The sequence below is a fragment of the Streptomyces humicola genome (genome assembly GCF_024436035.1).
GTDB lineage: Bacteria > Actinomycetota > Actinomycetes > Streptomycetales > Streptomycetaceae > Streptantibioticus_B > Streptantibioticus_B humicola.
The window spans coordinates 1-56,631 of record NZ_JANFNG010000032.1 but is presented as its reverse complement, the minus strand read 5'-3'; the positions used below and the strand labels follow the sequence as shown (position 1 = coordinate 56,631).

The window sequence follows — 56,631 nt, the reverse complement described above, 5'->3', positions numbered from 1 at the left end:
GGTGAACAGGCCGCCGGCCTCGAACGGCTGGGCCGTGAGCCGGGGCGCACCCTCGTGCACGGTCGCGGCCCGGCTGAACACCGGGTCGCAGAGCACGTCGCGCACGTCCTCGTACCGGCTGACCAGATAGCCGTCGTCCCCGCTCGGCAGCCGGACCGGCGCCACGGGGCAGACGTCCCGCAGTTCGCCGTAGACGGGAGGCGGTTGGGTGGCGGACGGCCGATTCGGGGGATATCGGAGCATGCCCGGAGCCTTTCCGCCGCGCCTCGCGCACCGCTGGGACCGTGCTCGACGCCGCATATGGACATCCGCTTGGCCGTTCCTGGAGCCGTCCTTGAGCGCGAACGGACACGCTGGACGCGGTTGTCGAACGCGGTCCGCGCGCCAGGCGCGGAACCGTCAGCCATGGGAGGTCACGTTGCGTCCACTGGCCCGCTGGTTGCTCATCTACTGCTTGCGGCCCGTCCAGCGCGCGCTGGCGCTCTACGGGCTGTTCTATGTGCCGAACCCGTATGCGTATGCACAGCTGCTGCGTTCCACCGACCCGGCCCCGGAGCCCACGGACCGCGCGGATCCCAGCGACTCCGCCGACCACCCCTACTTCCACTTCGCGCAGACTGCCCACATTCAAGGTGACTTCGAGCCCGTGGGGTCAGGCTGGCCGGATCACCGGGCTCGTTGAGCCGCCGTGCGGGCCAGCGGTGCACAGGTGGAACACGCGCGGCACCTCTGGGGGAGCGTCATGTCCGAACAGTCAGGCGAATTCGCAGACTTCGGATCGGTCATCAGAGAGCGGGCGCGACGACAGCCCGACAGGCCGGCGCTCGTCTTCCCCGCCGAGGGCCCGCAGGAGCGGGGCGAGATCGGCAGACTCACCTACGGGCAGCTGGACCTCGAGGCGCGGCGCATCGCCGCCTGGCTGCTCCAAGGTGATCTGCCGCCCGGTCCGTCCAGGCAGCGCGTGCTCATCCTGCACGACCAGGGCCCGCTCTTCATCGCGTCCTTCCTCGGCTGCCTCTACGCCGGCGCGGTCGCCGTCCCGGCACCGCCTCCCGGCGGCACCGACCACCACATGGAGCGGCTGCTCGGCATCGTCAAGGACGCGGCGGTCTCCGTCGTCCTCACCGATGCCCGCCACGCGCCCGTCGTCTCCCAGGTCCTGGCCGGTGCCGGGTACGGCGGGCTGGTGTGCCTGGCCACGGACCGTCGGGGCACCACGGCCTTCGCCGACGCCTGCAGCCGGCGGATGCCCGCCATCGCACCGGACGACGTGGCGTTCCTGCAGTACACCTCGGGGTCGACGAGGGAGCCGAAGGGCGTCATGGTCTCGCACCGCAATCTGCTCGCCAACCAACGGGCGATCCAGTACGCGATGCACACGACGGATGAGTCGGTGATCGGCGGCTGGCTGCCGTTCCACCACGACATGGGGCTCGTCGGCCATCTGCTGCACCCGCTGTGGCTGGGCGGCCAGGGCGTGATCATGCCGTCGATGAGCTTCGTACGGCGGCCGGTGCACTGGTTGCGGATGGTCTCCGACTACGGGATCACCACCGGCGGCGGCCCCAACTTCGCGTATGAGCTGTGCGTGCGCCGGGTGACCGACGAGCAGCTCGACGGGATCGACCTCTCGCGATGGAGGGCGGTGGTCAACGGCGCGGAGACGGTGCGCGCCGAGACCCTGGAGGCGTTCGCGCAGCGGTTCGCTCCGGTGGGGCTCGACCCGGCGGCCTTCTACCCCTGTTACGGGCTGGCCGAGTCGACGCTGCTCGTCACCGGGGGCGCTCCCGGTCACGCGCCCGCACGGCTCATGGCGGACGCCGCCGCGCTGGAACAGCACCGGCTGGTCGATCCCGTCCCCGGCCGCCCCGCACGGACGTTGATCTCTTGCGGCTCACCGGGGCCGGAGTGCGAGGTGCGGATCGTCGACCCCGAGTCGGGCCGGGAGCTGGACCCCGGCATGATCGGCGAGATCTGGATCCGCAGCGAGAGCGTGGCGGGCGGCTACTGGAACCGGACCACCGAGACCGCCGAGGCGTTCCGGGCCGTGACGGCGGGGGGCGAGGGCGGCTTCCTGCGCACCGGCGACCTCGGCGTGGTGCAGGACGGCGAACTGTACGTCACCGGGCGGATCAAGGACCTGCTGATTGTCGCCGGGAGGAACCTGTACCCGCAGGACGTCGAGCGGACCGTGCAGAAGGTGAGCACGCTGTTCAACTCGACGGTGGCGTTCGCCGTCGATTCGGTGCGCGAGCACGTCGTGGTCGTCCAGGAGGTCCGCTCCGGGAAGGCCTTCGACGCCGACCTGCCCGGCCTCGTCTCCGCCGTGCAGCAGCGCGTGTCGCGGGAGTTCGAGATCCCGCTGGGCAACGTCGTCCTGGTACGGCCGGGCACCGTGCGTCGTACCACCAGCGGGAAGGTGCAGCGGTCCGCGATGCGCCGGCTCTTCCTCGCGGGGCGGCTGCGTCCGATTCACGAGGTCGTCGATCCCGAGGTCAAAGAGCTGATCTCCTCCTCGGGCGTGGGCGGCGCACGCGGAAGGTGACGCCCACGCCGACGGCACAATTCGCTTAGTTACCACCGGTATTGGTGCGAGCTGTGCACGAATGTGCGATGCTGCGTGTCGGCGTCGGGTGACATCTGGTGGGACCGGGGGAGCGCGCATGATTCAGGTTCTCCTCGCCGAAGACATGCACATGGTCCGTGGCGCATTGGTGGCGCTGCTCAATCTTGAGCCGGACATCAAAGTGGTCGCCGAGGTCGATACGGGCAACGCCATCGTTCCCTCGTCGCTGCGATGCAAGCCTGACGTGGCCATCATCGACATCGACCTGCCCGGGATCGACGGCCTGACCGCGGCCTGTCTGCTCCATGATGAGCTGCCGGAGTGCCGGGCGCTGATCCTCACCAGCCTCGGCCGCCCGGGCAATCTGCGCCGGGCACTGGAAGCGCACGTCGCCGGATTCATCCTCAAGGACGCACCGCCCGACCAGCTCGCCCAAGCCATACGCCAGGTCTACGCAGGCCAGCGGGTGATCGATCCGCAACTCGCACTCCAGGCGTGGGACACCGGCGAGAACCCGCTCACCAAGCGGGAGATCGAAGTCCTCAAACTCACCGCGAACGGCGCGGAAGCGATGGAGATCGCCGCCCGGCTCTTTCTCTCCGTCGGCACGGTCCGCAACTACCTCACGACGATCCTCTCCAAGCTCAACGCACGCAACAAGGTCGACGCGATCCGCATCGCGGAAGAGGCGGGCTGGCTGTAGCGCGGGTGTGGGCGCTGTACGTGACGTGCCCGCCCGTCCTCTCGTTACCGGGATCAGACGGATCCCGTCGCGGCTTCGGGCCGCGGGGCGGCATTCTGCTGTGCCGGGCGCAGTTTTCGTCTCGGGCCCTCCAGGCGCAAAGAATGGGGTTACGACGGAGGTTGGCGGGGTGGCCGGGCGCCGGGCGTCGGCGAGCGGCCGGTCGGGCCAGGCCTCTGCGGGCCTGCCCGACGCGCCCGGCCACCGTGCTCGCCGATCATCCGGTCACATGCGTGCCGTCAGGCCGCAGCTCCCTCTGCCGCGTCCGGGTCCGGGGTCGGTGCCGCGCCGTCGTCGGGGACCGCCGCGCTCGCCGCCGGCACCTGGGCGACCAAGCGGAACCAGCCGTCCTCGGACGCGCCCGCGTCCAGCGTGCCGCGCAGCGCTCCGATGCGTACGCGTAGGTTCGCCAGGCCGCTGCACTTCGCCGGGGCCTTCGCGGCCGCGGTGACCGCTGCCCCGTTCAGTCCGTCGTTCTCCAGCACCAGCCGCACCATCTCGCCGTCCCGTTCCGCCCTGATGGTGCAGTGCTGGGCCTTGCTGTGCCGCAGCAGGTTGGTGACGCCTTCCCGGACGACCGTGGCGAGCACGGTGTTGGCGTCGTCGTCCAGCGTCCCGCAGGTGATGGAGACGTCCGTGTCGATCTCGGCTGAGATGAGGATGGCCCGGGCGGCCGCGGCCTCCGAGGCGAGTGACATGTCGCGGTAGCCCTGGGCCACCGTCCGTACGTCGGACAGCGCCTGGCGGGAGACGGCGAGCATCGTGGAGACCTCGGCGCGGGCGCGGTCCGGTTGGGATGTCACCAGGCGGTACACCAGCTCCCCTTTGAGGGTGATCGCGGAGAGGCTGTAACCGAGGAGGTCGTGCAGGTCGCGCGCGACACGGCTGCGTTCCTCGGCGACCGCGAGCCGGGCGAGTTCGGCGCGGGCCCGGCGCACCTCGGAGATCAGGTCGACGAGCCGGGTCAGGCCGAAGACGGTCAGACCGCTGATCGCCGCGCCGACCGTGTAGAAGCTGTTGGTGTACCAGTCGAAGCCGAGCTGGCTCTGGATGGCGACGAGCGAGCCGAGCACCACCCCGAAGCCGATCAGGGACAGCTGCAGCGGGAGCCAGAGAAGAACCGATCCTGCAAGGAACCCGGGCATCCCCACCCAGCTGGACTTGTAGACCAGGAACGGCACATACGTCAGCACGGCCTGCGCGCTGAGCGTCCACACCCAGTAGCGCGGCCTACGGCCGCTGCGGTCGGGCAGCGAGTGCAGGTTCTGCAGCAGCAGCACGCCGAGCAGCGCGGCGATGCCCCAGAACAGCTCGGCCGCGGGCAGCCTGCGGACCATCATGTTCATCACTGCGACGATGAAGTAGCCCGAGGTGGTGACGGCCACGATGGTGCGTGCCAGTCTCGGAGCCGCGGCCGAGTCGGTGAGCGAGTCCCTCAGCTCCGCGCTGTCCGCGGGACGTCCTTGCGTGGCCGACCGGTGCCTGTCCCGTCCGTCCGTGGCCTGTCTGGTGCGGCCCCTCACCCGTTCCTGCGCCTGCGGATCCATCAGTGAAGCCTCCCCGTCAGCCCAAAAGGATCAGCGCCGGTTCTGTACGGAACTTGACTCTGGGGGGAGATTACCTGACACGTTCGTTCGTGGACTGCCTGTTGCCAAGCAGTGCTCTGCCCATTCCGGATCGTTCACCGGATGGGCTTCCGCCGCACAGCACCATGTCGTGCATTCGTCGTCCGGTGGCAGGGAACCGAGCGCCAGCTCGCCCACGCTGGACTCCTCCCGCCAGTCGAGGCCGAACGCCCGGGAGGAGGTGTCGATGTCGCCCGCGCCCAGTGGGGTGGCCGCCAGCCGCATCGCCGTAGCGACCAGGCACATCGTCTGCTGCACCACGCCGACGTGCTTGAGCGCGAGCGCGTACCACATCCCGCTGTACTTCCAGGACAGGCGGCGGAACCGGGCGGTGTAGGTGATCAGCACCTGCGGCGGCGCGGTCATACCGGCCAGCGCCTGCGAGTCGGCGATCAGCTCGCCGACGGTCTGCTCGTCCCCGCCGAGATGCACCAGACAGTGGCCGTAGGGGGAGTAGTAGTAGTTGCCCGGCTCAAGTCCTTCGCATTTGCCGACGGTCAGATAGAACTCCATTTCGTGGGCGGCTCCGCCACTGGGGTAGGGGCGGTTGCTCACCTCGTACGTCGCCGGCGGGACGCCGACCCGGCTGTGGACGGAGCGGACCCGGGCCACCCGGTAGAGGAACTCGCCGATCTGGCGCAGGCTGATCGGGCGCTTGCCGTAACGGCGGATGGAACGCCGTGTCTCCAACGCCGTGGTGAGCGCGGGGTCGGTGGGCAGGATGTCTTCGAGCGCGGGACGGTAGAGCGGGATGCGCTTGCCGTCCGGAGGCTCCTTGACGGCAGGCTCCGGCGGGAGCCGCCCGACGTGCGGAAAAGTGGCGCCGAAGTCGCCATCGTGGCGGCCGAGCCGGCTTTGAACGTGGAATTGCAGCTCGGTGGCGTTCCAGGTGAACAGGGCCGGATCGTCGTCCTCCGGGAACGTCATCGCCCCTGCGTCGTCCTGCTCGCCGAGCACCACGAGGCCGGCCGCGGCCAGATAGCACATGATGTCGGAGAGGAGGTCGGAGTCGAGCGCCCCGGGCGCACCGAGCTCGTCGAGGGTGGTAGGGGTGGCGAGCAACGCGACGACCCAGGCCGCTTCCGGACGGTGAAAGGCTACTCGGTGCAAGGCGATCGGCGACTCCATCAGCAGCCGCCCGTCCTGAGCGCGCAACGTGGCGAACCGCGACAGCCGCAGCGGTGTCGCGGGGTCGACGGCGCGCAGTTCGAAGCGGGCGTGCTGGGAGACGGCCACCACGGACAGCAGCGGCTGCTTGGCATCCTCCATCCCGAGCGAACGAACGACGAGCGGTTGGATCCGTTCCAGGACGTAGTGCAGCCGCGCCCGCCTGCCGATCGTCGCGGCCTCGCTCGTACCGTCGGCCGCGCCGAGGAGATTCTCCAGCGAGACGGGGCCGAAGCTCATTCGGCGCAGGCACTCGTAGACCAGCGCGTCCTTGCCTGTGACACCGATATCCCCCCAACGGCTGTGCAGCACGGTGACGTCGCCTGTGGGGTCCTTCTCCAGGTGGACGTCCTCCCGAAGTGACCACAAGGGAATGCCGGGCAAGGTAAGGAACTCCTCCGGGATAGGCGGTTCGGAAGCGGGTCAGAAGAAGACGGGGATTGGGTTGAGCTCTTCGTACGCAATGGGGGTGTCGCGCCTGCCGAGCTGCAGAGGTACGTCATACAGCCGCCCGGACGCGAATCGAGCCCAGAAGTGTCGCAGTCCGGGCACGATGACCCTGGCCACGGGCAGTCCGATGTCGGGACGGGTCTGGTCGATCACGAGCAGTTCCATGCCCTTGCCTGTCACCACACGCTCGATCTCCTGGATGTCACCGAGCAGATCGGGCGACGGGCGGTGCGTAGGGAAGTCGTCGGGAACGCGGGCCGGTTCCGCCGGATTCGCCAGCAGGTAGGGCTGGTTGCCGGTGGTGGCACGGCGGCACCAGTCGAGCACCTCCGGGCTGGAACAGTCATAGCCGGTGCCGTCCGGGGCGGCCATGGCCACGAAGGGGAGCATCTGGTCGAGTTCGGTAAGCGCCCGGCGCATCGCGGTTCGCACGTCGAAGTGGGCGCCGAGGCCGATCACGATGTCCTCGGCCGGCTTGTCGGTACGCCGCGACAGCGCCGCGACCGTGGGAATGCCCAGGTCGGCGGTGAGGTCGAGGGCCCAGATCTCGCGGTGCAGATCCGCGTACCGGACGCGGCGTTCCGCGATCCAGGGTTCGTCGAACGCCTCCAGGCTGACAGCGGGTTGGTGGGTGCGGTTGTACCACCACAGCGCCACCGAGTCGCGCTCGACGAGTTCGAGGAAGCCCTGGACGATGGCGTCTTCCAGGCTGCTGCCCGCTGCGCAGCCGTTGGAGTCGGCGCGCACGAAGCAGTGGCCGTCGGGGTGTGGCGCGTTGTAGTAGAGGTACCCGGTGGGCAACAGCCGCTGGCGCTGCTCGGTGAGCGACCAGACGGGAGTCCAGTCCAGCGGCGCTTTCTCATCGAACGGCTCGCAGACGTAGTGGAAGGCGGAGTGCGAGCCGTTCCAACGGTCCCGGTCGGCGTACTGGCGCTCGTGGTAGAGCTGGCACCGGTTGGGGTGGACGGCTATGTCACCGAGGCCGCGCAGCGAGTCGTGGACCAGCGCCTCGGTGCCGGTGAAGACCGCCGAGTAACGTTCCAGCGCCTCGCACAGCGCGCCGACCTCGGCATCGAGCGGCGTCAGTCCCTTACCCGAACTCTGGCCGCGCAGGCCGGACTTCAGCCCGCGCAAGGTGTCCGAGCCGAGGGCGAGGTTGTGTCCGGCGCGGAAGACGTTGAGCCCTGGCGGCGCCTGCGGATCGGCCTCCAGTGCCCGGACCACCCCGCTGACCGGGCTGACGAGATGCCGGTAGCGGGCGAGCACTTCGGCCGGCCGCATGGCGCGGTCTCCGCCGCCACCGGTGTGCGCCTTGGGTCGGGAGACCAGGCGTACGGGCCGTCGCAGCCGGTCTGCGACCAGCGACGGATCACCGCAGTGCGGACACTGCGGTCGGCGGAGCACTTCGTGGTGGCGGGAGCGCATGGCGTGACTGTCGGCCACCAGCACCGAACCCTGGCCACCATAGCGATGCCCGGCGAGCCACTTCGTCGCCTCCAGAGCGATCAGCTGCGCCCCCAGCCCCACGCTGGCAGGTATGCATGCCGTCGGTACGGGAAGCGGTCCGCGCCGGCCCAGCGCGCGCTGCACATGGCCCTCCACCTCGCGGTGGTCGCGCAACCGGTGGGCGAGACAGTGCCAGCAGGGCGAGCAGTCGTTCTCCGGCTCGAAGACCGGACCGACCCAGATGTCGGCGCCGTGCGGCTTGGCCAGCAGCCAAGGGCGGCGGGACGCCCGGTGCGTGGCGTCCACCTCGGCCAGCGCCTCGTCGAGGTAGTCCGAGCAGATGATCACTGAGAGGCCGGGTGTGGTTTCCAGGCACGCGTTCCGTTCCGTCCCCGGCTGTGCAAGGACGGACAGGCCCGCGGTCCTGAGCGCACTCAGGACCGCAGACCCGTCCGCCCCGCCGACCGTCAGCAGGCGCAATGAGCCGGAGCGGGAACGCGAGCAGGCATGAGCACCATCAAGACCGCCCAATTCCCAAAATGCCCTGGCTGAATGGTCGGGGGGAGTGGTGGAATCTGCCGAATCGGGCAGCGGTATGCCGCCGTCGTCGTCCAGATGATCAACCAGTTCGGCCTCGGCCAGCTTTCCGAGCAGGTATCCGATCTCCTGCGGCGCGATGCTGCGCGGCGCCGCTCTGAGCAATTCCCCGAGGTTGGGCCGGCTGTCCATCAACGGAGCCAGTAGCTCCAGTTGAGGATTCTCGATGACCTTCACCCCGCGTTCCGAGAAGAGGTATGTTCCTTCCCCCGGAACGACTTCGGCACGCAGATGCGCCTTGAATCCTGGCATGGCCGGATCTCCCCCCAAAGAGTCCGTAGTTGCGTCTCGTCGAGGAATGTGCGTCCGTGGTGCGGCCGTCAGCTCTCGGTCACGATGCACACCGCGCAACTGGTGCATTGGCTGCACGAGCTGGAGCGCGGTCCCACCGCACCGAAGTCCTCGACCACCAGCTCAAGGGCTGGAGCCGGCGGCAGCATCGGGGCTGTTCCCGTCTCCGACAGGTGCACGCCGAACTCGGCGAGCACGGTGCGGGGGTTGTTGTGGTAGCGGATGCTCAACGACGGATCGATCCAGGCTCGCGCAACCAGCTCCGCAAACCGCCAGTCCTCGTCTACCGAGGCTTCGGCCTGGAACCCCTGCGACGACGTTTCTCTTCTCATGAATGATCAGCCCTTCCCCAAGGCCGTGTCCGGGAGGTAATCGTGCTGTGGCGGTGCATGAGGGATTCTGCGTTCGGTTCTTGGCCGCGGACCAGTGGATGCGTCACCGAGCGGATGTGAAATTTTCATGGTCATCGAGCTGCGTGGCTCGACGGGAAGAATGTGAATCCATCACTGGTCGCTGACCAGTGAACGTGCCAGTCTCTGTCCAGTCCCCGACGCAGCGGCAGCGGAGAACGTCCTGCGAACAGCCGGAGAGAGGGCGGCAGGTCATGGAGATCAAGGTATTGGGGCAGTTGACGGCATCCGAGTCCGGCGTATCCATCGTCCCAAGTGCCGCCAAGCCACGGCAGATCCTCGCTCTGTTGGCCCTCAACGCCAACCACGTGATCACCGTTGCCGGGCTGATGGAGGAGCTGTGGGGTCTCGACCTGCCCCGCAGCGCCCCCACCACGCTGCAGACGTACATCCTTCAGCTGCGGCGGAAGCTGAACGCGGCCCTGGCCTCCTCGCCCGCACCCGCCGTCCCGTCACGTTCGGCCAAGGACGTCCTGTCCACGCGGCACAACGGGTATCTGCTGGGCGTCGACCCGAGGGACGTCGACGCATGGGAGTTCGACCGGCTCACCACCCAGGGATACGCGGCGTTCGAGGCGGATGATCCGGCCCGGGCCTCGCGGCTGCTCAACGAGGCGCTCGCGCTCTGGCGCGGTCCAGCCCTGGTCGACCTGCAGCGCGGTCCGCTGCTCGATGTCGAGGTGATGCGGCTCCAGGAGAGCAGGCTGGCCGCCCTCGAACGTCGCCTTGACGCGGATCTCAAGCTGAACCGCCATCACGAAGTGCTCGGCGAACTGGCCGGTCTCACCGCGCAGTACCCACTCAACGAAAATTTGCATGCGAAGTTCATGCTCGCCCTGTACCGCTGCGGCCGAGCGTCCGGCGCGCTGCAGGCATTCCGACGGCTGCGGGCCGGCCTCGTCGAAGAGCTGGGGCTCGAACCCTCGGCCCGGGTGCAGCGTCTCCACCAGGCGATCCTGGCCTCCGATCCCGCGTTGGACGTCGCGGTACGCGTGTAGACCGCGCTGGGAGCGTCTCCAGCACTCGTCGAGTGGCTTTCCAGGCCGCTTGTGGAGCATCGCTTCATCCGCCAGAAGCGGAATGAAGCATCCACGAGGCTGCGACGGGGGCCCTGCCTCCGGCTGCCCGGGCCTGAGGAGTCAGCGATGGTGCCAGTGTTCCCGTGGTCCACCGGAGCCGTGAGGTGAGCAGGCCGACCGGATACCTCGCCGTCCGGCCGAATCCTGGCGCCTCGCTCAGGCTCTTCTGCTTTCATCATGCAGGGGCGGGCGCGCTCTCCTTCGCGCGGTGGACGCAAGTCTTCGGACCCGAGGTCAGCGTGCTCCCGGTGCGGCTGCCGGGACGCGAGGCCCGGCTGCGGGAGCCGCGGATCCGTGATGCGGCTCTGCTCATGCGCGAACTGGACGAACACCTAGGACCGTTACTCGACGAGCCGTACGCTTTCTACGGGCACAGTCTGGGTGCACTCATCGCGTACTCCTACGCGCTGCACCACCTGCGCAGGGGCGGCCGTGCGCCGCAACTCCTTGCCGCCGGGGCGTGCTCGGCGCCGCACGTCGGCATGCCGATGCTCGACGGCTGCGGCCCATCCGACGACGACATCATTGGTTTCCTGCATCACACTGGCGGAATGCGCGGGGAACTCGCCGAGCGGCCGGAGTGGTTGCGGCTGACCGTCGGCATCATCCGCGACGACCTGGCGCTCGCGCGCAGCCTGCGGGCCGGCCCACGGCTCCCCCTGCCATGCCCCGTCCTCGCGGTCGCCGGACGCGGCGATGAGGTCGTGCCTCCGGAATCGGTCGGTGCCTGGCGCGATTACGCCGACGGCGGCTTCCGCATGGCTGTCATCGACGGAGATCACTTCTTCGTCCGTGGCAGCGCTTTGCCAAAGCTGCTCCGCACCGAGCTCAACGAGCGGCTCACGCTGGCGCGTACCTGACACTCGAACGGAGCCAAGACGATGGATATCGAACTACTGGGGCCCTTCAGGGTGACACAGTCGGGCACGCCGGTGGTCCCGACCGCGGTCAAGCCACGCAAGGTTCTCGCGCTGCTCGCGCTCCATCCGGACCGTGTGCTCTCGGTGAGCGCGTTGATAGAGGAGCTGTGGGGCGGCAATCCGCCGCGCAGCGTGCAGACCACGTTGCAGACCTACATCTTGCAGATCCGGAACCTGATCAACGCGGCGCTCGCGACCGGTCCCGGCGAGATGTTGCCCGGGGGCGCCAAGAGCGTGCTTGTCACCGAGTCCGGCGGCTATCTGCTCGACACGCAGGGCGGGATGGTCGACGCCCTGGAGTGCGAACGCCTCGCGGGCGCCGGCCATCGGGCCCTGGAGACGGGCGACAACGCCGGCGCCAGTTCGCGGCTCCGACGCGCGCTCGATCTGTGGCGCGGCCCCGCCCTGGTGGACGTGCAGGTGGGCCCGTTGCTGGAGGCGGAGGTCACGCGGCTGGAGGAGTCGCGGATGAGCATCCTCACCCAGCGTATCGAGGCCGATCTGCGGTTGGGCCGTCATCACGAGATCCTCGGGGAGCTGGCCGGGCTCGCCGCGCAGCACCCGCTGAACGAGCGGCTTCAGTCACAGCTGATGCTCGCCCTCTACCGGGCCGGCCGGCGCGGCGGTGCACTGGAGGTGTACCACCGGCTGCGTGGCGCGCTCGGCAGGGAGCTGGGGCTCGACCCGTCCCCGACGCTGCAGGAGCTGCAGCGGGCGATGCTCACCTCCGATCCCGTCCTTGAGTGCGAGACGGCGCTGCCTTCCCATGCACCGCACGGGCCGGGCGCGGGATCGCTCCAGGCACTCCGCGCCGGGTGACTTCGGCCGGAGGATTCACAGGCCCGGGGCCGGCCTCCCAGCGCGACCGGCCTCTACGGCTCGCTGTACGTATCCCGGAAGGACACACCACTCATGACCGAATTCACTTTGCAGGAACTGACAACCAAGCTGCGTGAGTGCGCAGGCGACTCCGAGGGAGTCGATCTGGACGGCGATGTCCTCGACGTCCCCTTCATCGAGCTCGGCTACGACTCACTGGCTCTGCTCCAGGTGACCGGCGTCGTGGCCCGAGAACGATCGATCGCGCTCTCCGATGATGCCGTGATCGAGGCCTACACCCCGCGCCTGCTCCTGAAGGTGATCAACGAGAGCCCCGCCCAGGCAGCCTGACGTCTTGCCAGTCCATCTGGAGGAATTCCCATGCCGTACGCGGCCATCACCTACCGGGTCAAGCCCGGTCATGAGGAAGAGATCGCCGAAATCTTCGCAGGCTTCCAGCGTGTGAACACCCCCGACCTGCCCAGTGACGAACCGGGCACGACAGCCGGCCGGCTCCTCGGCACCGGGGTGTTCATCAAGGACGACGTCATGGTGCGGGTCATCCACTACGAAGGGGACTTCGCGGCGGTCGGCCGCCACATGGCCGCCCAACGCGGCGTCCACGTGCTGGAGGAGAAGCTGCAGCCGTATTTGAAGGAGCCGCGGGACACCTCGACCTCGGAGGGCTTCGCGGCGTACTTCAAGGACGCCACCATGCGGTCGATCGCTCAGCTCAGCGTCGACACCCATCCCGCGGCACAGGGAAGCTGACCGAGCCGTGGCCGTCGAGGTGCTGCGTGTGCTCGCCACCCTCGGCAGCGGAATCACCGCGGGGGTGCTCTTCGCCGTGGCGCTGAGCGTTCTCCCGGCCCTCTTCGCGATGCCGACGGGCACCTACATCTACGCGCACAAGCTGCTGGGACGCCACTGGGACCCGGTGATGCCGGCAACCGTGCTCGGCACGACCGTGGTGGACGCGGCGCTGTGTCCGACCGGACCGTCGTCCGCCCGCGGGCTCTACGTGGCGGCCGCGGTGCTGATGCTCGGCGTCTCCGCCGTCTCGCATCTGTGCAACGTTCCCATCAACCGACGCGTCAAGGCGGTCCAGGACCCGAAGGTGCTCCCGGACGGCTGGACCGACCCCAGACCGACCTGGCGGCGCTGGCACCTGCTGCGCACCGCCCTGGCGGTGGCCGGCCTTGCGCTGAACGGCCTGGCCGCCACACTCCATTGAATCCGACCCCACCTGCCACGGCGGCCGTCCCCTTCCGCGAGGACGGCCGTCGCCGTGCCATGCGCCGGCTTCGGTGAACTCCCCCAGCCCACGCCTGGACGCCGATTCGAGCAGCCGTCGAGCCGTGTCGACGACCGTGCTGAGCATTGCCATTCGGCAAACGCTCAGTATCGGCTACGCAGGAGGTCGGCGGTGCACCGGACACTCATCGTGGCGCGGATGGACCCGAAGGACGCGGAATCCGTCGCGAAGATCTTCGAGGAATCTGATGCGACAGACCTGCCGCACATGATCGGTGTGTCGCGGCGCACGCTCTTCTCGTTCCACGATCTGTACTTCCATCTGGTCGAGGCGGACGACGACATCTCGCCCAACCTGTACAAGGCGCGCAGCCACCCGCTCTACGACCGGATCAACACCGGTCTGGCCCAGTGGATCTCGCCCTACGACCCCAACTGGCAGGAGCCGAAGGACGCCATGGCATCCCCGTTCTATGTGTGGACCCCCCGGGAAGGCAGGATTCGATGACCGAGGCGATCGCAAGGACAGAAACAGGGGAGACCGGGGAGCCGTCGAGGCTGAAGTTCTCGGTCGACGAGGCCAAGCCGAACCGTAAGCGCGGCGGCGACATCCGCGTCACCCTCAGCCCGGTGACGGTCGGGTCGACCTCCGGCTTCGGCGGGATTCTCTACCTGGAGCCCGGCGAATTCGTCACCGAGCACTACCACCCCTACTCGGAGGAATTCCTGCACGTCATCTCCGGTGAGCTGGAGATCACGCTCGACGGGAAGCCAGTGGCGCTCGGCGCGGGCGACTCGCTGCTCGTACCGATCGGGGTGCGGCACCGTCTCGTCAACAGCGGTCAGGCACGGGCGCACTGCGCCTTCCACCTGTCGCCGCTCGCGCCCCGCCCGGAGCTCGGGCACGTCGACACCGAGACGGTCGCCAACCCGCAGGCGGCCGACCCCCGAGTGGGTGGGACTCCGTGACCAAGCGTGCCGTCATCACGGGCGTCGGGATCGTGGCGCCGGGCGGAGTCGGCCGGGAGGCGGCGTGGGACCTGCTCTCCTCCGGTCGTACCGCCACCCGGCGGATCAGCCTCTTCGACCCGGCGCCCTTCCGTTCCCGGGTCGCCGCCGAGGTGGACTTCGACCCGGCGGCCGCGGGCCTGACGCCACGTCAGGTGCGGCGGATGGACCGCGCAGCTCAGTTCGCCGTCGTGTGCGCCCGCGAGGCCGTCGAGGACAGCGGCATCGCGGGCGAACCGGTCCCGCCGGAGCGCACCGCGGTCGCGCTCGGCAGCGCGGTCGGCTGCACGATGGGTCTCGAGGAGGAGTACGTCGTCCTCAGCGACAGCGGCAGGCGGTGGCTGGTCGACCACAGCTACGGTGTGCCGCATCTGTACGGCTACATGGTGCCCAGCACCCTGGCCGTCGAGGTCGCGCACGAGGTCGGGGCCGAAGGCCCGGTGGCGCTGATCTCCACCGGCTGCACCTCGGGCCTGGACTCCATCGGCCATGGCGTGCAGCTGATCGAGGAGGGCTCTGCGGACGTCGTGATCGCCGGGGCCACGGACGCGCCCCTGTCGCCGATCACCGCCGCCTGCTTCGACGCCATCCGCGCCACCACCCCCAACAACGACGACCCCGAGCACGCCTCGCGCCCCTTCGACCGGGACCGCGACGGCTTCGTCCTCGGCGAGGGCGCCGCGGTGCTCGTCCTGGAGGAGAAGGCGGCCGCCGAGCGGCGCGGGGCCCGCATCTACGGCGAGATCGTCGGCTTCGCCGGCCGCAGCAACGCCTTCCACATGACCGGCCTCAAGCCGGACGGGCGCGAGATGGCCGAGGCGATCAGCTCCGCGCTCGACCAGGTAAAGCTCGACCCGACCGCCGTCGACTACATCAACGCTCACGGCTCGGGCACCAAGCAGAACGACCGTCACGAGACGGCCGCGTTCAAGCGCAGCCTCGGCGAGCACGCGCGGCAGATCCCGGTCAGTTCCATCAAGTCCATGGTGGGCCACTCGCTCGGCGCGATCGGGTCCATCGAGGTGGCGGCCTGCGCACTCGCACTTGACCGCCAGGTCGTGCCGCCCACCGCCAATCTGAAGAACCCCGACCCCGACTGCGACCTGGACTACGTGCCGCTGGTCGCCCGGGAGCACCGGATGGACGTCGTACTGAGCGTGGGCAGCGGATTCGGCGGCTTCCAGAGCGCGATGGTGCTGGCCCGGCCCGGCGCCGTCCCGTACGAGAGGAGCTGACGGTGGCCAGCACACCAGCCGGCCCGGTGATCACCGGCCTCGGGATCACCGCGCCGACCGGCATCGGCGTCGAGGAGCACTGGGCGGCGGTGCTCGCAGGCAAGTCCGGAATCGGCAGGATCAGCCGCTTCGACCCTTCCGGCTATCCCGTCCGGCTCGCCGGTGAGGTACCGGGGTTCGACAGCAAGGAGCGAGTGCCCAGCCGGCTCGTCCAGCAGACCGACCACTGGACCCACCTCGCCCTGTACGCCGCCGAACAGGCGCTCGCGGACGCCGGCGTCGACCCGCGTGAACTGCCCGAGTACGACATGGCGGTGGTCACCTCGGCCTCCTCGGGAGGCACCGAGTTCGGCCAGCACGAGATGGAGAACCTCTACTCGCACGACTCCACCTGGGTGGGCGCCTACCAGTCGATCGCCTGGTTCTACGCGGCCACCACCGGGCAGGTCTCCATCCGGCACGGCATGCGCGGCCCGTGCGGAGTGATCTGCTGCGAGCAGGCCGGCGGCCTCGACGCCATCGGCCAGGCCCGGCGGCTGCTGCGGCGCGGTGCCGCGCTCGTGGTCAGCGGCGGCACCGACGCGTCGCTGTGTCCGTACGGCCTCACCGCGCAGCTGAGCAACGGCAAGCTGTCCACCGTCACGGACCCCGAGCGCGCCTATGTGCCGTTCGACGCCGAGGCGGCCGGCCATCTGCCGGGCGAGGGCGGGGCGATCCTCATCCTGGAGAACCCGCAGGCCCTCGCGGGGCGCGGCCGCGGCCCGGGCTACGCCCAAGTCCTCGGCTACGCCGCCGGTTTCGACCCGGCCCCCGGCACCGGCCGGGAGCCCGCACTGCGGCGTACCGTCGAACACGCCCTCGCCGACGCCGGGTTGGCACCCTCCGACGTGGACGTCGTCTTCGCCGACGCCTCCGCCGTACCGGGCGAGGACGCCGCCGAGGCGCAGGCGCTGCGCGCGGTCTTCGGCCCGTGCGGGGTTCCGGTGACCGCGCCCAAGACCCTCACCGGCCGCCTCTACGGCGGCGGAGCGGCGCTGGACGTGGCCACTGCCGCGCTCGCGCTCCACCACCAGGTCGTCCCGCACACTGCGGGCACGGCCGCACCCGTCCCGTCGTACGAACTCGACCTGGTGCTGGACGCGCCGCGCCACATACCGGTTGGCACCGCACTGGTCCTCGCCCGCGGCCACGGGGGCTTCACCGCCGCCCTCGTCCTGGGGAGCGTGCGCGATGCCGGGTGAGACCAACGGCCAGGTGATGGTGATCGTCCACCACCAGGCCCGCAACGAGGAGGAGCTCGCCGCGATCGGCGAGGCGTACCACCTGATCAGCGAGCGGATGGCCGACGTTCCCGGCCTTCTCGGCAACGAGCTGCTGCGCTCGCCCGTCGACCCCACCGCGGTCGTCGTGGTGAGCCGATGGGCCGACCGGCAGGCCTTCCATGCCTGGGAACAGGGCGCGGACCACCGCGAGGACACGGCTCCGCTGCGCCCCTACCGGGACACCAGGCTGCCGGTGCCGTTCGGCATCTACGAAGTCACAGCGGCGTACTGACACCTCGTACTGACATCCGATGAGGAACGGGAGGAACCCATGGATCAGGGACTGTCGGGCAAGCGGGTGCTGGTCACCGGCGGCACCAAGGGCATCGGCCGGGCCACCGTGCTCGCCTTCGCCCGCGCCGGAGCCCGCGTCGCCGTGGTCTCGCGCAGCGCCGGCGAGGCCGCCGACTCGCTGAGGCGGGAGCTGAAGGAGACCGGCGCCGACCACGTGCTGCTCCAGGCGGACGTCACCGACGCGGCCCAGGTGGCGACGGTCGCCGACAGCTGCCGCGAGGAGTTCGGCGGCCTCGACGTGCTGGTGAACAACGTCGGCGTCGACGGCCAGGTGTGGTTCTCCGAACTGCCGGAGGCCGAATGGCACCGCGTCGTCGACCACAACGTCACCGCCGCCTACCTCGTCACGCAGGCGATGCTCGGTCTGCTGGTCGACGGCGCATCGGTGATCAACATCGGCTCGTCGGTGGGGCTGCGCGGACGGGTGCGCGGTGTCCACTACACGGCGTCCAAGGCCGCCCTCGTCGGCCTCACCCGGGCGCTGTGCAAGGAGTTGGGCACGCGCGCCATCCGCGTCAACACCGTGGCTCCGGGGCTCACCGAGACAGAACCCGGCGCGGGACTACCGCCCGAGGCGGTGGAACGGATCGTCGGCATGACCGCACTCGGCCGGATCTGCCAGCCGGAGGACGTCGCGGGCGCGGTGCTCTTCCTCGCCGGCGAAACCTCCCGCTACGTCACCGGCGTCACCCTCAACGTCGACGGCGGGGTGTGAGGAAGGGTGACCGGCATCGACGTGGGGATCGGCCTGCCCACCACGGTCCCCGACAAGGACGGCACCACGCTGCCGGAATGGGCCTGCCGCGCCGAGGAGTTGGGCTTCGCCAGCCTCGGGACGCTCGACCGGCTGGTCTACGACAACTTCGAACCGCTGACATCGCTCGCCGCGGCCGCGGCGGTCACCACCCGCATCCGGCTCGCCAGCACGATTCTCATCGCCCCCTACCGCCCCGCCGCGGCACTGCTCGCCAAACAGGCCGCCACCATCGACGCCATCAGCGGCGGGCGCCTGGTGCTCGGGGTGGCCGCCGGAGGCCGCGCCGACGACTATGCGGCGACCGGCGCCCCCTACGCCGCACGCGGCGAGCGCCTCGACCGGCTCATCGAGGAGCTGCGGCAGATCTGGGACGGCGGCGGCCCAGTGCCCGGTATCGGGCCGCGCCCTGCGCGCCCGGGAGGGATACCGCTGCTGGTCGGCGGGCACTCCCCGGCGGCGATGCGGCGCTCGGCGCGCTTCGGCATCGGCTGGATCGCGGGCGGCAGTTCCGTCACCGCCTACCCGGATCTCGTCCGGCAGGCGCGTGAGGTGTGGGCCGAGGAGGGGCGCACCGAGCGGCCTCGGATGGTCTCGCTGCTGTATGCGTGCCTGGGCCCGGGCGCCGGACGGGTGGCCGGCGGATATCTGCGGCGCTACTACTCGTTCATTGACGCCAAGGCGGAACGCGCGTCGTCCGGAGTGCTGACCGACGCCGGTCAGGTACGGGACGCCGTACAAGCCTACGCGGAGGCGGGATGCGACGAGCTGGTCCTGCTGCCGTGCACCGCCGACCCCAAGCAGCTGGAGCTGCTCGGGGCGGCAGCGCTGGGGTGACCAGCAGGAATGGCCTACTGATGGCGCGATTGCCCGGCTCCCGCTCGCGGGACGCCGGGCAGTTCCGCCTCCTGCGGCCGTTCGACGATCCCAGTGTCGGCACCGGGGAGCAGCACGGTGAGCAGAGGACCGGCCATGAAGGTGGTGACCAGCGCCATCACCACCATCAGCGAGTACATCCGCGTATCCAGCACGCCGAGCTGGAGCCCGACGGTAAGCACCACGAATTCGGTGAGTCCGCGGGTGTTCATCAAGGTGGCCAGAATCCAGGACTCCCGTGCCGGCAATCCCCGCAGCCGAGCCCCGCCCCAAGTGCCCAGTGCCTTCCCGGTCACGGCAGTGACCAGGATCAGTGCCAGGTCGGTGAAGGCGCCCGAGCCCATTGCGGACAGATCGACGTTGAGGCCGGCCATCACAAAGTAGACGGGCAGCAGGAAGTACCCGCCGGACTGCCGCAGTTGCTCCACGAATCCCGCAGCCGCGGCGGTCGGGTCGCGCGGCATGGCGGCGCCGAAGACGAACGCGCCGAACATGTAGTGCAGGCCGATCCAGTCGGCAGCGAAGCAGGAGAGCACCAGGCCGCACATCACCACGGCCCCGGCCGCCGCGCCCGCACCGTTCAGCAGGCTGCGCAGCAGCGGGCGGACGCCCGCCCACATCGCCAGTACGTAGAGCGGGATCAGCAGCGCGTGCCACTGTCCGGCGCCGATCACCGTGAGCACAACGGCCAGCAACGACCAGGCCAGCAGGTCGGCCAGCATGGCCGAGCCCAGCGCGATTGCGCCGATCCTGGTCCGCAGTAGCCCGCGGTCGGCGAGGATCCTGGCGAGTACGGGGAACGCGGTCACTGCCGTCGCCGCACCGAGGAAGAGCACGAAGCCGGCCGTATGCGTCGTGGGGCGCTGCCCGGCCAGATACAGGGCGAGCACACACCCCAGAGCGAACGGAAGCAGCACGGAGGTAAGGGCGACGCTGACCGCGATCCGGCCCTGCGACCGCATCAGGGAATGCTCCAGTTCGGTGCCGGCCGCGAACATGAAGAGCGCGAGGCCGAGAGTGGCCAGCGCGTTCAGGTACGGCCGGACGGCGACGGGCAGCAGATGCGCCGCGATCGCGCCGTGCCAGAGGGTCGGTCCGACCAGGATGCCGGCGAGGAGCTCACCGAGGACCGATGGTTGTCGTATCGCCCGGGCCGCGGCGCCCAGAGTCCAGGCGAGCGCCAGAGCCGTGGCGAGGGCCAGGAAGAAGGGAGCCACCAGATGAGCGGGCATCGCGAGTACTCCTGCCGTGAGGGGGACGAGAGCGTGCGCGCCGACCGCCCGTTTCGTGCAGGGCACCAGGGCAGGGCCTGCCCAGACACGATCCACTGGGCAGGCCCTGAGCCGCACACCCGAAGCTGTTCCGGGACGTTCAGCGCACCGCCGTGGCCAGTGGAGTGTGGCCTGCGGCACGCGCGATCGCCCCGGCGAGCCCGGCCGCCGCCGATGCGCCGGCGCGCCCGGTCGAGCGCCAGGCGACGATCGCGTCCGGCCGTACCAGTACCGCACCGCCCGCCTCGATCCCGTACGCCTGCAGCCAGTCGCGGCCCTTCGACCGCAACTCGCCAACGGCGTCGAGCACATGGGTGCGCAGCGGAATCCCCAGCTCGCCCGCGGCCTTCTCGGCGGCCTGCGTCCACGCCGTGCCCGAGGCGTCCGTGAGCAGCACGTAGTGGTCCCAGAACAGGTCGATGGTGGAGATGGTCCCGCCGTCCTCCCGCTCCAGCCACACGTGCGGGGCGCGGGTTCCGGGCTCGCCGACCAGCTGCAGCTCGGGGGTGAGCACCGGCCGGTCCGCGGGAGCGGAGATCGCCGTGGAGGAGTACCGGTACCCCAGCGTCACAATGATGTCGTCCACCATCGCCGCCTTGTCCTCCTCGGTGGCGTAACCGTGCCGGATCCGGTTGCGCACCAGAGCCTGCGCGGCCATGGCGCTGCCCACCGCGTGGCGCTCGGCGTGATAGGTGTCGAGCAGTGCCTCGCCACCCCAGCCGTTCAGCACGGCGGCGATCTTCCACGACAGGTTGTGTGCGTCGTGGATTCCGGTGTTGGCGCCGAAGCCGCCGGCCGGCGGGTGCACGTGGGCGGCGTCCCCGGCGAGGAAGACCCGGCCGCGCCGGAATGTCTCCGCCACCAGCTGCGCACCCTCCCACGGAATCTTCGCGACGACCTCGACGTCCATGTCGGCCTTGCCCGCCGCGGTCCTGACGATGTCCACGCACCGTTCGTCCGTGAAGTCCTCCGGCTCCTCGCCCTTCTCCGGGAAGTAGATCGGGGCGGCGAGCCACGGATTGCAGCCGTGCAGCCGGGACAGGCCCATCAGCGTGCCCGGCGCCGAGGCGTAGCAGAGGATGAACTTGCGGTCCTTCAGCAGCACTTCGAGCTCGGGTGCCCGGAAGTAGATGCTGAGCGCGTTGAAGACGGTGCCGCGCCCGTGCCGTTCCACGCCGAGCAGCTTGCGGACCGTGCTGTTCGCGCCGTCGGCCGCCACCAGGTAGTCGGCGCGGATGGTGATGCGCTTGCCGGTGGCGGTCTCCTCGGCGACGGCGGTGACGCCCGCGTCGTCCTGGGTGAACTCCACCAGCCGGGTGCTGAATCGGATGTCGGAGCCCAGCTCACGCGCCTTGGCGGCGAGCACGCGCTCGTACCGGTCCTGTCCGCAGCCCATCACCCGCTCCGGGCTCACCGTGGGGCCGTCCAGCGACGGCGCCTCGAGCAGCACCGCGTCGTCGATCCCGGAGAAGGTTTCGACCTGGATGATGCCGCCCTCGAAGTACGGGTGCGAATCCCCGATCTCCAGCGCGCGGATGTCCTTGCCGAGGCCGGCGGCGCGGAACATCTCCAGAGTGCGCGCCTGCATGCCCGGGGCCCGCGGCAGCGTCGAGGTGCCGTCGCGCTTTTCCAGGAGCATCGTCCCGACCCCGTGCCGTTCGCTGAACAGGGCGGTGGACAGGCCCACCGGGCCGCCGCCCACGATCAGCACAGGGATCCTCACGTCATACATGCGTGTCCCCTCATCTTCCCCTCGTTTCCGAAGTCCTGTGCGCGCAACGAGGTGATACGGCCCGCCGCACACCGAAGAGTTACTGACAGGCCCTTGAGGATTCCTGGCATCGCGGTCGGGCGGACGCCCGGATCACGCGGTTCCAGTCCGGTTCGAGGAGCCCTCCACGCCGTCCTGCGAGCGTCGCGGCACGTACGGGTCCGGCGCCTGGCCACCAGGCGTCCAGGAAGGAGAGTCACCGATGACGAGCAACCCCCCGGACGTCAGCACGCCCGCCGGGATCCTCCGGCTCGGCAACGCGTTCTGCGATGCCAAGGCGCTGCTGACCGCCGTGGAACTCGACTTGTTCACCGCCCTGCACGAAGCGTCCGACGGCGCCGCCACGGTTGACGAAGTCCGCGACCGGTTGTCGCTGCACGGCCGCGGGCTGCGTGACTTCCTCGACCTGCTGGTGGCGTTGGGGGTCTTGCAGCGCGCCCAAGGACGCTACCGCAACGCGCCCGCCGCCGACCGCCACCTGGTCCGCGGCGGAGAGGAGTACATCGGCGGCTTCCTGCTGCGATCGAGCCGCAACCTCTACCCGGCTTGGGGCCGGCTGGAGGAGGCCCTGCGCACCGGCCAACCGCAGTCCGGAAGCGACTTTGAGGCGGTCACCAAGAACCCCGCGATTCTGCGGCAGTTCATCGGCAGCATGGACGCCTTCACCAATGTGCTGGGTGCTCAGCTGATCGACGCGTTCGACTGGTCTCCGTACGGCTCGGTGGCGGACATCGGCGGCGCTCGAGGCAACCTCGCCTCGCAGATCGTCCGGGCGCGCCAACACCTCGCGGGCCACGTCTTCGACCTTCCGGCGATGGAACCTTTCGCCAAGGAGCTCATCGCCGAGCTGGGGCTGGAAGGCAGGCTCGAATTCCACGGCGGCAGCTTCTTCACCGATCCGCTGCCCAGCGCAGATGTGGTGATCCTCGGTCATGTGCTGCACGACTGGGATGCGCAGCAGCGCAGCGAGCTGCTGCACAAGGCATACGACGCGGTCAACCCGGGCGGAGCGCTGCTCGTCTACGACCGCATGCTCGACGACGAGCCGGAGCACGCCGAGAACCTGGTGATCAGCCTAGACATGCTGTTGGTCACCGACGGCGGCTCGGAGTACCCGGCAGCCGAGATCACCGAATATGCCCGGCATGCCGGGTTCGCCTCCACCGAGGTGTCACCGCTGGGTGACTACGACACTCTGGTGGTCGCCCGCAAGTCCGTCTGAAACGGGATCCCGTGCCGCGGCCCCGGTGCCCTGACCGTTCCTTGGGCACCGGGGCCGCTTCAGGTTCGACGCGAGCCGCGCTCGACCGGCGGGGGAAAGGATCCGGCCATTCCTACCACCACCGACCAGGGCATACGGGGGAGACCACGTGCGCCTGGAGGGAAGGACATGAACGGACTATCCGGTAGAGGCCGACGCGTGCTTGCGGCTGTCGCAGCCACCGTCGCGCTGGTGGTTCCGGGAGCGGCTGTCGCGACAGCCGCTCCCGTTTCACCCGATGCGAGCAGTGGCACCACCTATTACGTCGACTGTTCGGGCGGCAGCGACAGCGCGGCAGGCACCAGCCCGAACAGCGCCTGGAAGTCGTTGGCAATGGTGAACGCCACTACGCTGCGGCCCGGCGACGCGATCCGCCTGCGAGGAGGCAGCAGTTGCGCGGGCACCCTCGCCCCGCGGGGCTCCGGTTCGGCGGCTGCGCCCATCACCATCGCCTCCTACGGCTCTGGCACGGCGAGGATCGTCGGCGGCGGCGCCACCGCGGCCGTCTTCTTGCACAACGTCCAGTACTACGAGCTGAGCAATCTCGACATCAGCAACGAGGGCCCGGCCCCGACCGCCACTCAGCAGCGCGTCGGCATCTACGTCCTCCTCGAGGACTTCGGCATCGGCCATCACTACGTCATATCCAACGTCTCGGTGCACAACGTCAATGGCTGTGACTGCCGCGATCCCAACAGCAGCGGCGGCATCCTCTTCGTCGCAGGGGGCTCCTCGGTGCCCACTGGGTTCGACTGCGTGCACGTCACCGGAGACACCGTCGCCCACGTGGACCGCACCGGCATCGGCACCGTCTCGTACTGGCAGCGCCGCTCACAGTACCCCAACGGGCCGGGCACCACGTGGGTGCCGATGACCCACCTCGTCATCGACGGCAACCACGTCAGCGACACCGGCGGCGACGGCATCATGGTCTTCAACGGCGACCACGCCCTCATCCAACACAACGTGGTCGACGGCTACGAAGAACGCTCCGCGGACTACAACGTCGGCGCCTACGCCTGGAACTCCGACTACACCGTCTTCCAGTACAACGAGGTCGCCGACGGCAAGAGCCCCGGCATGGCCTTCGACCTGGAGGGCGGCGACACCGCAACCCTCATCCAGTACAACCTCAGCCACGACAACGGCGCCGGCTTCCTGTTCATCTGCCCGTCTCAGGGCTCCGTCTCAAGCGGCGGGATCGTCCGGTACAACATCAGCCAGAACGACCAGGCCAGCGGCGTCTACGGCGTGTTCACCAACCCGTGTGGCGACGAACCCGGCACACAGATCTACAACAACACCATCTACGCCCCCGGCGCGGCCAACCTCGTGGAGGTCTACGGAGCATCGACCGCAGCCTTCACCAACAACATCTTCATCGGCCGACCGGCCGGCTCCGTGCTGAACGACCCGCACAGCACCTACTCGCACAACATCTACCAGAACGTCAGCAGCGGCTCGGGGTTCGGCTCCGATGCGATCCAGGCCGATCCGCTGCTGGTGGCGCCGGGCACGGCCACCTCGGTCGGCGATGCCGGCGGATACCAGCTGGACGACGGCTCCCCGGCATTGGGCGCCGGCACGGCGATCACCGGGAGCGGGGCGCACGACTACTTCGGCAACCCGATTCCGTCGAGCGACCCGAACATCGGCGCGTACTAGGCCCTGGCCGCTCAGTACTCCCCCTGGATCGACGAAGACAGATACGCCGCGTGGTCCGGCCGCTCCGGCCGGACCACGTGCCGTACCCAGGCATCCCGCTCGTGTGCCATCGCCGCCATCTCCCAGATGCACGCGGTGGCGTGCGCCGGTGCCTCGACGGGGGCCGTCAGGTTGTCCCAACCCGCGATCCAGGTGCGGGTGTGCAGGATCAGCCGGTTACGGCTCCACCAGCCGACCACCACATAGCAGCCGTCCTCGTCCTCGTGCACCACGCTGAACGCGTGCGCGGGAACGTCGGCGCAGGGTTCGGGAAGAGACATCCGTACCCCGAGCCGCGCGAAGTCCAGCACCTCCGACGGCGGGGCGTCGCGCAGCGACGAGACCGCGTAACGCTTCACCGTCCAGCCGCCCAACGACTCCGGACGCAGCGTCCGTACCGAACGCGTCGAATACTCCACCGGGCGCTCGCCCACCCGCAGGTTCGTCGTCATGCGGTGGATGGTGACACAGCGCGCGAAGGCCGCCAACCGTCCTTTGAGCCGCCGTTGAGCGTTGTTGCCGAGGATGACTGTGCATATGAGGGGCATCGCCCGCGGTCAACCAGCAGGAGGCGTCCGTGCAGACGTTCCGCATCGATGACTCGCCGCTCACCAGCGAGTACGGAATCCAGATCGGGCGGTGGGAGAGGTACCCGGACGCCGATGCCCTGCCGTTCGGGGCCATGTGGTGCCAGGTGCCCGCGAACTCGTCCAGCACTCTCGACAACCACCCCGAGGTGGAGCTCGCCGTCGTCGTCGGCGGCGACGCGACCTTCACGGTGGACGGGCGGGCGACGGAGGTGGCAGCGGGGACCGCCGTGCTGCTGCGACCGGGCGAGCGCCATGTGATCACCGCGCACCGCGAGCCCGTCCGCGTTCTGAGCCTGTACTGGCTGCCCGACGCCCAAGGACGCTCCGATGACTGACAGGTCCGAGCTCACCACCGTCGTCCTCTCCCCGCCCCCGACGCCCAACGGACCACTGCATGTCGGCCATCTCGCCGGCCCGTACGTCGCGGCGGACATCGCCGTACGCGAGGCCCGCCGAGGCGGTCGCCGGATCTTTGCCCTGTGCGGCCTCGACGACCACCAGAACTACGTCCTGGCCAAGGCGCGCCAGGAGCGCGCGGACGTACTCGACGTGCGCAACCGCTACGCCCGGCTGATCCGCGACGCGTTCGCACGCGCCGGGGTCGTGCACGACGGCTTCACACAACCGCTCACCGAACCCGGCTACCGTTCGGCCGTCACCGGCTTCCTCGGCGAACTCGTCGGCAGCGGAGCCCTGCCCGTACAGGAGTGGAGCACGCCGGCCTGCCCCTCGTGCCGCGGCGTCGCGCACCACGCCTACGTCAGCGGGCGTTGCCCGCATTGCGGCGCGGAGTGCGGCGGCGGCACCTGCGAGGGCTGCGGCGGCTATACCCCGGCGGCTCGGCTGGTCGATCCGCGTTGCACCCGCTGCGGCTCGGCGGCGACCGGCGAGAAGACCGTCCGTGGGCCGGTGCTGCCACTTGAGGAGCACCGTGCCGCGCTTGAGGCCGCATGGTGCACAGCGATCCTGCCGGCGCGTGCCCGGGAGCTGGCCGCGCGACTGCTGGCCGAAGACCCGATGCCGGTCGTGCCGCTCAGCTACCCCACCGACTGGGGCATCGAGCTCGGGGCCGGCACGCCAGGCCACCGCCTCGATGTGTGGGCCGAGATGGGCCTGGGCTACCTTTACACGATCGGCCGACACCTGCAGCCCGCGGCGACCGGACTGCGTGAACATGTTGCGGCCTGGCAGGGGCTCGACTCACTGTGGGCCTTCCTCGGCCTGGACAACGCGTTCTACTACCTGGCGATGTTCCCGGCGCTCTTCGCCGCCGCGGGCGTGCCGGCGCAGAAGCTGCTGGGCGGGCTCGTCGTCAACGAGTTCTACCGCCTCGAAGGGCAGAAGTTCTCCACCAGCCGTAACCACGCGGTGTGGGCGAACGAGCTGCTGGAGAAGGAGGACCCGCGCGCGGTCCGCGCCTTCATCGCCTGGGACCGCCCGGCGCCGCATCCCACCAACTTCACCCTCGATCGCTTCCGGACCACGACGGACGCCTGGGACCTCGACGGCGGCCAGGCGCCGGTCGACCCGAACGAGCTGGCCAGGGCTGAATCGGCGCTCACGCTGGAGCACTTCGATGCCGCGCTCGCGGCCCGCTGCCTGCTCGGCACGAACGGGGCCGCCCCCTGCGGGCCGCTCGATGCCATCATCGGCTCAGGCAAGGCGGCGGACCGGTGAGAATCTGCATCACAGGAGCGGGCATCGCCGGAATGCTCATCGCCTGGCGCCTCGTCCGGCAGGCCGGCGTCCACGTCACACTGATCACCGGACCGGACGCCGAACACGACGCAACCGCCTTCTCCGGGGGCCTGGTACGCGGATTCGACACCGACCCCCGGCTGTCGGAGCTTGCCGCGCGCTCCCTGGCGGAGTTGCGGGAGAGCGCCCTGCTGCGCGACTGGTCCGAGTACCGGGAGGTCGGCTCGGTGCACGTCGTCGGTTCGAGCCCGGCGGGGGAGCGCCTCGCCGTGCTCGACCGGATGCTGCCCGGTTCGGCTTCCCTGCTCCAACCGGCCGAGCTGGCTGCGCAGTTCGGGATGGAGGGACTGCCGGAGCAGGCCGTGGGTGTACTGGAGCTCCACGCCGGATACTTCTCGCCCGACGCCCTGCGGAGAGCGGCCCGCCGCGACTTCACCGCCCGAGGCGGAGAGGTGTACGAGGGAGCGATACGGGAACTCGGCCCGGACGCCGACGGGTTCGTCTACCGCACGTCGACGGAGTACGGCCACGCCGACGCCATCGTCTTCGCCACCGGTGCATGGACCGGCCGCCTCCTGTCCGATCTCGGCTTTCCGGACACACAGACCGGGCTGCGGACCAAGGCCATCCAGTGCGCCGTCTACGAGGTGGAGGGCGAGCGCCCGCCTGCATTCGTCGACGAGACCAGCGGACTCTACGGACGCCCGGCCGGGCCCGGCCGCATGCTCTTCGGCCTGCCCACCGATCGCTGGGACCTGCCGCCGGGGCCGCAGGTCTTCCTCGACCGGGAGGAACGCGAGGTGCGCGTAGCCGTCGCGCGGCGCTTCCCCGGGCTGACCGTGCACCGCCGTCCACGCCGCGTCATCGCCAGCGCCGAAGCCTATGCCGCCGAGGGGCGCCTGGCGCTGCGGCCTGTCCTTGAGCACCGGACCGGGCTGTTCACCTACGCCGGTGGGAGCGGCGCGGCGGCCAAGACCGCTCTCGCGGCGTCGGCCGACGCCGCCGCCGACCTGATGCACACCCTTCGGGCCCGCCGCCCCCTCCCGACCGCCGAAAGGGACCACCGATGACCGCCGATGCCCGCAGTGCGCTGGAAGCCGTCTGCCCGGACCGGGTGATCGCGCCCGGTCACCCCGCCTACGACAGGGTGCGGTTGCTCTTCAACGGAATGCACGACCGCCGGCCCACGTTGATCTGCCTGCCCAGGGACGCGGACGAGGTGCGGTCCGTGGTCCGGGTGGCGCGGGACGCCGGGTTGCCCACGGCGGTGCGCGGCGGCGGGCACAACGTCGCCGGCTCGGGATCCGTGGACGCAGGACTCGTCATCGACCTGCGCCTGCTCAACCGGGTGTCCACCGACCCCCAGCGCCGGCTCGCTCGCACGGGAGGCGGGGCCGTCTGGGCAGACGTCGATCTGGCGGCCGGGGCGTACCGACTCGCCGTCACCGGCGGAACGTTCGACGACACCGGTGTCGGCGGCCTCACGCTCGGCGGCGGCATCGGCCACCTGATGGGCCGGTACGGACTCACCTGCGACAACGTCGAGTCGTACGAGCTGATCACTGCCGACGGTGAGCGGCTGGCCGTCGACCCGCAGTCCGATCCTGAGCTGGACTGGGCGTTGCGGGGTGCGGGCCACAACTTCGGCATCGTCACCGAGTTCACCTTCCGGCTGCATCCCGTCGAGCGGATCTACGGTGGCTACGTCGCCTACCCGGGCGCCGATCCCGAATCCGCCATCCGCCTGTTCCGCGATCTGATGCTGACCGCTCCCGACGACCTCACCTGTACCCTGCTGCTCGAACGTCACGGCCCGGCCCAGGGCCCGGCGGCGGTCATGAGCGTGTGCTACGCAGGCGACGACGCGGAATACCGCGCCACCCTGGACAAGGCCCTGCGCCGCCTCGACATCCTCGACTGGCGCATCGAGGACCGATCGTATGTGTCCATGCAGATGTGCCTGGGCCGCCTGCCCTTCGGCCTGCGGCACTACTGGAGCGCACGCTGCGTCGAACGGCTGCCGGACGAGCTGGTCGAGGCGATCGCGGAGCGCTTCCGTGCGGCGAAGATCACCGACCCCTACAATGACACGATTCTCATCGAGCCGATCAACGGTGCGGTACGCCGCGGCGGTCCGACCGCGAGCGCCGTTCCGTTCCGGGGCGCGGCCTTCAACATCACCGGTATGGCGATATGGGAAGCGGACCGCCCGGAGGCCGACGCTCAGCAGACGGCATGGGCCAAGTCCGTCGCGGGGCGGGCCGAGCCGTACGGGCACTGGGGAGACGGCTACATCAACTACGTGGGCGATTCCGGATCCGCAGGCCGCGAGCGCGCGTTGCGTACCTTCGGGCCCGCTGCCTATGAGCGCCTCGAGCGCGTCAAGCGCCGCCTTGATCCGGAGAACTTCTTCCGCTCCAACTACAACGTTGCCCCCGCGGGGGCCGTGCGATGAACTACGAGGGCAGGGCGTTCCGTTCCTCGGCGGCCGAGACCGCATCCGGCGGCGCCACCCCCGTCGGCCGTTATCACCAGCGCGGGGATCTGGTGTGGGCGGAGTTCTCCGGCGGCGCGGTGCGTACCGGTCGGCTGGTGGGCCGCAGTGCGCCCGACGGCGTGCTCACCGCCGCGTACTGCCAGGTGCTGGACGACGGGCGGACGGTCGGCGGCGAGGTCGTCAGCACCCCGGAGTTCCTCGCCGACGGACGGATTCGGCTGCGCGAGGAGTGGCGGCGCGCCGACGGCTCCACCGGAACGTCGTGGGTTGAGGAGATCCGGTGACGGTGGGTGCCCGGGGCGGATCGGCCCCGGGCACCTCATCGCGCTCACGCCAGCAGATAGCGCTCGGTCTCCCAGGCCGACACCTGACGGTGGTACTCGGCGAATTCGGCCCGCTTGACGGCCGCGTAGTACACCGCATACTCGCCGTACTCACCCGCGGTGCCTCCGACGGCGCCCGGCACCTTGCCCAGGCCTTCCCGCAGCACCCCGTCCGCCAGCAATTCCTCCACCGCGTGCAGCAGCGTCGGGGGCACCGGGCGCAGCCCCTGGTGCCGCTGTACCAGAGCATTCTCCAGGTCGCCGGTGACCGGCTCTCCCGGGTCGGCGCTGCGCGCGATGCCATCCGCGCCGGCCGCGGCGATCCCGGCAATGGCCAGGTACGGGTTGGCGGCGCCGTCCACACACCGCACCTCGATCCGTCCGGTGTCCGGTATCCGCACCAGCTGGGTGCGGTTGTTCCCGCCGTAGCTCGCGTACCCCGGTGCCCAGCTGGAGCGTGACAGGGTGTCCGCGCCCGCGCCGAGCCGCTTGTAGGAGTTGACGGTCGGGCAGGTGAGTGCCATCAGCCCCGGCGCGTGGTCCAGCAGGCCCGCGACGAACGCGTAGCCGAGCGCTGATGTGCCGAGCCCGCGCGGATCGTTCGCGTCCGCGAACAGCTCGGTGCTGCCCTCCCAGAGCGAGACGTGCAGGTGCAACCCATTGCCGGTCAGCCGTGAGAACGGCTTGGGCATGAAGGTGGCGACCAGCCCGGCCCGGTGAGCTGCCAGCTTCACAAGGTGGCGGAAGACCACCACCCGGTCAGCCGTGCGCAGCGCTTCCGCGTAGCCGAAGTTGTGCTCGAACTGGCCGTTGGCGTCCTCGTGATCGTTGGAGTAGTTCTCCCAGCCGAGGGCATCGATCGCCCGGCTGATGGTGGACAGGTGCCCGAAGCCGCGGGTTGCGGCGTTGGCGTCGTAGCAGGGCGACGGCGATGTGTCGAGCTCGTCGGCGACCGTGACGGTACCGTCCGCCGTACGCCTGACCAGGAAGTACTCGGGCTCCGCACCGACCTTGAGCTGCCGGCCCTGCTCGGCGAGCCGCTCCAGCTGGCGGCGGAGAATCCAGCGCGGCGCGTACGGCCACGGTTCCCCCTCCACGTACAGGTCGCACTGGATGATGCCGAGCCCCTCCTGCAGCGGACACGGCACATAGGAGGTCACATCCGGGATTGCCACGACATCCGGGTCGGCCGACGACTGCCCGAGGCCGTCCGCTGCGTTGCCGGCGAAGCCGAGCCCCTCGGCGAGCAGCCGGTCGAGCGTGCGGACCGGGGCCAGTTTGGCGCACGGCTTTCCGTGCAGGTTGACGAACATCACCAGTAGGAAGTCCACTCCGTCCCGGGCGACCGCCCGGGCCAGCTCGTCGGCGTTCCTGGAAGGTTCCGGGGGTGGCAGCGCCGTCATCGCGTCCTCCGTGGTGTGATCGACTCGATTGCCGTCCGGCCCACCTTCTCCGGCCGCGCTCGCGTCGGGCTCGACCCCCTCGCGCACCAGCGGGATTTGAGCCGTTGCTGTCAGCATCCGCACCAAAGCGACGAGACCTGGAGGGTGAAGTGACCGAGCAACGCACGGCGTTGATCACAGGTGCCAATCGCGGGCTGGGACGTGCCGTCGCAGTGGAACTCCACGATCGGGGGCTGCGGGTCGTCGTCACCGCACGGGATGCGGCCGCGGCCGAGGAGTCCGCCGCCTGCCTCGGCGTCGGGGTCCGCGCCTGCGTGCTGGACGTCACCGACCCGGAGAGCGTCAAGCGGGCTCGTGAGGAGATCGGGCCGGTCGATGCGCTGGTGTCCAACGCGGGCGTGCTGCTCGACATCGGCAGCGATCCGCTCTCGGTGCCGCTCGATGTGGTCGAGCGCACCTTCGCGGTCAACTTCGTCGGCGCCTGGCGGGTGGCGCAGGCGTTCGTACCGGACATGGTGCGGGCGGGCTGGGGCCGGGTGGTCTTCGTCTCCAGTGGCACCGGATCGTTCCACAACGGCCTGTTCACCGGCAGTCCCGGCTACTCGGTCTCGAAGACCGCGCTGAACGGCCTGACCCAGATGCTCGCCGCGCAGACCAAGGACACAGGCGTACTGGTGAACGCGGTGAACCCGGGACCGACCCGCACCCGGATGATGCCCGACGCCGCGCGCACCGCGGACGAGGCCGCCCGGGACATCGCCGATGCCGTCCTGCTGCCCGACGGCGGCCCGACGGGTACGTTCCGCCGCGCGGAGCTGGTCTTCGACTGGTGACGCAGCGGCGGTCCAGCACGGCTTGAGCGTCCGGGAAGAAGGTTCCCGTGGCGACCCCTGTGCCGTACGCGCAGTGGGCGCCTGGCCGACTTACCGGATCCGGGAGTGACGATGGACCACAAGACGCTCGGCAAGGGCTTGGCACCCGAGGACGGCAATGAACTCGACCGCTTGCTCGCGGCTCTCCCCGCGCAGGAGGCGGACTCCGTACGCGCATGGCTTCCCGGCGGCGGACCCGGGACCACCGACCCGATGGCGATGCTGGGCACTCTGGCCGCGACCGCGAGCGACGTCCCCAAACCGGAAGACAACGACCCGAAGGCCATCCGTCGGATCGGGGTCATCGGCGGCGGTACAGCCGGATACCTGGCCGCTCTCGCCCTCAAGGCCAAGCGGCCGTGGCTGGACGTGACGCTCGTCGAGTCCAAGTCCATCCCGATCATCGGCGTCGGCGAGGCGACTGTCTCGTGGTTCACGCTCTTCCTCCACCACTATCTGGGCATCGACCCGCAGGAGCTCTACGCGGAGGTGAAACCCACCTGGAAGCTGGGCATCCGGTTCGACTGGGGGCCGCATCCGGACGGTTTCATGGGCCCCTTCGACTGGTCGGCGGACTCCGTGGGCCTGCAGGGCGCGATCCGGACCACCGGCAACATCAACGGCTCGACCCTCGGCTCGGCGCTGATGGTCGCCGACCGCGCTGCCGTCTACGACGTCGGCGGCAGCCCCCTGTCGCTGATGAAGTACCTGCCGTTCGCCTACCACCTCGACAACGGACGGCTGGTGTCCTACCTGGCGCGGCTGGCCGAGCGACGCGGCATTCACCACGTCGAGGCCACCCTCGACGACGTGGTCCTCGGCGCGGACGAATGGGTCGACCACGTCCGGGCCGCCGATGGACGCGAGCTCCGCTTCGACCTCTACATCGACTGCACCGGCTTCCGTTCCCGGCTGCTCGGCCAGGCGCTGAAGACCCGCTACGTCTCCTTCGCCGACAGCCTGTTCACCGACTCCGCGGTCACCGGCAACATCGACCACGGCGGCACGATCAAGCCCTACACCCAGGCAACCACGATGAACGCCGGGTGGTGCTGGTGCATCCCGACCCGGGAGAGCGACCACCGCGGCTATGTGTACTCCTCGTCCGCGATCTCCGACGACGAGGCGGCCCACGAGCTCATGACCAAGTACCCGGGCATCAGTGAACCGCGCGTCGTCCGCTTCCGAAGCGGCCGGTACGAGCAGGCGTGGCGGGGAAACGTCATCGGCATCGGCAACTCCTACGGCTTCGTCGAGCCGTTGGAGTCCACCGGCCTGCTGATGATCGGCACCGAGATCCAGACCTTGCTCTCGACCCTCCCGGGCTCCTGGGCCGATCCGCAGGTCCGCGACGCCGTCAACATCGGCCTGGCACAGCACTGGGATGCGATCCGCTGGCTGCTCGCCATCCACTACCGGTTCAACACCCGGAAGACCACGCCGTTCTGGAAGGAGTGCGTCAGCAGCGTCGACGTCTCCGGATTCCAGCCACTGCTCGATGTCTACGCCGGCGGCGCGCCCCTCTCACGCCGCAGCCCGCTCGTACAGGACCTGCTGAACCGGGTGGCCCCCAGCTTCTTCGGCCTGTTCGGCATCGATTATCTGCTGCTCGGTCAGCAGGTGCCGACCCGGCTGCTGCCTATGGACGAGCCGGTCGAGCGGTGGAAGGCACGCCGCCAGGCCGCGGATGTCCTGGTACGGCACTCGCTGCCTACGCGTGAGGCGCTGGAGGCCTTTGGCGCGCATGCGGAGCTCAACCGCCAGCTGCTCGGCGATGAGGACAGTTGGGCCGGTCCAGAGATAGCCCGGCGGATGGGCCTGCTGTAAGAGCCTCCGGCAGGAGGGAGCGCGGGTGACGGAGGGGTCCCCCACGCCCGGAGGGCGAGGAGGGGGCACATCCCATGCCCGGAGGGCTATGAGGAGTGGGCGTGCCGCGTGAGGCTGTGCTCTCAGCCGACTCCGTCGGCGGACGCAGCGGTGCTGCACGCAGGGGATAGCTCCCGAGCGCAGCTGCGGGGGACGCGGTGCGCCCGGGGGTCCCCCGGCCGCAGGCCAGGGCGGGGGACCCCTCGCTCGCCGGGCATGGGGCACCCCGGCGGGCCCTGCTGCCGGAGTCACTGAGGCCGCTCCAACGCCGGACAAGGCCGTGGGCAGGGGGTGCCCCTGCCCACGGCCTCGGATCTGCATGTGTCCGCGTGGGATCACAGGTGGATCAGCGGCCAGGCCGCGTATTCGCGCATCCCGTAGAGCAGCGGGCGCCGCGTGGGGTCGAGCGTGATGTGCTGTACTTCGCCGAAGACGACCGTGTGCGAGCCGATCCGGTGCGCCGCGGCGACATGGCAGTCGGCCACCGCGTGGGCGTCGGCGAACAGGCCCGGTCCGGAATCCATGGCCGTCCGGGACCACTCGGCTCGGTCGAAGCGGCCGGGGTCACCCGAGCCGAAGAGCACGGCGGCCGAACGGGCACGTTCGTGCAGCAGGTTGACGGTGAACGCCCTGGCGGCCAGGACGGCCGCCAGGGTGGGGCTGTCGTTGCGCAGGCAGGCCAGCAGCGTCGGTGGTTCCAGCGTCACGCTGCACACCGCTGAGCAGGTCATGCCCCGCGGTGTGCCGTCGGGTGCGTAGGCGGTGACGACGGAGACCCCGCTGGGGAACTTGGCCATCATCGCTCGGTAGTCGGATGCCGCCACCATGGGCGTGCCGGCCGTGGCACCGACGGGCAGGGTGGTCATGGGCGCCCCTTCATCGTGTTCACCGTTCGACGGGAACGGCTTCCAGCGCGTAGTAGAGGAAGGGACAGGGCAATGCGGTCGCCGTGTCGAGCCGCAGCCCCGGGGCGGCGAACAGGGCCTCGAACTCACTCAAGGTGCGCTCCCGGCCTGTGGTCATGACCATCATCTCGATGTCGAAGATGGCCGCGCCCAACGCTTCAGCCGGGTCCTCGTCGCCGCGCCCCTCGGAGAGCACCGAGGTGAAGACGACGATCCTTCCGTCGGGCGCCAGGCCTGCGCGGCAGTTCTCCAGGATCTGTCGGCACTCGTCGTCATTCCAGTCGTGCAGGATGTTCTTGAGCAGATACGCGTCCGCCGCGGCAGGTACCGAGTCGAAGAACGAGCCGCTGACCACCTCGCAGCGGTCGGCGACGCCGGCCGACTCCAGCACGTCGGCTGCCTCCACCACGCCGTTGGCGGTGTCGAAGACGGTGCCGCGCAGCCGCGGGTTGGCGGCGAGGATCGCGGCCAGATGGGTTCCGTTGCCGCCGCCCACGTCGACGGCATGGCGGAAGCGGGAGAAGTCGAAGCCGGAGATGATGGCCGGAAGTTGTACTTCGCTGCCCGCAGCCATGGCGTCGTGGAATGTGGCGGCGAGCTCCGGCTCCCCCTTCAGGAAATCGAACAGTCGGCTGCCGTGGGCGAGTTCGAAGGCGTTGCGGCCGGTACGGACCGACTCCTCCAGCGCGCCCCAGGCCTGCCAGACCGGCGCTGCGCTGTGCATCGCGGTCAGCGGAGCGGCCTGGAGCGGAGACTCCTTGGCGAAGATCCGGCCCAGGGTCGTCAGCTCGAACGCATCGTCGTCCGTGGCGCGCAACAGCTGCGCGGCCGTCGCCGCCCGCAGCAGCCTGCGCAGATGACCCGGATGGGTGTCGGTGATGGTGGCCAGGCGGCCGACGGTCCGCGGCCCGTCGGCCAGCGCCTCGACGACGCCGAGCCCGGCGACGGCGGCCCCGATCTGATAGACGGCGAAACCGAAGAGCAGCGGAAGGTACTCCGCGGCCGTCGGCTGCTTCGTGGTCGAGCTCCTCATGGTGTTCCCCTTGGTAGTAGGCCTCGTCAGGATGGTGGCGCGCCATGGGGCCTGCGGCGGTGGGGGCGCGGTGCCGGCCGCGACCGCTGCCGCCCGGGCCGCCCCGCTCCCTGTTCCACGCTCTCTCCTGCCGGAGTCTGTCAGGCGCGGCAGAGCACGAGGGTGTCGTAGTCGGCGATCGACCGGTGAGTGATGGAGGAGAAGCCCGCGGCCCTGGCCTGTCCGGCGATCTCGGCCACGGTGTATTCGCTGCCGCCCTCGGTGACCAGAAGCATGTTCAGGCTGGCGACCAGGTTCTCGGTGTCGTCGGAGTGCTCGCCCAGCATCCGGTCGTACACCAGCAGCGTGCCGCCGGGGTTGACCGCACGGTGTGCCTTCGACAGCAGCTCCTGGCGCTGCTGCGGACTCCAGTCGTGCAGGATGTGGCCGAGGATCACGACGTCGGCGCAGGGCAGAGGGTCACGGAAGAAGTCGCCGGGATGGAACACCGCTCGGTCGCTCAGTCCCAGCTCGGCAAGGTAGCCGCGGCAGAACGGCTCCATCTGGGGCAGGTCGAAGACGTGCCCGACGAGGCCGGGGCGGGCGGTGAGCAGCTGAGCCGTCAGGTGTCCACGGCAGCCGCCGAGATCGAGCACCGAGTCGTACGAGATGCCTTCCAGAGCGGTGAGCAGCTGCCCGCCGAGACCCTGTGTCAGGCCGTCCATCATCCGCACGAAGTGACCGAGTGCCTCCGGGTCGTCGAGCATTCCCGTGAAGTCGCCGTCGGCCTGCGGCTTGCCGGTGCGCAGGGCCTCGGCGAGTTGTCCGTAGACGCCGTAGAGGTTGATGTCCGCGCCCATGAGGAATCCGTGGACCGCACCGGGTCGCCCTTGCACCAGGTATGCGGCGGCGCCCTCGGTGTTGCGGAAGCGGCCCTGGGCATCGCGGTGGAGCAGGCCGAGCGCGGTCAGCAGGCCGAGGAAGTCGGCAAGACCGCGCCCGTGCAGGCCCAGCCGCACGCGCAACTCCTCGGCCGTCGCGGGCTTTTCGTCTAGCACCGTGAACAGATCGAGTCGTACGGCGGTGAGCAGGGCCTTGGCGTCGCAGAACATGTTTCCGAGGCGCAGTAGGTCCGCCGCCGTCGCGACGTCAGGACCGGTGCGTGTCATATCGGCGTCTCCCTCGTCCGGCCATGGCTCTTCCGGGCGGAATCTCCCAGTGCCGGATGGAGGATGGCTCGATGGTGGGGGGAGTCGCACGAGGTCCACCGGAGATTGAGCAGACCCCTAGCCGGTATGCGGAGACTGAGCGGCATTCCGAGCTTCGCCTGACGAAAGACCAACGAAAGACCAGAGAGGTGCCGCGTGGACTCGTCGTGCCCGGTCAGCTACCCCTTCCCGTGGGCCCCCGCGCCGGACATCCCGGAGCACTGGCGAACGATGCGGGAGAATCCTCTGCTCCACGTCACCCTGCCCAGCGGTGACCCCGCTGTCCTCGTCACCCGCTACAAGGACGTCCGACAGCTCTTCGCCGACGAGAGGCTGAGCCGTAACACCTCCCGCTATCCTGCGTCCCGGATCTCGGCCAACAACGACCTGTTCGGCGACCCCGAGATCGACAACGATCCTCCGCGCTATCTGGAGGAACGCAGCGTCGTCATGCGAGCCTTCAGTGCCCGACGGATCGAGGCACTTCGCCCGGTGGTCAAGCAGATCACCCAGGAGCTCATGGACGCGATGGAGGCCGGGCCGAAGCCCGCCGAGCTGATGGAGGCGTACGCCTACCCTCTGCCCATCCTGGTCATCTGCCACATGCTGGGCGTGCCGCCGGAGGACCGTGCGAAGTTCAGGTCCTTGATCGACGGCTATCTGTCGGTGACCCGGCTGCCGGACGACGAGGTGGAGCGCTGCCGGGTTCAGTACTGGGACTACCTGAGCGAGCTCATCGCCGCCAAGCGGGCGGAGCCGGGGGACGACCTGATCAGTGAGCTGATCCGGGTCAGCCAGGAGGAGCCAGGAAAGCTGACGCCCTATCAGCTCCAGCACTGGGTGAAGACCCTGTTGATCGCCGGCTATGTGACCACCGCGTCGCAGATCGGCACCAGCATGGCCGTTCTGCTGCACCGCCCCGAGGTCGCCGAGGACCTGAAGGCCAACTTGGAGCTGGTGCCCTCGGCCGTCGAGGAGCTCCTGCGCTTCCAGATCATGGGGACCTCCCTCGGCTCGTTGCGGTACGCGCTGGAGGACATCGAGCTGTTGGACGGCACCGTCATCCCCAAGGGTGCGACGGTGATGCTCTCGGTGGAGTCCAACATGGACGACGACGTCTTCGAGGAGCCGCTCACGCTGGACATCCGGCGCCAGGACAACCACCACATGACCTTCGGCGCCGGCATCCACTTCTGCGCGGGCGCGGCGTTGGCCCGGATGGAGCTGCAGGAGGCCACCGATGGGCTGCTGCGCAGGTTCCCGAATCTGCGCCTCGCGGTGGCGGGTGAGGAGCTGGAGCGCCCGGTCGGCGGTTTCCTCGCTGGATATGCCCGGATTCCCGTGAAGTGGTGAGGGGTGAGCGCGCCCGATGGGTGCCCTGCGTGTGACAGCGGACAGCTCGACCTGTGTGACGTCCAGTCTGTGTGTGTACCGGCTCGCCCAGGTCTTTGACCAGGACGAGCAGGGCCGGGTCGTGGTCCTCGACGAGAACCCGCCGGAGGGGCTGCGCAGGGAGCTGCTGCGGGCGGCTCGCGGCTGCCCCACCGGCTCCATACGAGTGGAGGAGGCGGGCGAAGGGGTGGGCGAAGGGGTGGACGAGTAGGCGCGAGTGGGCGGGTGTGTGACAGCGGTGTGGGGCCCGACGACGGGGGCCCCCACACCGCTGTCTACTGTCTACTCGCCGGCTGCGAGGCGTGCAGCGTGTGATTGCTGCTGCCGGGTGGCGAAGCGCAGGAACTCCGTCATTCTTTCCAGCGTCTGGACGTCGAACCGGCGCAGATACTCGGCGCCTTCCTCGACGATCGGCGCGAAGACCTCGCCCAGCATCGCGGAGCTCTTCTCGGTCGGCTGCACGATGACCCGACGCCGGTCCTTGGTGTCCCGTACCCGCGTCGCGTAGCCGGACCGCTCCAGGCGGTCGATGGCCGTGGTGACGCCGCCGGTGGTCAGGCCGGCCGCGGTAGCGAGCTCTCCCGGGCTGAGCGGTGAGGGCGCGAAGATCAACTCCAGGCAGCGCAGGTCCGTGCGGTTGAGCCCGAGCCGGTCGGCGACCCGTTGGTCCAGGGTGTCGGCGGACCGCTGGAACTCCTGCATGACCTGCCCGAACACCTCGATCAGGCGCTCGCGTTCGTCCGCGTCCCGATCCGGTTCCGCTGCCATCGGCGGCTCCTCTCCTCGATTCTCTTGACATTCTAGCGATTGCGCCCCTATGGTTTCTCTCAGAGTTAGTCGCTAGAAAATCTAGCGACTAGATTTCTGGGAGGAATCATGCGCACTCGCGCCGCCAGCCGCCTCGTCTTCACCCCTCAGGTCCACCACCTCACGATCACCGCCGGACCTACTCCCGACGGGAGCCCCTACGCCGCACGCTTCGAGGGACCGGCGTCCAACGTGGCGTCCGGCGCAGACGGCCGCACGGTCACCGTCACGCGCCGCGGCTCCATGCACCCCTTCGACTTCGCGCGCCGCGCGGCCTTCATCACCCTGGCCCCCGGCACCGAGTGGGACATCGAGGTCCAGGGCAACGCCACGCACATCGCCGCCGACCTGACGGGCGTGCGGCTGAACTCCCTTGCCGTCACCGGCGCGCTCGCCCGCTCGGACTTCCTCCTCCCGCCGACCGACAGGGTGGTGCCGATCCGTATCGGCAGCGGGCTGCGGTGGGTGACCTTCACCCGCCCGGCCGGCACCCGCGTCGCGCTGCGGGGCAAGCACGGGTTCACCAGCCTCTCGCTGGACGGCGAATGGGTCGGCACGTCGGCCGGCTGCGACTGGCACAGCCACGGAGGTTCCGCCGACGGCTCGGTCCCCGGCTACGAGATCACCCTCGACTCCGGCAGCAACCACCTCACCGTCAACGAGCAATGACGTACCGAATTCAGACCCACCCACAAGAAGGGCTTCCTCGCCATGCATGTCCTGATCATCGGCGCCGGTTACGGCGGCCTGACCCTCGCCCACGGTCTGCGCAAGGCCGGCGTCTCGTTCGCCGTCTACGAAAAGCACCGCAGCCGCAGCGACGGCCTCTACGGATACCGGGTCGGCATCGACCCCACCGGCAATCGCGCCCTCAAGGAGTGCCTGCCGCCCGAGCTGTTCCAGACCTTCCTGGCCACCTGCGCCCGGGCCCCGCGCTTTTTCACCGTCCTCACCGAGAAGAAGCGGCGCACAGCGGCCATCCCGCTGCGCGGCGACGCGGACGACATCAACTCCGAGCGTTCCGTGTCCCGGCAGACCCTGCGCCAGTTGCTGCTCACCGGACTGGAACAGCAGGTGCAGTACGACAAGCGGTTCACGCACTACGAGCGACGCGACGATGGCAAGGTGGTCGCGCACTTCGCAGACGGAACCTCGGCGGTCGGCGACGTGCTGGTCGCCGCCGACGGCGCGCACTCCGCAGTGCGTGCCCAGTATCTGCCGCACGCTGTCCTGCGGCCCGCAGGAATCGTCACCATCAGTGCCAAGATCCCCCTCACCCGGCAGACGCTCGACTTGCTGCCGTACGAGTCCGGACAGGGCCTGTCCCTGGTCTTCGCGCCCAAGGGCTTCATGTGCATCTGGCATGTCATGGAGTTCCGGTGGGACGAGCGCGGTGGCATCAAGGACGGCGCCGCCGGCAACGATGCCGAACTCCTGCAGGCCTGGCCTGGGTTGCTCTTCGACAACACCCGCGACTACGTCTCGTGGGGGCTGTGGGCGGCGCGGGACAAGTTCCCCGCCGACACCATGAAGAAGCGCGGTCAGGAGCTGATCGACCTGGCCCTGAGCCTCACACCGAACTGGCACCCCGACTTCCGCAAGTTGTTCGCGCTCTCCGATCCCAGCACCGCCTTCCCGCTCGACATCGCCACCTCCGAGCCGATCCCGGCCTGGCAGACCACCAACATCACGCTGCTCGGCGACGCCGTCCACACCATGACGCCAGGGCAGGGCGTCGGTGCCAACACCTCGTTGCGCGATGCGCAGCTGCTGTGCCGGCAGCTCGCGGCCGTACGGTACGGGGAGAAGGAGCTCATCCCGGCGATCTCCGACTACGAGGCCGAGATGATCCCGTACGGGTTCGCCAGGGTCGCCGACTCCCTCGCCCAGAACGGCACATCCGGCGGCGACCCGCTGCACAAGCCGGTCATCGGGCGGGCAGTGCTCGGCGCCAACCGGACCTATTTCAAGGCAGTCGACAAGATCCCCTCGCTGCGACGCAAGTTCCTGGACGACCTCTACACCTACCGCGGCGCCGAGGACCCGGCGGTCGACGACTCCACGGTGTAACGCCTGGAATGCCGGCCACGCCGGGCGTGCCTTCCGCGGTGCCGCCCACCCGATCCGCCAGAGGCTGTACCGCGCGGCAGGAAAGGGGCCAGCAGCGGCACCGCGAGGAAGGCGGCCGCGGGGTAGTAGAGGCTGTAGGCGGCGGCCTGGGAGAAGACCCGGACCTGTGCCGGGCCCCCGGCCGCCACGCCGGTGTCGGCGACCCGGCCGAAGAAGACCATTCCGATCAACCCGACTCCGGCAGCGGCGGCGAAGTAGATGGCGGCGTTGGCCAGCCCGGCCGCGCCGCCCGCGTCCCGGCCCGGCACGCCGGCCAGCACCATGCTGATCAGCGTCGGGACCACCAGTCCGAGACCGCAGCCGATCACAGTCAGACATCCGAACAGCGACCAGAAACCGAGGGCATGATGACCGATCACTTCGCTCAGCAACAACGTGCCGGATACCACCACCAGGCAACCGGCGACCTGCAGGGCACGCCCCGCCCGCGGCGCCAGCGCGACAGCGGGCACGCCCAGCACGCACAGGCCCAGGACCCAGCCGACAGTGGCGGTGCCGGTGCGCAATGCGGACCAGCCCAGTCCGGTCTGGGTGTGCCAGATGACCGGCATCTGCTGCGCCAGGATCGCCGAGTAGACGAGCAGCAGCTGCACCATGCCGGCGCAGAAGGCGCGATTGCGGAACAGCCCGACCGGCACCAGAGCGCGTTCCGGGGCGCGTCGGCGCTGTTGCCGGACGAAGACATACCCCACCGGCAGCGCGGCCACCAACGCAGCCAGCAGCCATGGCGGCCAGCCGTCGGCCCTGCCCTGCTGCAGTGGATAGACGACGAGTCCCGAAAACAGCCCCGCCAGCAGCGCACCCGGCATGTCCAGCTGCAGCGGCCGGTCGGAACGGGACTCCGGCAGCAGCAGGGCGGTGCCGGCCAGCACCAGCAGCCCGACCGGCAGGTTGATCAGGAATACCGCGCGCCAGCCGAGCCCGAGCACGTTGTCGGTGGTCAGGAACCCGCCGAGGACCGGGCCGGTGATCTGGGCGAGGTTCATCACCGTTCCGTAGGCTGCCAGCGCCGGGCCGCGCCGCTCCGCGGGGAAGAGCAGCTGCACCGCGGCGAGCACCTGCGGCACCATCAGTGCGCCGAACCCTCCCTGCACCAGACGCGCGGCGATCAGGGCGAGCGGTGAGGGTGCGAGCGCACACGCCGCAGAGGCGAGGGTGAATCCGGCGACGCCAGTCAGCAGGATCCGCCGCCGGCCGTAGATGTCCCCGAGGCGGCCACCCGGGATCAGCATCACGGCAAAAGCGAGCGCATAGGCGGCGACGAACCACTGTGCCTCGTTGTAGCCGGCATGCAGGTCACGCTGCATGGCAGGGTTCGCCACAGCTGTGATCGACAGATCCAGCGCGTCCATGAACCCGGCGAACAGCGTCACCAGCAGAGCAGACCAGGCGTGCCGCGATGCCCTGTTCATGGCGGGCGGTTTCCTTCGTAGCCGGGTCGGTGGCCCGGGGATCCGGACGGACCCCCGGGCTGGACGGAGCGCACAGCGCGCGGGCTGCTCAGATGTCGACCTCGACGCCGTACGTGCGCAGCCAGTAGTCGAAGCCGAGGGCCATCTCGATGTTGGAACGGCTGTGCCACTCATGGGCAACGCCGGAGGCGTCCTTGATGGCATCACGTGCCGCGTCCACGTCCAGGAACGGGAGCACGGGCGAGGCGGGGTCGTTCAGCACAGCGGCGAACTCCCGGTGCAGCGCCTGGGTGTAGGTGGGGTCCTGGGTGACCGGGTAGGGGCTCTTCGGCCGCTCGAGCACCGACTTGGGCAGAAGATCCTTGGTGGCCGCCCTCAGCAGGCTCTTCTCCCGTCCGTCGAAGGTCTTGAACTCCCATGGGGTGTTGTAGACGTACTCCACCAACCGGTGGTCGCAGTACGGCACCCTGGTCTCCAGGCTTGACGCCATCGCCAGCCGGTCGCCGCGGTCGAGCAGCATGGGCAGCCAGCGTGAGAGGTGTGCATAGCACAGTTCGCGCATGCGGTGCTCGCGCGGGCTCTCGCCATCCTGGTGCGGGGTCTCGGTCTGGGTCGTGCGGAACGCATCGGCGTAGTAGCCGTGCATGTCGAGCTTGTCCAGCAGTCCCTTGTCGAACAGCCCCCGTCCCTGGCCGTTGCGGCTGCCCTGCTGGCGCTTCTCCGCCGCGATCCACGGGAAGGTGTCCAGGCCCACGAGTTCTTCGTCGTGCAGCCACTTGAAGCCGCCGAAGATCTCGTCCGCTGTTTCGCCGGTGAGCGCCACGGTGGAGTGCTCGCGCGTGGCGCGCAGCATCAGGTAGAGCGAGGTGTCCATGTCGCCGAGCATGGTCGGCATGTCCTGGGCGGTGATGGCGGCCTCGCGGGCGGCCGGTTCTATCAGGTCGGCGGTGCCCAGCACGATGTCGGTGTGGTCGGCCCCGACGTGCCGCGCGAGTTCGGCGGCGTACGGGGCGTCGGGGGTGTCGCGCTGGTCGTCGGGGCGGAAGTTCTCGCTGTAGCCGACGAAGGTCGCGGTGATCGTGCGGACCGCCTCGTCACCGTTATTCTTCCGGGCGATGGCGGCCAGCGCGGTGACGGCGCTGGAGTCGATGCCGCCGGATAGCGCGGTGCACAGCGGCACGTCGGCGACGAGCTCCCGGGTGACGATCTCGTCCAGCATGGAGCGCACCGTCGTGATCGTGGTGTCCAGGTCGTCGGTGTGCGCCTTCGCCTCCAGCTTCCAGTACCGGCGCAGCGCCGACCCTTCGCGGCGATACGTCAGCGTGTGCCCGGGCAGCAGCTCGCGCAGCTCCTGGTAGACGCTCTGACCGGGGGTCTTGGCGGTGGAGAACAGCTCTCGAAGCCCGTCGGCGTCGACCGTCGGCTTCACGAGCGGGTTGGCGAAGAGTGCCTTCGGCTCCGAGGCGAAGAGCACACCTTCCGGCAGCGTCTTGTAGAAGAGCGGCTTGATGCCCATCCGGTCGCGGATCAGTACGAGTTCCTCGCGGCGCACATCCCACACCGCGAAGGCGAACATTCCCTCCAGGCGGGTGGCGCAGTCGGCTCCCCATTCGAGGTAGCTGCGCAGCACCACTTCGGTGTCGCTGCGGGTGCGGAAGCGGTGGCCGCGCGACTCCAGCTCGGTGCGGAGGGTCTTGAAGTTGTAGACCTCGCCACTGTATGTGAGGACGGCGATCGTACGGCCGTCCTCCTCGGCAGTCATCGGCTGGACACCGCCGGCCAGGTCGATGACGGAGTTACGGGTGTGGCCGAGGCCGGCGTGCGCAGCGACCCACGTGCCCCGGGCATCCGGTCCGCGCTTGCCCAGCGCGTCGGTCATGGCGTCGATGGTGGGTCGCTCCCGGTTCAGGTCGCGTCCGAAGTCCACCCAGCCTGCGATACCGCACATGCGGAAACTCCCTTGTTCAGCGTGATCAGCTAAGACCGGTGCGAACCGGTCGGCATCAGAACGGCCAGGACTCCAGCCGCCAGGCGGCGTCCACGAAGGCCCACTCGTAGCGCGCGGCCCGCTCGGCGTGGCAGGCCAACTCGCGTCTTCCGCCCGGCCCTTCGGTCGCCGAGATCTCCTCGGCGACGTCGAGGAAGTCCTCGAGCATTCCCCGGTAGAACTCGCCCGGGTGCGCCTGCTCGACCTCCTTCGCGTAGCGCGAGAACGGGTCGTACCGCACTACCAGATCGTCAGTGACCAGCATGTAGAGCCATGCCGACGGCAGCAGCGCGCCCACACCGGCAGCCAGCGAGGTCGCTGATGCGGCAGTCAGGAAGCTCGTATAGGCCAGCGTCGCCGGGGCGACCGGGGGCAGGTCCGGTTCCGGCGGCAGTTGCAGACCGAGGCGCGCGGCGGTCTTGTGAAAGGCCTCCAGCCGTACGCCGCAGTCCTCCAGCGAGCCGGTCGCCATCCGGCTGAGGACCTCCGCCTGGCGGGCGGTACGGGCCAGGGCGGCGCAGCGAGCATTCGCACGGCCGTAGCCCGGCAGTAGATGGCACGAGTCCTGCAGCGTGAAGTGCACCAGAGCAGCGCCTGGCAGGCTGCCATCGCGAAGGCCCCGGTAGTAGGGGTGCTCGCAGATGCGGCGGGCCGTCTCGTCGATCATCTCGCCGAGCTCGTCCCGCAGAGCGGTACCGGCCGGTCCGGCCGCGATCGGGATCGCCATACGGGCGAGCGTCACCCGGGCGGCTTGAGCACGGCTCGGGGGCGGATAGGGCCCGTGCCACGCCTGCCCCAGGGGGAAGACCGGTTCGGAGCTGGGCCGGGGCCGCTCAAGGTGCCCTCAAGCGCTGCGCGTCCCGCTGTGTCCACGCTCGGTCCGTCCACCCATCCGGTGAGAGATTGGGGCGAGAATGCGGGTGCTGTTCACCACCTGGGCATGGCCATCCCATCTGTACGCGCTGGTGCCGTTGGCGTGGGCATGCCGCTCCGCCGGGCACGAGGTCCTGGTGGCGAGCCAGCCGCGACTGCTTGAAGACACGGTCCGTACTGGCCTGCCCGCCGCCACCATTGGGGAAGACGTTGACGCCGTCGAGCTGGTGCGCGGCTACGTGCTGCCGACCGCCTCGGACACCCCGACCGCGCAGTCGGCACCGGCACCTGCGAGCGGCGCAGGCAAAGGTCCCCGCGCCATGCGGATGTTCCTGGCCCATGCGGAGTCGATGACAGGCGGCCTGGTCCGGCTGGCCCGTGAGTGGCGCCCCGATGCTGTGGTCTTCGAGCCGACGGCGTTCGCCGGCCCGATCGCTGCCGCGGCGCTGGGCGTCCCCGCCGTGCGGCTGCTGTACGGCACCGATCTGATGCTGCGCGCCCGCGGGCTGTTGCCGGATGTACTCGCCCCGCTCGCGGGCGAATTCGGTGCCGCGGGGTTCGACCCGTTCGGGACGGTCACCGTGGATCCCACTCCGGCGGGCCTCCAAGTCCATGCCGACTACAGTCGTTTGCCCATGCGGTACGTCCCGTTCAATGGGCCGGGGGAGCTGCCGCCGGCACTGCCGAAGCGGGACGGTCGGCCGCGGATCTGCGTCACCTGGGGCCACACGATGGCCAAGCTCGACCCGTCTTACTTCCTGGCCGGAAGGATGGCGCGGGCGGCCGCTAAGACCGGCGCCGAGGTGATGGTCGCCGTCTCCGCCGAACAGCGGCAACTTCTCGGTGAACTCCCGGAGGAGGTAAGGGTGTTTGTCGACGCGCCGCTCGATCCGCTGCTGCGTCAGTGTGATGCGGTCATCTCACACGGCGGTGCCGGCAGCGTGCTCACCGCGTTGCGCAACGGACTGCCGCTGCTGCTCGTACCGCAGCTGCCGGACCACGCGGGACACGCCGGCCGGGTCCTGGCGGCTGGGGCAGGTGAGGTCCTCACCCGGGACGAGGCCACACCGGGACGTGTGGGCGAGGAGATCACCCGATTGCTTGCGGACTGCCCGGAGCGCACGGCGGCCCGGGCGCTGCAGGCCGAGATCGCCGCCCAGCCCGCTCCCTGCGAGGTGGCCTCGCAAGTCGAGCGGCTGGTCGGGAAGTTGGCCGTCGGCGCTGCCTGAGCGTGGCTCCAGCAACGGTTGAGGCGAGCGCCTCACGATCCCCACCCGTAGCCAGGAACAGGAAGAGGTCCCACGGATGAGCACTCCCGACGCGCCTGTGGCGTTCCCGTTCGGCACCCCGCGGGGACTGGACGAGGAGCCGGAGTACGAGCGGCTGCGCGCGAGCGAGGGGCTTTGCCCGGTGCGGTTGCCGTACGGTGCGCCCGCCCGGCTGGTGGTGCGTCACCGCGATGTCAAGGCCGTGCTCGGCGACCGCCGCTTCAGCCGGATCGAGTCCGTGGGCCCGGACGAGCCACGGCTGCTGCCGATCGTCCAGCGCGCCAACATGCTGATCTCCTCGGATGGTCCGGAACATGACCGACTGCGACGGCTGCTCGCCGCCGCTTTCACGGTGCGCGGTGTGGAAAGGCTCCGGCCGCGCGCACAGGAGATCGTCCGCGATCTGCTGGACGGCCTGGAGAAGCACGGCTCCCCGGCCGACCTGATGGAGCTGTTCGCACTCCCGGTTCCGGTCCTGATGATCTGCGAGCTGCTCGGCGTGCCCGGACCCGACCGCGCACGCTTCCGGGAGCTCGCCGAATTGTTCCTCGCCGCCAAGCTGCATCAGCTGACCGCCGAACAGATCCAGTCGGCGGGCCGGGAGTTGCGCGACTACCTTGCCGGGCTCGTCGCCCGTCGGCACACCGACCCCGGCGGCGACCTGCTCAGCTCACTGGTGGCCGAAGGTGATCTGTCGGACGAGGAACTGGTCGGCATCGCGGTCACCATCCTGATCGCCGGCCACGAGGTGCTCGCCGATCAGCTCGCCAACTTCACCTACTTCCTGCTCACCCACCCCGCCCACCATCGCGCGCTGCTCGACGATCCGGCACTGGTCCCCACCGCGATCGAGGAGCTGCTCCGCCACACGCCGCTCGGAGTGAGCACCGGGTCCCCCCGCAAGGCCACCGAGGACGTCGAGTTGGGCGGCACCCTGGTCCGCGCGGGGGAGTACGTTCTGCCGGTGATGTCGGCGGCCAACCGGGACATGACCGTCTTCGGGGGCCGGCCCGAACCCGACTTCTCTCGTGCCGACAACCCTCATCTGGCTTTCGGCCACGGGGTGCACCGGTGCCTCGGCTCGGCGCTGGCCCGGCTGGAGCTACAGGTAGCGATGGAGTCGCTGCTGCGCCGTCTGCCCCGGCTGCGCCTCGCGGTGCCGGCCGAGGAGATCGCCTGGTGTGAGGGCGGCTTGGTCCGCGGCCCGCTCACACTGCCCGTGGCCTGGTGACCGTACCGATCCGCGCGATGTGAACCAGACCAATACCAACCAGCACTGACACACAAGGGAGACCTCCATGGACCTGGGGCTGAAGGGCAAGCGGGCGGTCGTCACCGGCGCCAGCCGGGGCATCGGACTCGCAATCACGCAGGCGCTCGCCGCCGAGGGCGTCGAGGTGTTCGGCGGTGCCCGGACCATCAGTGCAGAGCTGCGCGATGCGGCCGCGCACACGGCCGAGGTTGACCTGGCCACCAAGGAAGGCCCAGTACGGCTGGTCGAGCAGGCCGTCAAGACGTTCGGCGGTCTCGACATCCTCGTCAACAACGTGGGCGGGCGCACCGTCCACGCCACCGGCTTCCTCGACCTGGACGAGGACGGTTGGAGCAAAGGCTTCGACCTCAACTTCTTCAGCGCTGTCCGCTCCATCCGCACCGCCCTGCCCAGCCTGCTGGAGAGCAAGGGCGCGATCGTCAACATCGGGTCGGTCAATGGCCGTCTGCCTGCCCCGCGGCTCACGGAGTACTCCGCTGCCAAGGCCGCACTCACCAATCTCACCAAGTCGCTGTCCGAGGAGTTCGGCCCGCGCGGGCTGCGGGTCAACACCGTCTCGCCCGGTCCGGTGCTCACCGACACCTGGAACAACCCGCAGCGGGCCAAGCAGATGGGCATGAGCATCGAGGAGCTGATCGCCGCCGTCCCCAAGTGGCTCGGGCTCACCACGGGGAAGATCATTGGGCCTGACGAGGTCGCCGCGATCGTCGTGCTGCTCGCCTCGGACCGGTTGCCCGGCGCGACCGGAACGGAGTGGCTGCTCGACGCCGGCATGCTCAAGTCGGTCTGATCCGGTGGCAGGTGGGAGCCAGGCAGGAAGCGGAGTGAGCGTGTCGACCTCCGGCCGCGAGCGGACGCTCGCCGAGTACGAGCGCCTGCTGACCTACTACCTGATCGAGGGACGGCGTGCCCGAGCATCGAGCACCGCTCGAGCACCGCTCGAGCACCGCTCAAGTCCGGCTCGACACCCCGCCCCGATCATGACCTTGTGATGGGAGAAGTCATGGGAGACACCCTGCGGGAGCAGGACGGACCTGCCGCTGCCCTCCCGCACCACGCAGTCGTCGGGCTCGGCGCCGGCCCGGCCAATCTGAGCCTCGCCGCGCTTGGCGGGGACCATGTGCCGGGCGGCATCGTGCTCTTCGAACGCCGCGAGGGCCCTGCATGGCACCCGGGCCTGCTGCGTACCGGCACCCAGCTGCAGACTTCCTGGATCAAGGACCTGGTCTCGCTCGCCGATCCGTGCAATCGGTTTTCGTTCCTCAACTACCTGGTGAGCACCGGCAGGATATACGCCTTCCTCCATGCGCAGTACGAGTCCATCCCTCGCCTCGAGTTCGCCCGCTATCTGGGCTGGGCCGCCAAGGAGTTGGGTACGGTCCGCTACGGCTCCTGTATCCGTGCCGTGGACTTCGCCGGGGGGCGGTTCGTGCTCTCCGGCTCGGACGGGTCCCCCGTGGCCACCGCCGACCATGTCGTCTTCGGCCTCGGCACCCGGCCCGACCTCCCGCCCTGCTTCGCGGGCCGGCAGATCGCCGGCGTCGTCCAGGCCGAGAACCTCGACCAGTACCTGTCGACGGTCCCCAGCCTGCCGTACGAGCAGGTGATCGTGGTCGGCGGCGGCCAGACTGGCGCCGAGGCCGTGCTGGGCCTGCTGCAGCGGGGATTCCGGGACATCCGGTGGATAGGGCGGCGCCAGTGGTTCGCGCCGATGGACGAGTCGCCGTCGGCCAACGACTTCTACCGTCCCACCTATCTGCGGTTCTTCCAGGGGCTGCCGCAGGCGGTGCGCGAGCGCTACGTCGCCGAGCAGACGCTCACCAGCGACGGCATCTCCATGGCCACGCTGCAACAGCTCTACCAGGTCAACTACGAGGCCTATCTCCGCGACGGGCGCTCCCCGGTGATGATGCTCCCCGGCCGCAATGTGGTCCGGGCGGCCGAGCGGGACGGCGCGGTGGCCCTGTGGTGCGAGCGAGACTGGGGCGGGCAGGAGCGCCATGCCGCTCGTCATGTCGTCATGGCGACCGGCCGGCGGGCCGCTCCGCTTCCGCTCTCGGACCGGCTGCTCTCCATGATGGAGACCGATGCGGCGTCCGGCGAACCGGCCGTCGAGTCCGACTACTCGGTGCGCTGGAAGCACTCCGAGACCCACCGGATGTATGTCCAGAATCGCAGCCGTCTCGGGCACGGCCTTGCCGACCCCAACCTCTCTCTGCTCGCCGTGCGGTCCGCGATCATCGTCAACTCCCTCCTGGAAAGAAGGGTTTTCGATATCAAGGACGAGCAGATGAACACGGTCTGGGCATGACAGCCTGTTGTGGCGCACGCCACACGCGGCGATGAATGAGGGGAATTATCTGACATGAGTGCCAAACCATTCCATGTGATTGTCATCGGGGGCGGTACCGGTGGCATGGCCCTGGCCCACGGCCTGAAGCGGGCCGGCATCAGTGTGTCGGTCTACGAGCGGGACCGCACCCGGACCAGCGGACTGCACGGGTACCGCGTCGGCATCGACCCGGACGGCAGCCGTGCGCTGAAGAAGCTGTTGCCGCCCGACCTGTACGACACCTTCGTGGCGACCTGCGCCCGCCCGCCGAAGTACTTCATCATGCTCACCGAGAAGCTGAAGCCGAACATCGAGCTCCCGCTGCGCCTGCCGGAGCAGGGCGATGACGTGAACAACGAGAAGTCCGTCAGCCGTATGACGCTACGTCAGGTCCTTTTCACGGGGATGGAGGACGTCGTCCACTTCGACAAGACCTTCACCCGCTACGAGCAGAGCCCGGACGGCCGGGTGACCGCCTTCTTCGCGGACGGCACGGAGGCCACCTGTGACCTGCTCGTAGCGGCGGACGGTGCCAACTCCCGGGTACGGGGGCAGTACCTGCCGCAGGCGACTGTCGAAGACGCCAAGATCATTTCGATCACGGCGAAGGTGCCGATCACGCCCGAGTCGAGGCAACTGCTGCCCGAGCACGTCTTCAACGGCATCGGCCTGGTCATGGGCCCCAAGGGCGGCACCTGCATCCTGCACACCATGGAGTTCCCGTGGCGCGACGACGGCAGCCCCAAGCCGGGCATCGGCGACAACGACGCCGAGCTGATCACGCAGTGGCCAGGATTGCTGTTCGACAACACCCGCGACTACATCAACTGGGGATTCTGGGCCTCCAGTGACAAGTTCCCGTCCGATGTGATGAAGCGGCGCGGCGAGGAACTGATCCAGCTGGCCCTGGAGATGACCCCGACCTGGAGCCCTGAACTGCGCAAGCTCTTCAGCATGGGCGACCCCTCCACCTGCTTCCCGATCAGCATCCGCACCTCGGTGCCGATCCCGCAGTGGGAGACCAGCAACATCACCCTCCTCGGCGACGCCATCCACACCATGACCCCCGGGCAGGGCGTGGGCGCCAACACCGCACTGCGCGACGCCGCACTGATCACCAAGAATCTGATCGCGTACCGCGACGGGAAGAAGACTCTCATCGAGGCCGTCCGCGACTACGAGTCCAAGATGATCAAGTACGGCTTCGATGCGGTGATCGAGTCCAAGAAGCAGACCAGCGGCGACCAGCCCGTCCACAAGCCGTATATCGGACGGCTGGCCCTTGCGGGAATGCGCGGATTCCTGTGGACGGCGGCGCGCGTGCCGGCGATGAAACGGAAGATGGCCGAGGACATCTACGTCTACCGCGGTGGCGACCGGGACGACGAATGAGGTTACTCAGAGCCTCCGCGGGCCCTGCTGCCGGAGGCCCGAAGCGCACCAGCGATCAGTGAGGAACGAGCAATGGATTTGGGCCTGAAGGACAAGCGGGTACTGGTGACCGGAGCCACCCGGGGCATCGGCAAGGCCACGGCGCGGGCGTTCGCCGAGGAAGGCGCGTTGGTCTCCATCACGTACCACTCCGCGCGGGACGAGGCAAACGACGTCGTAGGCGAACTCGGCGGTGAGCAGCGGGCACACGCCGTCCCCCTCGACCTGGCGGACCCCGCCTCCGTGGAAGCCGGGGTCGCGGCCGTCGAGGAGCGGTGGGGTGGGATCGACGTGGTCGTCGCCAATGCCCAGACGTTCACCTGGGTCGACCCGGACAAGCTGCCGCCGTTCGAGAGCCTCCCGCTCGACGAATGGTTCCCCCAGTTGAGGGCGAACATCGAGGGGCACATGCTCACCGTCCGGCACGCGCTGGGCGGCATGCGCAGACGGGGCTGGGGACGGGTGGTGCTGCTGTCATCCGTCACTGCGGGGCATGGCAGCCCCGGCTCGGAGATCTACAGCGCTGCGAAGTCCGCACTGCACGGCTTCGCCCGTGGCCTGATGTGGACACGGGACGGTGTGCTGGCCAATGTGGTGGCCCCGGGCGGCACGCTCACCGAAAGCTTGCAGAACGTCGACCCGGCATACATCGAGCAAGCCGCACAGGAAACCCCGAGCGGTCGCTTGAGCACCCCCGAGGACGTGGCCCGGCTCATCGTCTTCCTGTGCTCCGAGGCGAACGGCAACGTCAACGGCGAGGTCATCCACACCGCCGGCGGGCGGTAGCCACTCCTGCGCGCTATCACCCGAAGAGGCCGAGGCCGACCGCCGGCGGGAGTGCTGCGGAGGCTTGTCTTCCTTGAGCGATCCTCGACACACCGGGGTGACGCTGCACGCATGACTCAGCGCACGGAACAGGTCAAGGACAACCCCGCCTTCCGGGTGATCCTGCGCATGGAGATCCGCCCGGAGGCGGTGGACGGCTTCGAACGCACCTGGCTCGAAGTGGGAGAGCTGATCGCCAAGGAACCGGCCAACCTCGGCCAGGTCCTGGTGCGCGGTGTCGAGGAGCGGAACGTCTACTACGTGATCACCGACTGGACGGACGAGCCGAGCTTCCGCCGGTTTGAACGCAGTGAGCTGCACGTGCAGCACCGGCGCCGCCTGGCGCCTTACCGCACCGGCGGCGAGATGGCCGTGACAGAGGTGGTGTACGACCTGCGCGGCGCCCGCGCCTCCGCCGCCTGACCCCGCACGTACCCCCAAGGAGTGGCATGGACGCGACGCAGCAGCACCATCCCGCCGCACGAAGGCGCTCGGACCACCTCGCCTTCATCGGCCTCGGCAACATGGGCGGGGGCATGGCCCACCGCCTCCTCGGCGCCGGATTCGCCCTCACCGTCCACAACCGCACCCCGCACAAGGCCGAACCGCTGGTGCAGCAGGGCGCCACCTTCGCTCCCGACCCGGCCGAGGCGGCCAGCGGCAGTCGTGTCGTCCTGCTCAGCCTCAGCGACGAGACCGTCGTCGAGAAGATCCTCTTCGACCAGGTGGCCCCGGCACTCGAACCCGGCAGTCTGGTGATCGACACCTCCACCGTCTCACCCGACTACGCCCGTACGGCCGCCGGGCGCCTGGCCGCACTCGGCCTGCGGCGGGTGGAGGCGTGCGTCGTCGGAAACCCGCTCCAGGCCCGCAAGGGGGAGCTGCGCATCTACACCGCCGGCGCCGAGGCCGACGCGGACGAGGTGAGGGACGTACTCGACGCGATCGGCAGCGAGATCGTCCACCTCGGTGCGCCCGGCACCGCGACCACCGTCAAGCTCATCTTCAACCTGCTGCTCGGCGCTCAAGTCGCCTCGCTCGCCGAGGCCGTCGAGTACGGCGTACGCGCGGGCATCGACCGCGACCAGCTGCTCGGCTCCATCGCCGCAAGCGGATTCAGCTCCGTGGTGATGCGCTTCCGCGCCGAACTGATGCGCTCCGAGCGCTATGAACCCGCCTTCTTCCGCGCCTCCTTGATGGAGAAGGACCTGCGCCTCGCCATCGAGGCGGCCGCACGCTCCGGCGTCGGACTGCCCGTCCTCGAAAGCGTGCGGGACCGGTTCGTCTCCGTCGTCGAGGCGGGAGACGGCGACAAGGACGCCTCGGTCATCGCCGAACACGCCGCGCACTGACAGGACCGCGCACTGACAGGACCGTCTGCTCGCATCGTCGCACCCTGGAGGAACTGTGTCCCGCCGTCTGTTCACCTCGGAGTCCGTCACCGAAGGACACCCCGACAAGATCGCCGACCGGATCAGCGACACGATCCTGGACGCCCTGCTGCGAGAGGATCCCACCTCCCGGGTCGCGGTCGAGACACTGATCACCACCGGCCAGGTCCACATCGCCGGAGAAGTCACCACGACCGCCTACGCCGACATCGCCACCCTCGTCAGGGAGGCCGTGCTCGACATCGGATACGACTCGTCCGCCAAAGGCTTCGACGGCGCCTCCTGTGGGGTGTCTGTCTCCATCGGCTCGCAGTCGCCGGACATCGCGCAGGGCGTGGACAGCGCCTACGAGACACGGGTCGAGAGTGCCGCCCGGGACGACAACGGCGACGAGCTGGACCAGCAGGGCGCCGGCGACCAGGGCCTGATGTTCGGCTACGCATGCGACGACACCCCCGAGCTGATGCCGCTGCCGATCGCCCTCGCACACCGCCTGTCGCGTCGGCTGGCCCAGGTCCGCAAGGACGGCACCGTTCCGTACCTGCGCCCGGACGGCAAGACGCAGGTCACGATCGAGTACGACGGCGACAAGGCGGTGCGCCTGGACACCGTGGTGGTCTCCTCGCAGCACGCCGCGGACATCGACCTGGACTCGATGCTGGCGCCCGACATCCGCGAGTTCGTGGTCGAGCCTGAACGTGCCGGGCTCGGGATCGACACCGACGGCTACCGGCTGCTGGTCAACCCCACCGGCCGCTTCGAGGTCGGCGGCCCGATGGGCGATGCCGGCCTGACCGGACGCAAGATCATCGTCGACACCTACGGCGGCATGGCCCGCCACGGTGGCGGCGCCTTCTCCGGCAAGGACCCGTCCAAGGTGGACCGTTCGGCCGCGTACGCGATGCGGTGGGTGGCCAAGAACGTGGTCGCCGCCGGTCTCGCCGCGCGGTGCGAAGTGCAGGTGGCGTACGCGATCGGCAAGGCCGAACCGGTGGGTCTGTTCGTGGAGACCTTCGGCACCGAGACCGTGCCCGTCGAGCGCATCCAGGACGCCGTCACCCAGGTCTTCGACCTGCGCCCCGCCGCCATCATCCGCGACCTGGAGCTGCTGCGGCCGGTCTACGCCCAGACCGCCGCCTATGGCCACTTCGGCCGCGAACTGCCCGACTTCACGTGGGAGCGCACCGACCGGGTGGAGGCCCTGCGTATCAAGGTCGGAGACTGACATGCGTATCGCTGTCACGGGTTCGATCGCCACCGATCACCTGATGTTCTTTCCCGGCCGGTTCTCCGAGCAGCTGCTCGCCGACCAGCTGGACAGGGTGTCGCTCTCCTTCCTCGCCGACCGGCTCGAAGTGCGGCGCGGCGGAGTGGCGGCGAACATCGCCTTCGGACTCGGCCGCCTCGGGCAGCGTCCGGTGCTGGTCGGCGCGGCCGGCGTGGATTTCACCGAATACGAACGCTGGTTGAGCGGCAACGGAGTGGACACCGCATCGGTGTACATCAGCCGTGACCATCACACCGCACGGTTCGTGTGCACCACGGACGCCGACCAGAACCAGATCGCCACTTTCTACGCGGGCGCGATGAGCGAGGCGCGGCAGATCGCGCTCGCCCCCGTCGCCGAGCGCGTCGGCGGCCTCGATCTCGTCGTGGTCTCGCCCAACGACCCCGATGCGATGCTCCGGCACACCGACGAAGCCCGTGAGCTGGGCATCCCGTTCGCGGCCGACCCCTCACAGCAACTCGCGCGTCTCGACGGGGAGCAGGTGCGGCGACTCGTCGACGGCGCCCGGTTCCTGTTCACCAACGAGTACGAATCGGCGCTGCTGCAGGAGCGCACCGGCTGGACGGCCCAGCAGGTGCTGGCACGCGTGGGGAGTTGGGTGACCACGCGGGGCGCCGACGGCGTCACCATTGAACGGGACGGCGAGCCGTCGGTCACCGTGCCCGCGGTGCCGACGGTGAAGGCCGAAGACCCGACCGGTGTCGGTGACGCCTTCCGGGCCGGCTTCCTGGCGGGGATCGCGTGGTCGTGGACGGCAGAACGCGCCGCGCAGCTCGGGTGCGCCCTGGCCACGGTCGTGCTCGAATCGATCGGCACCCAGGAATACCGGCTTTCCGCGGCCGACTTGGTGGCGAGGATTGACGAGACTCACGGTGGTCTCGTCGCCCGGGAGATCGAACCGCACCTGGCGGGCGTGTCATGACCGCCTCCGCCGTCCAGCAATCCCGAGCCGCTGCCTTGCGTGAGGCGCTGTCCACGCGTGTGGT

The 56,631-nt window shown here is 69.5% G+C and carries 56 protein-coding genes (1 of these 56 only partly in view); 40 read left to right on the top strand and 16 right to left on the bottom strand.

Features of this window, described 5'->3' with window-relative positions; genetic code table 11:
• Window positions 1-243 carry the 5' end (the start) of a cytochrome P450 gene (locus NGB36_RS27955; protein WP_255923336.1) on the bottom strand. The gene continues 939 nt to the left of window position 1, outside the view, so 243 of the gene's 1,182 nt are visible here — the first part of the coding sequence; its start codon is at window positions 241-243; its stop codon lies beyond the left edge, outside the window.
• Between the two features lie 175 nt (window positions 244-418).
• Here NGB36_RS27955 and NGB36_RS27950 point away from each other — a divergent pair, with 175 nt between their 5' ends.
• From NGB36_RS27950 to NGB36_RS27940, 3 genes are all read left to right on the top strand, one after another.
• A complete protein-coding gene (locus tag NGB36_RS27950) occupies window positions 419-682 on the top strand; it encodes a hypothetical protein (protein WP_255923335.1) in 264 nt (87 codons plus the stop codon).
• Window positions 683-742: 60 nt separating this feature from the next.
• Window positions 743-2,545 carry a fatty acyl-AMP ligase gene (locus tag NGB36_RS27945; RefSeq protein ID WP_255923334.1) on the top strand — a complete coding sequence of 601 codons (1,803 nt, stop codon included), beginning with the start codon at window positions 743-745 and terminating at the stop codon, window positions 2,543-2,545.
• 118 nt (window positions 2,546-2,663) lie between these two features.
• Window positions 2,664-3,269: a response regulator transcription factor gene (locus tag NGB36_RS27940; protein ID WP_255923332.1), complete on the top strand. Its 606-nt coding sequence runs from the start codon at window positions 2,664-2,666 to the stop codon at window positions 3,267-3,269.
• A 278-nt stretch (window positions 3,270-3,547) separates the two neighbouring features.
• On the opposite strand, the gene NGB36_RS27935 is transcribed toward NGB36_RS27940, so the two are convergent.
• From NGB36_RS27935 to NGB36_RS27920, 4 genes are all read right to left on the bottom strand, one after another.
• Window positions 3,548-4,855: a sensor histidine kinase gene (locus NGB36_RS27935; protein ID WP_255923331.1), complete on the bottom strand. Its 1,308-nt coding sequence runs from the start codon at window positions 4,853-4,855 to the stop codon at window positions 3,548-3,550.
• 30 nt (window positions 4,856-4,885) lie between these two features.
• Entirely contained in the window at window positions 4,886-6,484 is a 1,599-nt protein-coding gene (locus NGB36_RS27930) for a SagB family peptide dehydrogenase (RefSeq protein WP_255923330.1), read from the bottom strand.
• A gap of 39 nt (window positions 6,485-6,523) precedes the next feature.
• The gene (locus tag NGB36_RS27925) at window positions 6,524-8,845 is read right to left on the bottom strand and encodes a TOMM precursor leader peptide-binding protein (RefSeq protein ID WP_255923329.1); all 2,322 of its coding nucleotides are present in this window, start codon (window positions 8,843-8,845) and stop codon (window positions 6,524-6,526) included.
• A gap of 68 nt (window positions 8,846-8,913) precedes the next feature.
• Window positions 8,914-9,216, bottom strand: coding sequence for a TIGR04351 family putative TOMM peptide (locus NGB36_RS27920; RefSeq protein WP_255923328.1), 303 nt, complete (start codon window positions 9,214-9,216; stop codon window positions 8,914-8,916).
• A 272-nt stretch (window positions 9,217-9,488) separates the two neighbouring features.
• On the opposite strand from NGB36_RS27920, the gene NGB36_RS27915 reads away from it, so the two are divergent.
• The 13 genes from NGB36_RS27915 (at window position 9,489) to NGB36_RS27855 (ending at window position 18,816) form a co-directional block, all read left to right on the top strand.
• Window positions 9,489-10,292, top strand: a complete 804-nt coding sequence (locus NGB36_RS27915; protein ID WP_255923327.1) for an AfsR/SARP family transcriptional regulator — start codon at window positions 9,489-9,491, stop codon at window positions 10,290-10,292.
• A 185-nt stretch (window positions 10,293-10,477) separates the two neighbouring features.
• Complete coding sequence (locus NGB36_RS27910) at window positions 10,478-11,233, top strand: thioesterase II family protein (protein ID WP_255923326.1); 756 nt, start codon at window positions 10,478-10,480, stop codon at window positions 11,231-11,233.
• Between the two features lie 21 nt (window positions 11,234-11,254).
• Entirely contained in the window at window positions 11,255-12,112 is an 858-nt protein-coding gene (locus tag NGB36_RS27905) for an AfsR/SARP family transcriptional regulator (protein ID WP_255923325.1), read from the top strand.
• Window positions 12,113-12,205: 93 nt separating this feature from the next.
• Complete coding sequence (locus tag NGB36_RS27900) at window positions 12,206-12,463, top strand: acyl carrier protein (protein WP_255923324.1); 258 nt, start codon at window positions 12,206-12,208, stop codon at window positions 12,461-12,463.
• A gap of 30 nt (window positions 12,464-12,493) precedes the next feature.
• The gene (locus NGB36_RS27895) at window positions 12,494-12,883 is read left to right on the top strand and encodes a SchA/CurD-like domain-containing protein (RefSeq protein WP_255923323.1); all 390 of its coding nucleotides are present in this window, start codon (window positions 12,494-12,496) and stop codon (window positions 12,881-12,883) included.
• Window positions 12,884-12,890: 7 nt separating this feature from the next.
• On the top strand, window positions 12,891-13,346 hold the full coding sequence (locus NGB36_RS27890) for an anthrone oxygenase family protein (RefSeq protein ID WP_255923322.1): 456 nt from the start codon (window positions 12,891-12,893) through the stop codon (window positions 13,344-13,346).
• Window positions 13,347-13,538: 192 nt separating this feature from the next.
• Window positions 13,539-13,874 carry a TcmI family type II polyketide cyclase gene (locus tag NGB36_RS27885; RefSeq protein WP_255923321.1) on the top strand — a complete coding sequence of 112 codons (336 nt, stop codon included), beginning with the start codon at window positions 13,539-13,541 and terminating at the stop codon, window positions 13,872-13,874.
• Window positions 13,871-14,335, top strand: a complete 465-nt coding sequence (locus tag NGB36_RS27880; protein ID WP_255923320.1) for a cupin domain-containing protein — start codon at window positions 13,871-13,873, stop codon at window positions 14,333-14,335. The genes NGB36_RS27885 and NGB36_RS27880 overlap by 4 nt, the downstream gene beginning before the upstream one ends.
• Entirely contained in the window at window positions 14,332-15,609 is a 1,278-nt protein-coding gene (locus NGB36_RS27875) for a beta-ketoacyl-[acyl-carrier-protein] synthase family protein (RefSeq protein ID WP_255923319.1), read from the top strand. Before NGB36_RS27880 ends, NGB36_RS27875 begins: the two co-directional genes overlap by 4 nt.
• A 2-nt stretch (window positions 15,610-15,611) precedes the next feature.
• Entirely contained in the window at window positions 15,612-16,850 is a 1,239-nt protein-coding gene (locus NGB36_RS27870) for a ketosynthase chain-length factor (protein WP_255923318.1), read from the top strand.
• On the top strand, window positions 16,840-17,163 hold the full coding sequence (locus NGB36_RS27865) for an antibiotic biosynthesis monooxygenase family protein (RefSeq protein WP_255923317.1): 324 nt from the start codon (window positions 16,840-16,842) through the stop codon (window positions 17,161-17,163). Before NGB36_RS27870 ends, NGB36_RS27865 begins: the two co-directional genes overlap by 11 nt.
• Before the next feature lie 39 nt (window positions 17,164-17,202).
• Window positions 17,203-17,940, top strand: a complete 738-nt coding sequence (locus NGB36_RS27860; protein WP_255923315.1) for an SDR family NAD(P)-dependent oxidoreductase — start codon at window positions 17,203-17,205, stop codon at window positions 17,938-17,940.
• Between the two features lie 6 nt (window positions 17,941-17,946).
• A complete protein-coding gene (locus tag NGB36_RS27855; RefSeq protein ID WP_255923314.1) occupies window positions 17,947-18,816 on the top strand; it encodes an LLM class flavin-dependent oxidoreductase in 870 nt (289 codons plus the stop codon).
• A gap of 14 nt (window positions 18,817-18,830) precedes the next feature.
• On the opposite strand, the gene NGB36_RS27850 is transcribed toward NGB36_RS27855, so the two are convergent.
• Together NGB36_RS27850 and NGB36_RS27845 are read right to left on the bottom strand one after the other, a co-directional pair.
• Window positions 18,831-20,087, bottom strand: coding sequence for a cation:proton antiporter domain-containing protein (locus NGB36_RS27850; protein ID WP_255923313.1), 1,257 nt, complete (start codon window positions 20,085-20,087; stop codon window positions 18,831-18,833).
• Window positions 20,088-20,226: 139 nt separating this feature from the next.
• On the bottom strand, window positions 20,227-21,858 hold the full coding sequence (locus NGB36_RS27845; protein ID WP_255923312.1) for an FAD-dependent monooxygenase: 1,632 nt from the start codon (window positions 21,856-21,858) through the stop codon (window positions 20,227-20,229).
• A 241-nt stretch (window positions 21,859-22,099) separates the two neighbouring features.
• Between NGB36_RS27845 and NGB36_RS27840 the strand changes: the two genes are divergently transcribed.
• Together NGB36_RS27840 and NGB36_RS27835 are read left to right on the top strand one after the other, a co-directional pair.
• Complete coding sequence (locus NGB36_RS27840; RefSeq protein WP_255923311.1) at window positions 22,100-23,119, top strand: methyltransferase; 1,020 nt, start codon at window positions 22,100-22,102, stop codon at window positions 23,117-23,119.
• 198 nt (window positions 23,120-23,317) lie between these two features.
• A complete protein-coding gene (locus NGB36_RS27835; protein WP_255923310.1) occupies window positions 23,318-24,823 on the top strand; it encodes a right-handed parallel beta-helix repeat-containing protein in 1,506 nt (501 codons plus the stop codon).
• Between the two features lie 11 nt (window positions 24,824-24,834).
• On the opposite strand, the gene NGB36_RS27830 is transcribed toward NGB36_RS27835, so the two are convergent.
• A complete protein-coding gene (locus NGB36_RS27830; RefSeq protein WP_255923308.1) occupies window positions 24,835-25,314 on the bottom strand; it encodes a hypothetical protein in 480 nt (159 codons plus the stop codon).
• Between the two features lie 125 nt (window positions 25,315-25,439).
• Between NGB36_RS27830 and NGB36_RS27825 the strand changes: the two genes are divergently transcribed.
• Genes NGB36_RS27825 through NGB36_RS27805 form a run of 5 tightly spaced genes read left to right on the top strand, consistent with a single transcriptional unit; the run spans window position 25,440 to window position 29,931 of the window.
• Entirely contained in the window at window positions 25,440-25,787 is a 348-nt protein-coding gene (locus NGB36_RS27825; RefSeq protein WP_255923307.1) for a cupin domain-containing protein, read from the top strand.
• On the top strand, window positions 25,780-27,129 hold the full coding sequence (locus NGB36_RS27820; protein ID WP_255923305.1) for a class I tRNA ligase family protein: 1,350 nt from the start codon (window positions 25,780-25,782) through the stop codon (window positions 27,127-27,129). The genes NGB36_RS27825 and NGB36_RS27820 overlap by 8 nt, the downstream gene beginning before the upstream one ends.
• Window positions 27,126-28,220 (top strand): NAD(P)/FAD-dependent oxidoreductase, encoded by a 1,095-nt coding sequence (locus NGB36_RS27815; protein ID WP_255923304.1) that lies wholly within the window; start codon window positions 27,126-27,128, stop codon window positions 28,218-28,220. The genes NGB36_RS27820 and NGB36_RS27815 overlap by 4 nt, the downstream gene beginning before the upstream one ends.
• A complete protein-coding gene (locus NGB36_RS27810) occupies window positions 28,217-29,605 on the top strand; it encodes an FAD-binding oxidoreductase (RefSeq protein WP_255923303.1) in 1,389 nt (462 codons plus the stop codon). Before NGB36_RS27815 ends, NGB36_RS27810 begins: the two co-directional genes overlap by 4 nt.
• Complete coding sequence (locus tag NGB36_RS27805) at window positions 29,602-29,931, top strand: avidin-fold protein (protein ID WP_255923302.1); 330 nt, start codon at window positions 29,602-29,604, stop codon at window positions 29,929-29,931. The genes NGB36_RS27810 and NGB36_RS27805 overlap by 4 nt, the downstream gene beginning before the upstream one ends.
• 44 nt (window positions 29,932-29,975) lie before the next feature.
• Here NGB36_RS27805 and glnT read toward each other — a convergent pair whose 3' ends face one another.
• Window positions 29,976-31,490, bottom strand: coding sequence for a type III glutamate--ammonia ligase (gene glnT / locus NGB36_RS27800; RefSeq protein ID WP_255923301.1), 1,515 nt, complete (start codon window positions 31,488-31,490; stop codon window positions 29,976-29,978).
• A 32-nt stretch (window positions 31,491-31,522) separates the two neighbouring features.
• Between glnT and NGB36_RS27795 the strand changes: the two genes are divergently transcribed.
• Window positions 31,523-32,206, top strand: a complete 684-nt coding sequence (locus NGB36_RS27795; RefSeq protein WP_255923300.1) for an SDR family NAD(P)-dependent oxidoreductase — start codon at window positions 31,523-31,525, stop codon at window positions 32,204-32,206.
• Between the two features lie 111 nt (window positions 32,207-32,317).
• Complete coding sequence (locus NGB36_RS27790) at window positions 32,318-34,072, top strand: tryptophan halogenase family protein (RefSeq protein WP_255923299.1); 1,755 nt, start codon at window positions 32,318-32,320, stop codon at window positions 34,070-34,072.
• A 374-nt stretch (window positions 34,073-34,446) separates the two neighbouring features.
• On the opposite strand, the gene NGB36_RS27785 is transcribed toward NGB36_RS27790, so the two are convergent.
• The 3 genes from NGB36_RS27785 to NGB36_RS27775 all read right to left on the bottom strand — a co-directional run bounded on the left by NGB36_RS27785 (window position 34,447) and on the right by NGB36_RS27775 (window position 37,197).
• Window positions 34,447-34,977 carry a flavin reductase family protein gene (locus tag NGB36_RS27785; protein WP_255923298.1) on the bottom strand — a complete coding sequence of 177 codons (531 nt, stop codon included), beginning with the start codon at window positions 34,975-34,977 and terminating at the stop codon, window positions 34,447-34,449.
• 19 nt (window positions 34,978-34,996) lie between these two features.
• Window positions 34,997-36,049 (bottom strand): methyltransferase, encoded by a 1,053-nt coding sequence (locus NGB36_RS27780; RefSeq protein WP_255923297.1) that lies wholly within the window; start codon window positions 36,047-36,049, stop codon window positions 34,997-34,999.
• A 140-nt stretch (window positions 36,050-36,189) separates the two neighbouring features.
• Window positions 36,190-37,197: a methyltransferase gene (locus NGB36_RS27775; RefSeq protein WP_255923296.1), complete on the bottom strand. Its 1,008-nt coding sequence runs from the start codon at window positions 37,195-37,197 to the stop codon at window positions 36,190-36,192.
• Window positions 37,198-37,392: 195 nt separating this feature from the next.
• Here NGB36_RS27775 and NGB36_RS33520 point away from each other — a divergent pair, with 195 nt between their 5' ends.
• Window positions 37,393-38,589: a cytochrome P450 gene (locus NGB36_RS33520; protein ID WP_255923295.1), complete on the top strand. Its 1,197-nt coding sequence runs from the start codon at window positions 37,393-37,395 to the stop codon at window positions 38,587-38,589.
• A 16-nt stretch (window positions 38,590-38,605) separates the two neighbouring features.
• Window positions 38,606-38,839, top strand: coding sequence for a ferredoxin (locus tag NGB36_RS27765; protein WP_269470647.1), 234 nt, complete (start codon window positions 38,606-38,608; stop codon window positions 38,837-38,839).
• Between the two features lie 71 nt (window positions 38,840-38,910).
• Here NGB36_RS27765 and NGB36_RS27760 read toward each other — a convergent pair whose 3' ends face one another.
• Window positions 38,911-39,396: a MarR family winged helix-turn-helix transcriptional regulator gene (locus NGB36_RS27760; RefSeq protein ID WP_255923293.1), complete on the bottom strand. Its 486-nt coding sequence runs from the start codon at window positions 39,394-39,396 to the stop codon at window positions 38,911-38,913.
• A 108-nt stretch (window positions 39,397-39,504) separates the two neighbouring features.
• Between NGB36_RS27760 and NGB36_RS27755 the strand changes: the two genes are divergently transcribed.
• Both NGB36_RS27755 and NGB36_RS27750 read left to right on the top strand, forming a co-directional pair.
• The gene (locus NGB36_RS27755; RefSeq protein WP_255923292.1) at window positions 39,505-40,104 is read left to right on the top strand and encodes a hypothetical protein; all 600 of its coding nucleotides are present in this window, start codon (window positions 39,505-39,507) and stop codon (window positions 40,102-40,104) included.
• Between the two features lie 42 nt (window positions 40,105-40,146).
• Complete coding sequence (locus NGB36_RS27750) at window positions 40,147-41,505, top strand: FAD-dependent oxidoreductase (RefSeq protein WP_255923291.1); 1,359 nt, start codon at window positions 40,147-40,149, stop codon at window positions 41,503-41,505.
• On the opposite strand, the gene NGB36_RS27745 is transcribed toward NGB36_RS27750, so the two are convergent.
• The 3 genes from NGB36_RS27745 to NGB36_RS27735 form a co-directional block, all read right to left on the bottom strand.
• Window positions 41,460-42,977, bottom strand: coding sequence for an MFS transporter (locus NGB36_RS27745; RefSeq protein ID WP_255923290.1), 1,518 nt, complete (start codon window positions 42,975-42,977; stop codon window positions 41,460-41,462). The two genes, NGB36_RS27750 and NGB36_RS27745, sit on opposite strands and share 46 nt — an antisense overlap.
• Before the next feature lie 88 nt (window positions 42,978-43,065).
• Window positions 43,066-44,925: an asparagine synthase (glutamine-hydrolyzing) gene (gene asnB, locus NGB36_RS27740; RefSeq protein ID WP_255923289.1), complete on the bottom strand. Its 1,860-nt coding sequence runs from the start codon at window positions 44,923-44,925 to the stop codon at window positions 43,066-43,068.
• 55 nt (window positions 44,926-44,980) lie between these two features.
• On the bottom strand, window positions 44,981-45,691 hold the full coding sequence (locus tag NGB36_RS27735) for a TenA family protein (RefSeq protein WP_255923288.1): 711 nt from the start codon (window positions 45,689-45,691) through the stop codon (window positions 44,981-44,983).
• A 187-nt stretch (window positions 45,692-45,878) separates the two neighbouring features.
• Between NGB36_RS27735 and NGB36_RS27730 the strand changes: the two genes are divergently transcribed.
• From NGB36_RS27730 to NGB36_RS27680, 11 genes are all read left to right on the top strand, one after another.
• Entirely contained in the window at window positions 45,879-47,066 is a 1,188-nt protein-coding gene (locus NGB36_RS27730) for a nucleotide disphospho-sugar-binding domain-containing protein (protein ID WP_255923287.1), read from the top strand.
• Window positions 47,067-47,142: 76 nt separating this feature from the next.
• The gene (locus NGB36_RS27725; RefSeq protein WP_255923286.1) at window positions 47,143-48,336 is read left to right on the top strand and encodes a cytochrome P450; all 1,194 of its coding nucleotides are present in this window, start codon (window positions 47,143-47,145) and stop codon (window positions 48,334-48,336) included.
• 67 nt (window positions 48,337-48,403) lie between these two features.
• Window positions 48,404-49,168, top strand: coding sequence for an SDR family NAD(P)-dependent oxidoreductase (locus NGB36_RS27720; protein WP_255923285.1), 765 nt, complete (start codon window positions 48,404-48,406; stop codon window positions 49,166-49,168).
• Between the two features lie 34 nt (window positions 49,169-49,202).
• Entirely contained in the window at window positions 49,203-49,370 is a 168-nt protein-coding gene (locus tag NGB36_RS27715; RefSeq protein ID WP_255923284.1) for a hypothetical protein, read from the top strand.
• 11 nt (window positions 49,371-49,381) lie between these two features.
• The gene (locus NGB36_RS27710) at window positions 49,382-50,689 is read left to right on the top strand and encodes a lysine N(6)-hydroxylase/L-ornithine N(5)-oxygenase family protein (RefSeq protein WP_255923283.1); all 1,308 of its coding nucleotides are present in this window, start codon (window positions 49,382-49,384) and stop codon (window positions 50,687-50,689) included.
• A 54-nt stretch (window positions 50,690-50,743) separates the two neighbouring features.
• Window positions 50,744-52,102: an FAD-dependent oxidoreductase gene (locus NGB36_RS27705; RefSeq protein WP_255923282.1), complete on the top strand. Its 1,359-nt coding sequence runs from the start codon at window positions 50,744-50,746 to the stop codon at window positions 52,100-52,102.
• 72 nt (window positions 52,103-52,174) lie between these two features.
• Entirely contained in the window at window positions 52,175-52,927 is a 753-nt protein-coding gene (locus tag NGB36_RS27700; RefSeq protein ID WP_255923281.1) for an SDR family NAD(P)-dependent oxidoreductase, read from the top strand.
• 111 nt (window positions 52,928-53,038) lie between these two features.
• A complete protein-coding gene (locus NGB36_RS27695; protein WP_255923279.1) occupies window positions 53,039-53,389 on the top strand; it encodes an antibiotic biosynthesis monooxygenase family protein in 351 nt (116 codons plus the stop codon).
• A gap of 26 nt (window positions 53,390-53,415) precedes the next feature.
• Window positions 53,416-54,318, top strand: coding sequence for an NAD(P)-dependent oxidoreductase (locus NGB36_RS27690; RefSeq protein WP_255923278.1), 903 nt, complete (start codon window positions 53,416-53,418; stop codon window positions 54,316-54,318).
• A 55-nt stretch (window positions 54,319-54,373) separates the two neighbouring features.
• Entirely contained in the window at window positions 54,374-55,582 is a 1,209-nt protein-coding gene (gene metK, locus NGB36_RS27685) for a methionine adenosyltransferase (protein ID WP_255923277.1), read from the top strand.
• A gap of 1 nt (window position 55,583) precedes the next feature.
• A complete protein-coding gene (locus tag NGB36_RS27680; RefSeq protein ID WP_255923276.1) occupies window positions 55,584-56,567 on the top strand; it encodes a carbohydrate kinase family protein in 984 nt (327 codons plus the stop codon).
• Window positions 56,568-56,631 lie beyond the last annotated feature (64 nt).

Coding starts and splice junctions, on each gene's coding strand:
- NGB36_RS27760 (WP_255923293.1), bottom strand. CDS start 39,396: ATGGCAGCGGAACCGGATCGGGACGCGGACGAACGCGAGCGCCTGATC.
- NGB36_RS27725 (WP_255923286.1), top strand. CDS start 47,143: ATGAGCACTCCCGACGCGCCTGTGGCGTTCCCGTTCGGCACCCCGCGG.
- NGB36_RS27920 (WP_255923328.1), bottom strand. CDS start 9,216: ATGAGAAGAGAAACGTCGTCGCAGGGGTTCCAGGCCGAAGCCTCGGTA.
- NGB36_RS27805 (WP_255923302.1), top strand. CDS start 29,602: ATGAACTACGAGGGCAGGGCGTTCCGTTCCTCGGCGGCCGAGACCGCA.
- NGB36_RS27735 (WP_255923288.1), bottom strand. CDS start 45,691: ATGGCGATCCCGATCGCGGCCGGACCGGCCGGTACCGCTCTGCGGGAC.
- NGB36_RS27945 (WP_255923334.1), top strand. CDS start 743: ATGTCCGAACAGTCAGGCGAATTCGCAGACTTCGGATCGGTCATCAGA.
- NGB36_RS27940 (WP_255923332.1), top strand. CDS start 2,664: ATGATTCAGGTTCTCCTCGCCGAAGACATGCACATGGTCCGTGGCGCA.
- NGB36_RS27860 (WP_255923315.1), top strand. CDS start 17,203: ATGGATCAGGGACTGTCGGGCAAGCGGGTGCTGGTCACCGGCGGCACC.
- NGB36_RS27775 (WP_255923296.1), bottom strand. CDS start 37,197: ATGACACGCACCGGTCCTGACGTCGCGACGGCGGCGGACCTACTGCGC.
- NGB36_RS27780 (WP_255923297.1), bottom strand. CDS start 36,049: ATGAGGAGCTCGACCACGAAGCAGCCGACGGCCGCGGAGTACCTTCCG.
- NGB36_RS27750 (WP_255923291.1), top strand. CDS start 40,147: ATGCATGTCCTGATCATCGGCGCCGGTTACGGCGGCCTGACCCTCGCC.
- NGB36_RS27755 (WP_255923292.1), top strand. CDS start 39,505: ATGCGCACTCGCGCCGCCAGCCGCCTCGTCTTCACCCCTCAGGTCCAC.
- NGB36_RS27790 (WP_255923299.1), top strand. CDS start 32,318: ATGGACCACAAGACGCTCGGCAAGGGCTTGGCACCCGAGGACGGCAAT.
- NGB36_RS27905 (WP_255923325.1), top strand. CDS start 11,255: ATGGATATCGAACTACTGGGGCCCTTCAGGGTGACACAGTCGGGCACG.
- NGB36_RS27705 (WP_255923282.1), top strand. CDS start 50,744: ATGAGTGCCAAACCATTCCATGTGATTGTCATCGGGGGCGGTACCGGT.
- NGB36_RS27900 (WP_255923324.1), top strand. CDS start 12,206: ATGACCGAATTCACTTTGCAGGAACTGACAACCAAGCTGCGTGAGTGC.
- NGB36_RS27765 (WP_269470647.1), top strand. CDS start 38,606: ATGGGTGCCCTGCGTGTGACAGCGGACAGCTCGACCTGTGTGACGTCC.
- NGB36_RS27720 (WP_255923285.1), top strand. CDS start 48,404: ATGGACCTGGGGCTGAAGGGCAAGCGGGCGGTCGTCACCGGCGCCAGC.
- NGB36_RS27680 (WP_255923276.1), top strand. CDS start 55,584: ATGCGTATCGCTGTCACGGGTTCGATCGCCACCGATCACCTGATGTTC.
- NGB36_RS27935 (WP_255923331.1), bottom strand. CDS start 4,855: ATGGATCCGCAGGCGCAGGAACGGGTGAGGGGCCGCACCAGACAGGCC.
- NGB36_RS27895 (WP_255923323.1), top strand. CDS start 12,494: ATGCCGTACGCGGCCATCACCTACCGGGTCAAGCCCGGTCATGAGGAA.
- NGB36_RS27830 (WP_255923308.1), bottom strand. CDS start 25,314: ATGACGACGAACCTGCGGGTGGGCGAGCGCCCGGTGGAGTATTCGACG.
- NGB36_RS27710 (WP_255923283.1), top strand. CDS start 49,382: ATGGGAGACACCCTGCGGGAGCAGGACGGACCTGCCGCTGCCCTCCCG.
- NGB36_RS27845 (WP_255923312.1), bottom strand. CDS start 21,858: ATGTATGACGTGAGGATCCCTGTGCTGATCGTGGGCGGCGGCCCGGTG.
- NGB36_RS27925 (WP_255923329.1), bottom strand. CDS start 8,845: ATGCCAGGATTCAAGGCGCATCTGCGTGCCGAAGTCGTTCCGGGGGAA.
- NGB36_RS27850 (WP_255923313.1), bottom strand. CDS start 20,087: ATGCCCGCTCATCTGGTGGCTCCCTTCTTCCTGGCCCTCGCCACGGCT.
- NGB36_RS27745 (WP_255923290.1), bottom strand. CDS start 42,977: ATGAACAGGGCATCGCGGCACGCCTGGTCTGCTCTGCTGGTGACGCTG.
- NGB36_RS27695 (WP_255923279.1), top strand. CDS start 53,039: ATGACTCAGCGCACGGAACAGGTCAAGGACAACCCCGCCTTCCGGGTG.
- NGB36_RS27880 (WP_255923320.1), top strand. CDS start 13,871: ATGACCGAGGCGATCGCAAGGACAGAAACAGGGGAGACCGGGGAGCCG.
- NGB36_RS27730 (WP_255923287.1), top strand. CDS start 45,879: ATGCGGGTGCTGTTCACCACCTGGGCATGGCCATCCCATCTGTACGCG.
- asnB (WP_255923289.1), bottom strand. CDS start 44,925: ATGTGCGGTATCGCAGGCTGGGTGGACTTCGGACGCGACCTGAACCGG.
- NGB36_RS27700 (WP_255923281.1), top strand. CDS start 52,175: ATGGATTTGGGCCTGAAGGACAAGCGGGTACTGGTGACCGGAGCCACC.
- NGB36_RS27820 (WP_255923305.1), top strand. CDS start 25,780: ATGACTGACAGGTCCGAGCTCACCACCGTCGTCCTCTCCCCGCCCCCG.
- NGB36_RS27865 (WP_255923317.1), top strand. CDS start 16,840: ATGCCGGGTGAGACCAACGGCCAGGTGATGGTGATCGTCCACCACCAG.
- NGB36_RS27840 (WP_255923311.1), top strand. CDS start 22,100: ATGACGAGCAACCCCCCGGACGTCAGCACGCCCGCCGGGATCCTCCGG.
- glnT (WP_255923301.1), bottom strand. CDS start 31,490: ATGCTGACAGCAACGGCTCAAATCCCGCTGGTGCGCGAGGGGGTCGAG.
- NGB36_RS27810 (WP_255923303.1), top strand. CDS start 28,217: ATGACCGCCGATGCCCGCAGTGCGCTGGAAGCCGTCTGCCCGGACCGG.
- NGB36_RS27915 (WP_255923327.1), top strand. CDS start 9,489: ATGGAGATCAAGGTATTGGGGCAGTTGACGGCATCCGAGTCCGGCGTA.
- NGB36_RS27785 (WP_255923298.1), bottom strand. CDS start 34,977: ATGACCACCCTGCCCGTCGGTGCCACGGCCGGCACGCCCATGGTGGCG.
- NGB36_RS27690 (WP_255923278.1), top strand. CDS start 53,416: ATGGACGCGACGCAGCAGCACCATCCCGCCGCACGAAGGCGCTCGGAC.